The sequence below is a fragment of the Roseomonas indoligenes genome (genome assembly GCF_017813365.1).
GTDB lineage: Bacteria > Pseudomonadota > Alphaproteobacteria > Acetobacterales > Acetobacteraceae > Roseomonas > Roseomonas indoligenes.
The window spans coordinates 55666-111656 of sequence record NZ_JAGIZA010000006.1; the positions used below are offsets into that span (position 1 = coordinate 55666).

At 71.2% G+C, this 55991-nt stretch carries 51 protein-coding genes (2 of these 51 only partly in view); 22 read left to right on the top strand and 29 right to left on the bottom strand.

Annotated elements, in window-relative coordinates; all coding sequences use genetic code 11:
- From J5Y10_RS11870 to J5Y10_RS11925, 12 genes are all read right to left on the bottom strand, one after another.
- Window positions 1-1095 carry the 5' portion of a branched-chain amino acid ABC transporter substrate-binding protein gene (locus tag J5Y10_RS11870; protein ID WP_209373822.1) on the bottom strand. 30 nt of this gene lie to the left of the window's left edge, so the window shows 1095 of its 1125 coding nt (coding positions 1-1095); it begins with the start codon at window positions 1093-1095; its stop codon lies beyond the left edge, outside the window.
- 130 nt (window positions 1096-1225) lie between these two features.
- Window positions 1226-2347: a branched-chain amino acid ABC transporter substrate-binding protein gene (locus J5Y10_RS11875; RefSeq protein ID WP_209373824.1), complete on the bottom strand. Its 1122-nt coding sequence runs from the start codon at window positions 2345-2347 to the stop codon at window positions 1226-1228.
- Between the two features lie 52 nt (window positions 2348-2399).
- Complete coding sequence (locus J5Y10_RS11880) at window positions 2400-3113, bottom strand: ABC transporter ATP-binding protein (RefSeq protein WP_432761254.1); 714 nt, start codon at window positions 3111-3113, stop codon at window positions 2400-2402.
- Complete coding sequence (locus J5Y10_RS11885; RefSeq protein ID WP_209373826.1) at window positions 3110-3937, bottom strand: ABC transporter ATP-binding protein; 828 nt, start codon at window positions 3935-3937, stop codon at window positions 3110-3112. The genes J5Y10_RS11880 and J5Y10_RS11885 overlap by 4 nt, the downstream gene beginning before the upstream one ends.
- Window positions 3934-5334 carry a high-affinity branched-chain amino acid ABC transporter permease LivM gene (gene livM, locus J5Y10_RS11890; RefSeq protein ID WP_280855195.1) on the bottom strand — a complete coding sequence of 467 codons (1401 nt, stop codon included), beginning with the start codon at window positions 5332-5334 and terminating at the stop codon, window positions 3934-3936. The genes J5Y10_RS11885 and livM overlap by 4 nt, the downstream gene beginning before the upstream one ends.
- A complete protein-coding gene (locus J5Y10_RS11895) occupies window positions 5331-6245 on the bottom strand; it encodes an ABC transporter permease subunit (RefSeq protein ID WP_209373827.1) in 915 nt (304 codons plus the stop codon). The genes livM and J5Y10_RS11895 overlap by 4 nt, the downstream gene beginning before the upstream one ends.
- A 128-nt stretch (window positions 6246-6373) precedes the next feature.
- Window positions 6374-6934, bottom strand: a complete 561-nt coding sequence (locus J5Y10_RS11900; RefSeq protein WP_209373828.1) for an NADPH-dependent FMN reductase — start codon at window positions 6932-6934, stop codon at window positions 6374-6376.
- A gap of 76 nt (window positions 6935-7010) precedes the next feature.
- Window positions 7011-7625 (bottom strand): nuclear transport factor 2 family protein, encoded by a 615-nt coding sequence (locus J5Y10_RS11905; protein WP_245214608.1) that lies wholly within the window; start codon window positions 7623-7625, stop codon window positions 7011-7013.
- A 1176-nt stretch (window positions 7626-8801) separates the two neighbouring features.
- Window positions 8802-9704, bottom strand: coding sequence for an NAD(P)-dependent oxidoreductase (locus tag J5Y10_RS11910; protein WP_245214609.1), 903 nt, complete (start codon window positions 9702-9704; stop codon window positions 8802-8804).
- A 4-nt stretch (window positions 9705-9708) separates the two neighbouring features.
- Window positions 9709-10677, bottom strand: a complete 969-nt coding sequence (locus tag J5Y10_RS11915) for a Bug family tripartite tricarboxylate transporter substrate binding protein (RefSeq protein ID WP_209373830.1) — start codon at window positions 10675-10677, stop codon at window positions 9709-9711.
- Window positions 10678-10707: 30 nt separating this feature from the next.
- Window positions 10708-11799 carry an Ldh family oxidoreductase gene (locus J5Y10_RS11920; RefSeq protein WP_209373831.1) on the bottom strand — a complete coding sequence of 364 codons (1092 nt, stop codon included), beginning with the start codon at window positions 11797-11799 and terminating at the stop codon, window positions 10708-10710.
- The gene (locus J5Y10_RS11925) at window positions 11796-12473 is read right to left on the bottom strand and encodes an RraA family protein (RefSeq protein WP_209373832.1); all 678 of its coding nucleotides are present in this window, start codon (window positions 12471-12473) and stop codon (window positions 11796-11798) included. The genes J5Y10_RS11920 and J5Y10_RS11925 overlap by 4 nt, the downstream gene beginning before the upstream one ends.
- 191 nt (window positions 12474-12664) lie before the next feature.
- Between J5Y10_RS11925 and J5Y10_RS11930 the strand changes: the two genes are divergently transcribed.
- Complete coding sequence (locus J5Y10_RS11930; protein WP_209373834.1) at window positions 12665-13639, top strand: tripartite tricarboxylate transporter substrate binding protein; 975 nt, start codon at window positions 12665-12667, stop codon at window positions 13637-13639.
- 39 nt (window positions 13640-13678) lie between these two features.
- On the opposite strand, the gene J5Y10_RS11935 is transcribed toward J5Y10_RS11930, so the two are convergent.
- The 3 genes from J5Y10_RS11935 to J5Y10_RS11945 form a co-directional block, all read right to left on the bottom strand.
- Entirely contained in the window at window positions 13679-14944 is a 1266-nt protein-coding gene (locus J5Y10_RS11935; protein WP_209373836.1) for an aminopeptidase, read from the bottom strand.
- Between the two features lie 58 nt (window positions 14945-15002).
- The gene (locus J5Y10_RS11940) at window positions 15003-16595 is read right to left on the bottom strand and encodes an ABC transporter substrate-binding protein (protein ID WP_209373838.1); all 1593 of its coding nucleotides are present in this window, start codon (window positions 16593-16595) and stop codon (window positions 15003-15005) included.
- A gap of 79 nt (window positions 16596-16674) precedes the next feature.
- Window positions 16675-17100, bottom strand: coding sequence for an OsmC family protein (locus J5Y10_RS11945; protein ID WP_209373840.1), 426 nt, complete (start codon window positions 17098-17100; stop codon window positions 16675-16677).
- A gap of 55 nt (window positions 17101-17155) precedes the next feature.
- Here J5Y10_RS11945 and J5Y10_RS11950 point away from each other — a divergent pair, with 55 nt between their 5' ends.
- Entirely contained in the window at window positions 17156-17614 is a 459-nt protein-coding gene (locus J5Y10_RS11950) for a GNAT family N-acetyltransferase (RefSeq protein ID WP_209373842.1), read from the top strand.
- 64 nt (window positions 17615-17678) lie between these two features.
- Window positions 17679-18398, top strand: coding sequence for an SH3 domain-containing protein (locus J5Y10_RS11955; RefSeq protein WP_209373844.1), 720 nt, complete (start codon window positions 17679-17681; stop codon window positions 18396-18398).
- A 48-nt stretch (window positions 18399-18446) separates the two neighbouring features.
- On the opposite strand, the gene J5Y10_RS11960 is transcribed toward J5Y10_RS11955, so the two are convergent.
- Window positions 18447-19022 carry a LysE family translocator gene (locus tag J5Y10_RS11960; RefSeq protein ID WP_209373846.1) on the bottom strand — a complete coding sequence of 192 codons (576 nt, stop codon included), beginning with the start codon at window positions 19020-19022 and terminating at the stop codon, window positions 18447-18449.
- A 104-nt stretch (window positions 19023-19126) separates the two neighbouring features.
- Here J5Y10_RS11960 and J5Y10_RS11965 point away from each other — a divergent pair, with 104 nt between their 5' ends.
- From J5Y10_RS11965 to J5Y10_RS11985, 5 genes are all read left to right on the top strand, one after another.
- Window positions 19127-19489, top strand: coding sequence for an HNH endonuclease family protein (locus J5Y10_RS11965; RefSeq protein WP_342452902.1), 363 nt, complete (start codon window positions 19127-19129; stop codon window positions 19487-19489).
- 68 nt (window positions 19490-19557) lie between these two features.
- Window positions 19558-20085: a hypothetical protein gene (locus tag J5Y10_RS11970; RefSeq protein ID WP_209373847.1), complete on the top strand. Its 528-nt coding sequence runs from the start codon at window positions 19558-19560 to the stop codon at window positions 20083-20085.
- 111 nt (window positions 20086-20196) lie between these two features.
- Window positions 20197-21876, top strand: a complete 1680-nt coding sequence (gene ettA / locus J5Y10_RS11975; RefSeq protein WP_209373848.1) for an energy-dependent translational throttle protein EttA — start codon at window positions 20197-20199, stop codon at window positions 21874-21876.
- A complete protein-coding gene (locus tag J5Y10_RS11980) occupies window positions 21873-22424 on the top strand; it encodes a GNAT family N-acetyltransferase (RefSeq protein ID WP_342452903.1) in 552 nt (183 codons plus the stop codon). The genes ettA and J5Y10_RS11980 overlap by 4 nt, the downstream gene beginning before the upstream one ends.
- A gap of 180 nt (window positions 22425-22604) precedes the next feature.
- Window positions 22605-23783 carry a M20 aminoacylase family protein gene (locus tag J5Y10_RS11985; protein ID WP_209373849.1) on the top strand — a complete coding sequence of 393 codons (1179 nt, stop codon included), beginning with the start codon at window positions 22605-22607 and terminating at the stop codon, window positions 23781-23783.
- A 249-nt stretch (window positions 23784-24032) separates the two neighbouring features.
- Here the strand turns inward: J5Y10_RS11985 and J5Y10_RS11990 are convergent, their stop codons facing one another.
- From J5Y10_RS11990 to J5Y10_RS12000, 3 genes are all read right to left on the bottom strand, one after another.
- The gene (locus J5Y10_RS11990; protein WP_209373850.1) at window positions 24033-24659 is read right to left on the bottom strand and encodes an MlaC/ttg2D family ABC transporter substrate-binding protein; all 627 of its coding nucleotides are present in this window, start codon (window positions 24657-24659) and stop codon (window positions 24033-24035) included.
- A gap of 149 nt (window positions 24660-24808) precedes the next feature.
- Window positions 24809-25630 (bottom strand): MlaA family lipoprotein, encoded by an 822-nt coding sequence (locus J5Y10_RS11995; RefSeq protein WP_209373851.1) that lies wholly within the window; start codon window positions 25628-25630, stop codon window positions 24809-24811.
- A gap of 175 nt (window positions 25631-25805) precedes the next feature.
- The gene (locus J5Y10_RS12000) at window positions 25806-26741 is read right to left on the bottom strand and encodes a hypothetical protein (RefSeq protein ID WP_209373852.1); all 936 of its coding nucleotides are present in this window, start codon (window positions 26739-26741) and stop codon (window positions 25806-25808) included.
- 71 nt (window positions 26742-26812) lie between these two features.
- Between J5Y10_RS12000 and J5Y10_RS12005 the strand changes: the two genes are divergently transcribed.
- Window positions 26813-29044, top strand: coding sequence for an ATP-dependent helicase (locus J5Y10_RS12005; protein ID WP_209373854.1), 2232 nt, complete (start codon window positions 26813-26815; stop codon window positions 29042-29044).
- Window positions 29044-29949 carry a 50S ribosomal protein L11 methyltransferase gene (locus J5Y10_RS12010; protein WP_209373856.1) on the top strand — a complete coding sequence of 302 codons (906 nt, stop codon included), beginning with the start codon at window positions 29044-29046 and terminating at the stop codon, window positions 29947-29949. The genes J5Y10_RS12005 and J5Y10_RS12010 overlap by 1 nt, the downstream gene beginning before the upstream one ends.
- A gap of 4 nt (window positions 29950-29953) precedes the next feature.
- Here the strand turns inward: J5Y10_RS12010 and J5Y10_RS12015 are convergent, their stop codons facing one another.
- Together J5Y10_RS12015 and J5Y10_RS12020 are read right to left on the bottom strand one after the other, a co-directional pair.
- Entirely contained in the window at window positions 29954-30580 is a 627-nt protein-coding gene (locus J5Y10_RS12015) for a L,D-transpeptidase family protein (RefSeq protein WP_245214610.1), read from the bottom strand.
- A gap of 221 nt (window positions 30581-30801) precedes the next feature.
- Window positions 30802-31158 carry a DUF1127 domain-containing protein gene (locus J5Y10_RS12020; RefSeq protein ID WP_245214611.1) on the bottom strand — a complete coding sequence of 119 codons (357 nt, stop codon included), beginning with the start codon at window positions 31156-31158 and terminating at the stop codon, window positions 30802-30804.
- A gap of 129 nt (window positions 31159-31287) precedes the next feature.
- Here J5Y10_RS12020 and J5Y10_RS12025 point away from each other — a divergent pair, with 129 nt between their 5' ends.
- Both J5Y10_RS12025 and J5Y10_RS12030 read left to right on the top strand, forming a co-directional pair.
- On the top strand, window positions 31288-33111 hold the full coding sequence (locus J5Y10_RS12025; RefSeq protein WP_209373858.1) for an aminopeptidase P family protein: 1824 nt from the start codon (window positions 31288-31290) through the stop codon (window positions 33109-33111).
- A gap of 60 nt (window positions 33112-33171) precedes the next feature.
- On the top strand, window positions 33172-34161 hold the full coding sequence (locus J5Y10_RS12030) for a tripartite tricarboxylate transporter substrate-binding protein (protein WP_245214612.1): 990 nt from the start codon (window positions 33172-33174) through the stop codon (window positions 34159-34161).
- A 4-nt stretch (window positions 34162-34165) separates the two neighbouring features.
- Here J5Y10_RS12030 and J5Y10_RS12035 read toward each other — a convergent pair whose 3' ends face one another.
- Window positions 34166-34912, bottom strand: a complete 747-nt coding sequence (locus tag J5Y10_RS12035) for an SDR family NAD(P)-dependent oxidoreductase (protein ID WP_209373860.1) — start codon at window positions 34910-34912, stop codon at window positions 34166-34168.
- A 151-nt stretch (window positions 34913-35063) separates the two neighbouring features.
- Between J5Y10_RS12035 and J5Y10_RS12040 the strand changes: the two genes are divergently transcribed.
- The 5 genes from J5Y10_RS12040 to J5Y10_RS12060 all read left to right on the top strand — a co-directional run bounded on the left by J5Y10_RS12040 (window position 35064) and on the right by J5Y10_RS12060 (window position 40462).
- Window positions 35064-36911, top strand: coding sequence for an FUSC family protein (locus J5Y10_RS12040; RefSeq protein ID WP_209373862.1), 1848 nt, complete (start codon window positions 35064-35066; stop codon window positions 36909-36911).
- Window positions 36912-37034: 123 nt separating this feature from the next.
- On the top strand, window positions 37035-37343 hold the full coding sequence (locus tag J5Y10_RS12045; RefSeq protein WP_209373864.1) for an EscF/YscF/HrpA family type III secretion system needle major subunit: 309 nt from the start codon (window positions 37035-37037) through the stop codon (window positions 37341-37343).
- Window positions 37344-37524: 181 nt separating this feature from the next.
- Window positions 37525-38496, top strand: coding sequence for a Bug family tripartite tricarboxylate transporter substrate binding protein (locus tag J5Y10_RS12050; protein ID WP_209373866.1), 972 nt, complete (start codon window positions 37525-37527; stop codon window positions 38494-38496).
- A gap of 98 nt (window positions 38497-38594) precedes the next feature.
- On the top strand, window positions 38595-39296 hold the full coding sequence (locus J5Y10_RS12055; protein ID WP_209373868.1) for a DUF1190 domain-containing protein: 702 nt from the start codon (window positions 38595-38597) through the stop codon (window positions 39294-39296).
- Window positions 39293-40462 (top strand): glutathionylspermidine synthase family protein, encoded by a 1170-nt coding sequence (locus tag J5Y10_RS12060; protein ID WP_209373869.1) that lies wholly within the window; start codon window positions 39293-39295, stop codon window positions 40460-40462. The genes J5Y10_RS12055 and J5Y10_RS12060 overlap by 4 nt, the downstream gene beginning before the upstream one ends.
- A 3-nt stretch (window positions 40463-40465) precedes the next feature.
- On the opposite strand, the gene J5Y10_RS12065 is transcribed toward J5Y10_RS12060, so the two are convergent.
- A complete protein-coding gene (locus J5Y10_RS12065; RefSeq protein ID WP_209373870.1) occupies window positions 40466-41098 on the bottom strand; it encodes a LysE family translocator in 633 nt (210 codons plus the stop codon).
- A gap of 208 nt (window positions 41099-41306) precedes the next feature.
- On the opposite strand from J5Y10_RS12065, the gene J5Y10_RS12070 reads away from it, so the two are divergent.
- The 4 genes from J5Y10_RS12070 to J5Y10_RS12085 all read left to right on the top strand — a co-directional run bounded on the left by J5Y10_RS12070 (window position 41307) and on the right by J5Y10_RS12085 (window position 46736).
- Window positions 41307-42632 (top strand): MFS transporter, encoded by a 1326-nt coding sequence (locus J5Y10_RS12070; protein WP_209373871.1) that lies wholly within the window; start codon window positions 41307-41309, stop codon window positions 42630-42632.
- 118 nt (window positions 42633-42750) lie between these two features.
- Window positions 42751-43662 carry a hypothetical protein gene (locus tag J5Y10_RS12075; RefSeq protein WP_209373872.1) on the top strand — a complete coding sequence of 304 codons (912 nt, stop codon included), beginning with the start codon at window positions 42751-42753 and terminating at the stop codon, window positions 43660-43662.
- Window positions 43663-44094: 432 nt separating this feature from the next.
- Window positions 44095-45711, top strand: coding sequence for a hypothetical protein (locus J5Y10_RS12080; protein ID WP_209373873.1), 1617 nt, complete (start codon window positions 44095-44097; stop codon window positions 45709-45711).
- 14 nt (window positions 45712-45725) lie between these two features.
- A complete protein-coding gene (locus J5Y10_RS12085) occupies window positions 45726-46736 on the top strand; it encodes a TAXI family TRAP transporter solute-binding subunit (protein WP_209373874.1) in 1011 nt (336 codons plus the stop codon).
- A gap of 54 nt (window positions 46737-46790) precedes the next feature.
- Here J5Y10_RS12085 and J5Y10_RS12090 read toward each other — a convergent pair whose 3' ends face one another.
- Window positions 46791-47642: a transglutaminase-like domain-containing protein gene (locus tag J5Y10_RS12090; RefSeq protein WP_209373876.1), complete on the bottom strand. Its 852-nt coding sequence runs from the start codon at window positions 47640-47642 to the stop codon at window positions 46791-46793.
- Between the two features lie 141 nt (window positions 47643-47783).
- Window positions 47784-49943 (bottom strand): NAD-dependent DNA ligase LigA, encoded by a 2160-nt coding sequence (gene ligA / locus J5Y10_RS12095; RefSeq protein ID WP_209373878.1) that lies wholly within the window; start codon window positions 49941-49943, stop codon window positions 47784-47786.
- Between the two features lie 88 nt (window positions 49944-50031).
- On the opposite strand from ligA, the gene J5Y10_RS12100 reads away from it, so the two are divergent.
- Complete coding sequence (locus tag J5Y10_RS12100; protein WP_209373880.1) at window positions 50032-50745, top strand: endonuclease V; 714 nt, start codon at window positions 50032-50034, stop codon at window positions 50743-50745.
- A gap of 31 nt (window positions 50746-50776) precedes the next feature.
- Here J5Y10_RS12100 and recN read toward each other — a convergent pair whose 3' ends face one another.
- The 4 genes from recN to ftsZ form a co-directional block, all read right to left on the bottom strand.
- The gene (gene recN, locus J5Y10_RS12105; RefSeq protein ID WP_209373882.1) at window positions 50777-52456 is read right to left on the bottom strand and encodes a DNA repair protein RecN; all 1680 of its coding nucleotides are present in this window, start codon (window positions 52454-52456) and stop codon (window positions 50777-50779) included.
- 3 nt (window positions 52457-52459) lie between these two features.
- Window positions 52460-53308, bottom strand: coding sequence for an outer membrane protein assembly factor BamD (locus J5Y10_RS12110; RefSeq protein ID WP_209373884.1), 849 nt, complete (start codon window positions 53306-53308; stop codon window positions 52460-52462).
- An 82-nt stretch (window positions 53309-53390) separates the two neighbouring features.
- Window positions 53391-54344 (bottom strand): UDP-3-O-acyl-N-acetylglucosamine deacetylase, encoded by a 954-nt coding sequence (lpxC, locus tag J5Y10_RS12115; protein WP_209373886.1) that lies wholly within the window; start codon window positions 54342-54344, stop codon window positions 53391-53393.
- Window positions 54345-54561: 217 nt separating this feature from the next.
- Window positions 54562-55991: the 3' portion of a cell division protein FtsZ gene (ftsZ, locus tag J5Y10_RS12120; protein ID WP_209373888.1), read on the bottom strand. The gene runs 148 nt beyond the window's last position; the window shows 1430 of its 1578 coding nt (coding positions 149-1578); the start codon falls outside the window, past its right edge; its stop codon occupies window positions 54562-54564.

Here is a 55991-nt window from a genome sequence, read left to right on the forward strand (position 1 = left end):
CCAGACATAGAAGACGAAGTCCGGCACGGTCACGTCGCCCTTGCGGTCGAAGCTGATGGGGCCGAGCACCGTCTGCCAGGGGCCGGACGCCTTCATGGCATCGGCAACCTTCCGGGCATCCACCGTATTGGCCTTCGCCGCGGCGGCGGCCCAGATCTGGGTGGCGGCGTAGGAGTAGAGGGCAAAGCCCTCCGGCTCCACGTTGCGGGCCTTGAAGCGGGCCACCACCTCGGCCGCCTGCGGGCGCTTCCTCGGGTCGGACGGGAAGGTCATCATGCTGCCCTCGCCGGCCGCGCCGCTGATCTGCCAGAACTCGCTGGTGGTCAGGGCATCGCCGCCGATCAGGGTGCAGTTCATCCCCTGCTCCTTCGCCTGTCGGATGATCAGCCCGGCCTCGGTGTGGTAGCCGCCGAGGTAGATGACGTCGATATTCGCGGCCTTGAGGCGGGACACGACGGCGTTGTAGTCGCGTTCGCCGGGGGTATAGGCGGCGTAGAGCGTCTCGGTCAGCCCGCCCGCGTTCATCGCCTTCTTCGTCTCGTCCGCCAGGCCCTTGCCATAGGCGGAGTTGTCGTGGAGCACGGCGACGCGCTTACCCTTGAACCGCTCCGCGATGTACTTGCCGGCGACAACGCCCTGCTGGTCATCGCGCCCGCAGGTGCGGAAGGTGTTCCAGGCGCCCTCATCCGTGTAGCGCGGGTTGGTGGAGGCGGGGCTGATCTGCAGCACGCCTTCCTCGGTGTAGACCTTGCTCGCGGGGATGGATGAGCCGGAGCAGTAGTGCCCGATCACCACCTTCGCCTGCCGGCCAGCGAGCTGGTTGGCGACCGAGACCGCCTGGCGCGGGTCGCAGGCGTCGTCGCCCGTCTCCATCACCAGCTGCTGGCCCAGCACGCCGCCGGCGGCGTTGAAGTCCAGCACAGCCTGGTTCACGCCCTCGCGGATCTGGGCGCCGAAGGTGGCGTTGGCGCCCGTCAGAGGCCCCGCCATGGCAATGCGGATCGGCCCGCGCGCCTGGGCGGAGGCCCCCCCGGCGGAAAGGATCGCGGGGGCCGCGACCGTGGCCCCCAGAAGGGTGCGACGCTGGATGGTCATGTCAGGCTCCGTTTGGGCAGCGCCGGAGCCTAGGGCCGGCCCGGCTCCGCAATCAATGTTTGCGCCCGGCCCGCAGCGGCCGGATGCGCGGGGAGGCCCCGGCGGACATCCACCGGGGCCGGTGCGGCCGTCAGGACATCTCGGCGTAGTTGCCGTTCTTCCAGACGTAGAAGACGTAGTCCGGCACGGTCACGTCGCCCTTGCGGTCGAAGCTGACGGGGCCGAGCACGGTCTGCCAGGGGCCGGACGCCCTCATGGCATCGGCAACCTTGCGCGGATCGACGGTCGCCGCCTTCACCGCGGCCGCCGCCCAGATCTGCAGGGCGGCGTAGGTGTAGAGGACGTAGCCTTCCGGATCGACGTTGCGGGCCTTGAAGCGGGCCACCACCTCGGCCGCCTGCGGGCGCTTCCGCGGGTCCGAGGAGAAGGTCATCATCGTGCCTTCGCCGGCCGCGCCGCTGATCTGCCAGAACTCGTTCGTCACCAGCGCGTCGCCGCCGATGAGCGTCACGTTCATCCCCTGCTCCTTGGCCTGGCGGATGATCAGCCCGGCCTCGGTATGGTAGCCGCCGAGATAGATCACCCCGACATCGGCGGCTTTCATGCGGGACACGATGGCGTTGTAGTCGCGCTCGCCGGGCGTGTAGGCCGCGTAGATCGCCTCCGTCACGCCCGCCGCGTTCATCGCCTTCTTCGTCTCGTCCGCGAGACCCTTGCCATAGGCGGAGTTGTCATGGATCAGCGCCACCTTCCGGCCGCGGAAGTGCTCGGCGATGTACTTGCCGGCCACGGTGCCCTGCTGGTCGTCGCGCCCGCAGGTGCGGAAGGTGTTCCAGGCGCCCTCGTCGGTGAAGCGCGGGTTGGTGGAGGCGGGGCTGATCTGCAGCACGCCTTCCTCGGTGTAGACCTTGCTCGCGGGAATGGAGGAGCCGGAGCAGAAATGCCCGGCGACGACCTTGACCTGCCGCCCGGCAAGCTGGTTGGCGACCGAGACCGCCTGGCGCGGGTCGCAGGCGTCGTCGCCCGTCTCCAGCGCGATCTGCTGGCCCAGTACGCCGCCCGCGGCGTTGAGGTCGGTGACGGCCTGGGTGGCGCCCTCCCTCATCTGATTGCCGAAGGAGGCGTTCGAGCCGGTGAGCGGGCCGGCCACGGCCACGCGGACCGTGCCGGCCTGCGCCGATGCGCGGCCCGCCGCGAGGATGGCGGGAGCGGCGATCGTGGCGCCCACGAGGGTGCGGCGCTGGATGGTCATGAAAGCCTCCTTCCGGTTCCGACGAGAGCCTAGGGTGCCGCCTCTCCGCCCTTCAATGGGTTCCGAGATAGGCGTCCCGCACCTCGGGCCGGGCCAGCAGCGCCGCGCCCGTGTCCTCCATGGTGATGCGCCCGTTCACCAGCACGTAGCCCCGGTGGGCCAGGCGCAGGGCCTGGTTGGCGTTCTGCTCCACCAGCAGCACCGTCAGCCCCGTTTCCCGGTTGAGGGTGCGGATGGCGGAGAAGATCTGCCGCACCACCAGCGGCGCGAGGCCAAGGGAGGGTTCGTCCAGCAGCAGCAGGCGGGGCTTCGACATCAGCGCGCGGGCGATGGCCAGCATCTGCTGCTCGCCGCCGGAAAGGGTGCCGCCGCGCTGGGCCTCACGCTCCTTGAGGCGTGGGAACAGGGTGAAGGCCTGCTCCAGCCCCGGCGCGGGATCCAGGCCGAAGGATTGCGCACCCATGAGCAGGTTCTCCCGCACGCTCATGCGCGGGAAGATGCGGCGGCCTTCGGGGGATTGCGCGATGCCGGCGCGGGCGATCTCGTGCATCGGAAGGCCGGTAATGTCGCGCCCCTCAAAGACCACGCGGCCGGTGCGGGCGCGGGGGCTGCCGAAGATCGTCATCAGCAGGGTGGACTTCCCGGCGCCGTTCGCGCCGATCAGCGTCACGATCTCCCCGGGGTCGACGTGAACGGAAACGCCCTTCAGCGCCTCCACCGCACCATAGGCTGTGGTGACGTCCTCCAGCCGCAGCATGCTGCTCATGCCGCGCCCGCCACGGCGGGGGCGGGTTCCTCGTCCTCGTCGCCCGTACCGAGATAGGCGGCGATCACCGCCTCGTCCTCACGGATCTGGCCGGGGGTGCCGTCGGCGATCTTCTTGCCATGGTCCAGCACGACGATGTGGTCGGAGATGTTCATCACCACGCCCATGTCGTGCTCGATCAGCAGGATGGAGCAGCCGCCATCCCGGATCAGCCGGATCAGCGCGGCCAGCTCCTCCGACTCCCGCGGGTTCAGTCCGGCGGCGGGCTCGTCCAGGCAGAGCAGCACGGGGTCGGTGCACATGGCCCGCGCGATCTCCAGCCGCCGCTGCGCACCATAGGGCAGGGCGCCCGCCGGGTCGTCCGCCCGGTCCATGAGGCGCGTCGCCTCCAGCCAGTGCTTCGCGCGCTCGATCGCCGCCCGCTCCGCCGCGCGATAGCCGCCGAGGCCCAGGATGGCCGCAACCCCGAAGCCGGTCGCGGCCTGCAGCCGGTTGTGCTGCGCGACCAGCAGGTTCTCTAGCACCGTCATGCCGCCGAAGAGCCGGATGTTCTGGAAAGTCCGGGCCACGCCGGCGCGGGCGATGCGATGGCCGGGCGTGGCGTGCAGCCCGCGCTCCCCCTCCCGCCCGTGCAGGATGATCTCGCCTGCGCTCGGCGTGTAGAAGCCGGTGATGAGGTTGAAGACGGTGGTCTTGCCCGCGCCGTTGGGCCCGATCACCGCGGTGATGTCGCCCCGCGCCGCCTCGAAGGAGACGTGGTTCACGGCGGTCAGCCCGCCGAACCGCATCACCAGCTCCCGGACCTGAAGGATCGGCGCGCTCATCCCTGGCCCTCCCCCACGAGGTCGCCCGAGATGGCGCGGCGCTTCCCGAGGGCGATGGAGGGCGTGCGGGTGGAGACCAGCCCGCGCGGCCGCCAGACCATGATGGCCACCATGGCGCCGCCGAAGACGAGCATCCGGTACTCCTCCAGGTCCCGGAAGGCCTCGAACCCGCCGATCATCACCAGCGCCGCCAGCGCAACGCCGAGCTGGCTGCCCAACCCGCCGAGCACGACGATGGCGAGGATGATGGCGCTCTCGATGAAGGTGAAGCTTTCCGGGCTGACGAAAGCCTGGCGCGTGGCGAAGAAGGCACCGGCGAAGCCGCCGAACATGGCGCCAATCGCAAACGCGGTCAGCTTCGTGTTCGTCACGTTGATGCCCAGCGCCCGGCAGGCGATCTCATCCTCCCGCAGGGCTTCCCAGGCGCGGCCGAGGGGCTGGCGCCGCAGCCGCAGCGTCACCCAGTTCGTCAGCAGGGCCAGGACGAGGATCAGGTAGTAGAGGAAGACCACGCGGTGCGTCGGCGATGGCTCCAGCCCGAAGAAGTCGGCGAAGGAGCCGGGCCCGCCGCCCGCCGTGAAGTTCAGCCCGAAGAAGGAAGGGCGGGGGATGCCGGAGATGCCGTTCGGCCCGCCCGTGAGCGACACCCAGTTGATCAGCACCACCCGGATGATCTCGCCGAAGGCCAGCGTCACGATCGCCAGGTAGTCGCCCCGCAGCCGCAGCACGGGAAAGCCGAGGATCACGCCCCAGAAGGCCGCCATGATCCCTGCCAGCGGCAGGCAGATCCAGAAGGAGAGGCCGAAATTCGTGGAGAGCAGCGCGTAGGCATAGGCACCGACGGCGTAGAAGGCGACGTAGCCGAGGTCGAGAAGTCCGGCGAGCCCGACCACGATGTTCAGCCCCCATCCCAGCATGACGTAGGTCAGGACGAGGATGCCGAGGTCCAGCACGTAGCGCGACGTGCCCGGAAGGAAGGGCAGGACGATGGCGAAGCCCAGCAGCAGCGGCGCGACGAAGGTGCCGATGCGCCGCAGCGTCTCCGTCCGCCGCGCGGTGGGCGCCCTGCGGGCCGGGCGCTGGTCCTGCCAGAGGTTCAGCACCAGCCGCCCCACGAAGACGAGGCCGACGAGGATGGCCACATCCGCCCAGCGCGTGCGGATGATCAGCCCGCTGCCCGGCGAGACATCGGTGCGCAGCCCGACCAGCGGCACGAAGAGCACCACGGAGACCAGCGCTGCCATGACCGCATCCCGCACGGCATGCGCGATCGGCGGGCGCGGCGCGGCCTGCGCGGGGCCGCGGGGAATGCCGCCGTTCTGGCCGGGGCCGGGCACGCCGTCGTCGCTGCGCGCCGCCCCGCCCTCATGCGGGCCGCCGATGACGGAGTCGCTCATACCTTCTCCACCTCGGCGCGGCCGAGAAGGCCGGTGGGCATGAAGATCAGCGTGATGACGAGGATCGCGAAGGTCGCGACGTCCTTGTACTGGACGGAGAAATAGGCGCTCCAGAAGGTCTCGATCAGCCCGATCAGCAGCCCGCCCAGCACAGCCCCGGGGAGCGACCCGATGCCCCCCAGCACCGCGGCGGTGAAGGCTTTCACCCCCGCCAGGAAGCCGATGTAGAAATCGATGACCCCGTAGCGCAGCAGGTACATGGTGCCGGCGACGGAGGCGAGCGCGGCGCCGATGACGAAGGTGACGCTGATGGTACGGTCCGTGTCGATCCCCAGCAGCCCCGCCATCTTCCGGTCCTGCTCGCAGGCCCGCATGGCGCGCCCCAGGGGTGTTCGCGTGACGAGCCAGGTGAAGACCGCCAGCACCAGCAGCGTCACGACGATGATCATGGCCTGCATGGTGGAGATGGAAACCGCGAAGCCGTTGCCGTGCCACAGCTCGAGGCTTCCGGTGACGAGGGATTCGATGGGCTTCACCCGCGCCCCCTGGGCCACCTGCACATAGTTCTGCAGCACGATGGACATGCCGATCGCCGAGATCAGCGGCGCCAGCCTGAAGGAGCCGCGAAGGGGCCGGTAGGCCACGCGCTCCACGGACCAGCCATAGAGCGCCGTCACCGCCATGGAGACCAGCAGGACCAGCAGGATCGCCCCCGGCCCCGCTGCCCATCCCCCCATCGCGATCAGCACGAAGGAGATGAGGGAGATGAAGGCGCCCACCATGAAGATGTCGCCATGGGCGAAGTTGATCATCCCGATGATCCCGTAGACCATCGTGTAACCCACCGCGATCAAGCCGTAGATCATGCCCAACGCCACGCCGTTGATCAGCTGCTGCAGGGCATAGGCCAAGCGCGGTCTCCCCGTATGTCGATAGCCCGGGTGTTTCCCCCGGGGTCCGCCCTTCGGCGGTGAAGCATCCCGTGTGCCACGCTACGCCGCCGGCCCGCCCCGCGCCAAGGGGGCGCGCCGGCCGGGGGTCAGCCCTTCAGGCGGATGGCCCAGTCCCGCAGCGCCACGATCTGCCCGGCGATGAAGCCGCGCGTCGCCTCGTCCGTCAGCCGCCCCTCGGCGTCGATCTTCTGGCCCGACTGCATGATGAACAGCTCCGGCTTGTTCAGCGGGTGGGCGTTGAGGAAGACGAACATCTTCCGCAGGTCGTACTGCGCGCGGGAGGTGCCGAGCAGCCCGGGGGAGGCGCCGAGGATCGCCACCGGCTTCTCGTCGAAGGGCTGCTCCGGCGGGCGGGAGGCCCAGTCGATCGCGTTCTTCAGCACCCCAGGGATGGAATAGTTGTACTCGGGCGTTGCGATCATCACCGCATCCGCCTCGCGCAGCGCCGTGCGGAAGGCCTCCACGGCGGCCGGGTAGCCCTCGCCGGTGCGGACGTCGTCGTTATAGGGTGGGATTTCGCCCAGCCCTTCGAAGATCGTCACCTCCACGCCCTCGGGCGCCAGCTCCTGGGCGGCGCGCAGGGCGGCTGTGTTGTGCGAGCCCTTCCGAAGGCTGCCGGAGATGGCGAGGATCTTGAAGCTGGCCATGGTGGGGATTCTCCTGCTGAGACGGGCGGGGATGGCATAAGGGCTGGCGCCTGCCCGCGCCATCGCCCTGGTCAGCCTATTCCTCCCAGTCCAGCGTCCCGCCCCGCAGCCAGGCCGCGCCGGCGGCGTAAAGCGCCGTCACCTTCTCCCCTTTCAGGCCGGGCATGTCGGTCTTCACCTCGTAGCCGATCCCCGTCTGGAGGTAGGCGAGGTGTCTGTAGCCCTCGGGGAAGCGGCCCAGCAGCTCGGGATCCAGTTCCAGCCGCTCGGCCGGGTTCACCGGGTCCATGCGATCCTTCTCGTAGATCGGCTGGCGCAGTACGATCTTCCAACCGTCCTCCCGCTCCTCGACAAAGTCGTAGAAGCGGCCGGTGCAGACCACGTCCACCACCACGCCCTGCACGGGAGCGCGCTGGGAAATGGTCATCTTCGTCTGGGCGATGGCGCGGCGGCCCTCGATATCGACGGAGCAGCCGCCGAGGAAATGGAGGATGGAAACTCCCTTCGCCCACCCCTCCTGGCTCGCCTTGATGAAGCCTTCCGCCGGGGCCTGGCACCAGGTGGCCATCATGCGCCCCTCTGGCGCCCAGACTGTGCGGAAGCGTTCCCAATCGCCGGCATCGCGCCAGACAGCCCAGTTCTGCACCAGCTCCATCACCTGCAGGCGGCGCAACAGCGCGTCCTCGGACATCCCACTTCCTCCATTCCCTGTGCCCGCCGCATGGTGCTGGACGGGTTGCGCGCCGGCCAGACCGAATGACGTCGAAGTGCACCGGTGCCTTCCGCCTGAGAGGCTTGGCGACGGAGAGGGGCAAACGGTCCGAGCCTCGGACGCGCTGTCCTGCCGCGGCAGGGCTGAAATCTTGAGGGAGGTGACGGGACCCCCTTATGGCAAGCAAGGCTGAGGGCGCGGCAAGGGACCTGGGCCGATCTTCAGGACGGGATCATTGCTCCGCCGCATGGATCCTCCTCCCGCCAGACACGCACAAAAAGCCTGTCTGTGCTGGACCCATCCATCAGAAGTCAGCCTCTTGATGGGGACGCGGAAGATCAATCTACTGCCAAGAATCCCGCTCCAAGACCTCGAGCTGCTCAACGAGTTGCTGGTACGCGGCCCGCTCCAGGAGCGAAAGTGTCGGCTCACTGGCGCCGCGACGCATCGCCCTGAGCGCAACAGGGCCCGTTACCCTCAGGCGTTTCTGCGACTGCAGAAGGATCCGTACAGCGTTTCGCTTCCTCACGCGGGTTTCAGGGATCTCAGGCACGCAGCACCTTCTGTCGTCAGACGCGTTGGAGGAACGAGGCAAGGGCATGGCGGCAGCGACATCCACATGGAAGGATTCGCGGCAGCTGCCCCGAGCCAGCCACGATCACCCAGAACAGATTGCTTTCGCCCTTCTGACCCCACGGTTTATGCGCCGTCGGGTCTGCCGGACATATTTCGTGCTCCGTAACGCCCACGTTCGTGAAAGTGCTGCAGGTCGCGCCGCAAGAAAGAAATTTAGTTCATTCCTCGGGGGGCTGTCCCGAGACGAGCCGACTTGTTCGTCGCATAACTGCGAAGGGTAGGGGGCGCGCACCTTCCCCGTCAGTGGGAGCGGCGCCTCGGCAAGCACGGCCAGGCAGATTGGGGGGCGGACGAGATCTGCTCGCTCCTGCAAAGACAGTTGCGCCTGCCACATCCAGCGCTTCCAGCCCCTCCGTCGCTAGAGGTAGGGGGTCGGCCGTCGCACCGCCGCGGATGCCCAGTAGGACTTGTTTCGGCGTAAGGTCGATCGGCGCCGCCAAACCTCCTGCTGCCTCGCACCCCGGCGGCAGCGCCCGCATCGCCTCGATCTCGGCGGAGGGTCTGGGAGGTGCCGAAGGCCTACCCCTCCAGTCCCGACAGCTCCGCCACAAGCGCGCCGAGCGAGGCAGAATCCATCCCCCCGCGCCCGCTGTTCACCAGCGCCTCCAGCATTTGCGCCACCACGGCGGTGGCGGGTGCGAAAACGCCGTGGTCCCGCATGGCGGAGAGGGAAAGGCGGGTGTCCTTCCGCATCAGCTCCGCCCGGAAGCCGGGCTGGAAGGTGCCCTCGTTGATGCGCTTCGCGTGGTTCTCCAGCACGAAAGATCGGGCGGAGCCGCCCATCAGCGCCTGGCGCATTGCCGCCGGATCCAGCCCTGCCTTGCGCCCCAGCGCCAGCGCCTCCGAAACCGCCAGCACCCCGGCCGCGACGAGGAGCTGGTTGGCCGACTTGCAGACCTGGCCAGCACCGGGCGGGCCGAGATGGGTCAGCGTCTTCCCCACCGCTTCCAGATAGGGCCGCGCCGCCTCGAAGGCAGCCGCGTCGCCGCCGATCATGAGGGTCAGCGTGCCGTCCCGCGCCCCGCCCGGGCCACCGCTGACCGGGCTGTCCAGCAGATGGGCGCCGCGCTCCTCCAGCAGCCGCCTGGCGAAGCCGGCCGTCGGCGCGGCGGCGATGGTGCTGAAGTCGATCACCACCGTCCCGGGCGCCACCCCTTCCGCCACGCCGCCCGGCCCGAAGAGCACCGCCTCTACATCCGGCGTATCGGGCAGGCAGAGCCCGACGCAGGCGGCGCCGCGCGCAGCCTCGGCGGGGCTCGCCGCCCATTCCGCACCGGCCGCCTCCAGCGCCTCCGCCTTGCCCCGGCTGCGGTTGCTGACCGCCAGCCTGAAACCGGCCTTGGCGATGTTGGCGGCCATGGAGGCCCCCATGACCCCGAGGCCGACGAAGGCGACGCGCGCGGGCGGAGAAATGGTGTCCAAAGCCTCAGGTCCTCTTGATGGCGGCGCGGATAGAGTCGAGCAGCCGGTCCATGGAGAGCTGGAAGTCCGGGCCATTGGCATAGCCGTCGGCCTCGCCCACCCTCTCCATGAAGCGCTGCCAGGTCGGGGTCTGCATGCCCTGGCGGAAGCGGTCGTGCAGGTAGGTCGTCATCTCGTCCGTCATGCCGGCGGGGCCGACCCAGCCCTTCATGTTGTCCGCCACGATGTCGTAGCCGAGCTCGCGCAGCGTGGGGACGTCCGGATAGGCCTTCGCCCGTGCCTCGGAGGCGACGGCGAGCGCCTTCAGCGCGCCGGAGGTCACCTGGTCGCCCAGTTCATCGGTCGCGTTGATATTAAGTTGTGTTAGCCCCTGCAGCAGCGCCTGCAGGGCCGGCCCGCCCCCATTATAGGGAACGTGCAGGAACTCCACGCCCACCGCGCGCTCCATCAGGATGAAGATGGAGTGCGACAGCGTGCCGATGCCCGCGGAGCCATGCGCCACCCCGCCCGGATTGGCCTTGGCCGCCGCCATCGCCGCCGCGAAATCCGCGTAGGTCGGGTTCGGCCCGCCCTTGCAGGACAGCACGTGCCCGTTCCGCGTCAGCCGGATGACGGCGCGGAAGGACTTCTTGGGATCGTAGGGCACGTCGCGGAAGGCGGGCAGGGAGGTGCTCTCGCTGCCGCCATGCATCACCAGGGTGTGCCCGTCCGGCGCCGCGCGCGCCACGAACTCCGCCGCCAGCGCGCCGCCCGCACCGGGGCGGTTCACCACCACCATCGGAACGGGGATGATCGGGGCGCAGGCCTCGGCGATGGTGCGGGCGATGATGTCGCTGCCCCCGCCCGGCGCGTAGCCGACGATGAGCTGGATGGGGCGGCTGGGCTGCCAGGCCCCGATCTGCTGCGCGAGGGCGGGGCAGGCCAGCGCCGCGCCCGCCGCCCCTAGGAAAGTCCGGCGGTTGATCCGCTTCATCTTGTGCTTCCTCCTGATCCGTCCCGCGCCTCAGTCGTCGCTGAGCGCGTACTCCGCCCCGGACCGCGCGCAGATGTCGCGGATGTGCTTCTCCAGCGCCGGCGGCACCGGGATGCCCTTCTGCAGCCGCCGCTCGCGCTCATGCGCCTCCGGGTCGCCGCCGACCAGCACGGGCTTCGCGGGATCGGCCGGCGGCGTCGCGCGCATCACGTCGATCATCGCGTCCAGCTCCTCCTCGAACCCGCCCTCCGGCCGGAAGGCGCGCGGATCGATGGCGAGGAAGAAGTGGCCCACATCGTCGGGGTCCCCCGGCTTCCGCTGCGGGTTCCGGATCGGCCCGAAGGCGGCGCCGGTCAGCGTGCCGGAGAGGATCTGCACCATCATGCCCAGGCCGTAGCCCTTGTGCCCGCCCGTCACCTCCGCCCCGCCCAGCGGCGTCACGCCGCCGCCCGGCTCCTTGAAGATGATCTCCATGGCGCGGGCGGAATCGGTGATCGGCGTGCCCGCCTCGTCCACCACCCAGCCCTCGGGGATCGGCTTCCCGTTCAGGTCGTAGACCTTCACCTTGTTCGCCGCGACGGTGGTGGAGGAGATGTCCAGCACGAAGGGCCGGTTCCGCAGCGCCGGCGCCACGAAGGCGATGGGGTTGGCGCCCAGCAGCGGTAGCGTGCCGCGCGTGGGCACCATCAGCACCGTGCGCGCGGTGGAGGTGATCATGCCGATCACCCCCGCCGCCGTCGCGATGCGCGCGTAATGCCCGGCCGCGCCGAAGTGGTGGGAGTTCCGAACGCCCACCGCGCCGATCCCGGCCGCCTTCGCCTTCTGCACCGCCAGCCGCATGGCGAAGTCGGCGTTGGGATGGCCGAGGTTGGCGCCGCCATCCACCAGCGCCGTCGCCGCCGCGTCCAGCACCACGCGCGGGCGCGCGGTGAGGTCTAGCTGCCCGGCGTTGCGGAACGTCTCGTACATCATCAGCATCGACAGCCCGTGGCTGTCGATACCCATCAGGTCCGTCTCCACCATCGCTTCCGCGGTGGTGGCGGCCATGTCGTCCGCCATGCCCCAGGCATGCAGGACATTGAGGATCTGCCGCCGGACCCGCTCGGCCGGAACGGACCTCACTTGGAGACGACCACGCCCTTGCCGGCCAGCGTTTCCTCGACCCAGCCGCGCACCCAGCCGCCGCCCTGGATGGCCGCGGTGGTCTCCTGCTCCTTCGCCGCGTGCTTCTCCGCCGCGTCGATCACTGCCGCCGCCTCGGCGCGGGGGATCACCACCACCCCGTCCTCGTCCGCCGCGATCAGGTCGCCCGGCATCACCACCTGCCCGCCGCAGGCGACGGCATAGCCGATCTCGCCAGGCCCGTCCTTGTAGGGACCCGAAGGATTGGCGCCGCGCGCCCAGATGCCGATGTCCATCTTGCGGATGCCGTCCAGGTCGCGCACCGCGCCGTCGATCACCAGCGCGCCGACGCCGCGCTTCTCCGCGTGGCCGATCATCAAGTCGCCGGCGAGCGCGATGTTCAGGTCCCCGCCCCCGTCGCAGACGATCACCTCGCCCGGGCGGGCCAGGTCGATCGCGCGGTGCAGGAACAGGTTGTCGCCCGGACGCGCCTTCACCGTCAGCGCCGCCCCCACGAAGGTCCGCCGCCCGCCATAGGCGAGGAAGCCGCCGCGCATGGCCTGAAGCCGGTTCATCACATCCCCGATATTGGCGACCGGCAGCTTCGCCGCGCGCGCGATCAGCGCGGCGTCGGCCTCGGGGCGAGCTTCCGCGATCCGTAGCCCAATGGTCATTGGGTAGGCACTCCTGCAGCGCCGGCCCGGCCGGCGGGGATGGGGAAGAGAACGCGCCCTCGTGATGCGGGAAACGCTGGCACCGGGACCGTTTCTCTCCACGCCGTCTTGGCGGCGGCGCGGAGGATCGGCACGATCGCCCGGCTTGGCAAGCCGCCATCACCAGAAGAACGGCGGCGAGGAGGACGCCCGTGACGAAGATCAAGATGACGCGCCGGCGCCTCGGCGTCCTGGCTGCCTCCGCCGCGGGCATCGCCACCGCGCGCCCGGCCCTTGCCGCCTGGCCGGAGCGCCCCATCACCCTCATCGTCGCCTTCCCCGCCGGCGGCGGCACGGATGTCGCCGCGCGCACCCTGGCCCGCTTCATGGAGAAGCATGTCGGGCAGTCCATCGTGGTGCTGAACCGCGGCGGCGCGGGCGGGGAGATCGGCTGGTCGGAAATGGTCCGCTCCGCGCCGGACGGCTACACGATCGCCTTCATCAACACGCCGAACATCGTCAGCATCCCGATCGAGCGCCAGGCGCGCTACAAGCTGGAGGACTTCGCCCCCGTCGCCAACGTGGTGGACGATCCCGGCGCCTTCCTCGTCGCGCCCGACAGCCCCTTCCGGACCCTGCGCGACCTCGTCAGCTACGCGAAGGGAAAGCCGGAGGAGGTGACCTACGGCACCACCGGCATCGGTTCCGACGACCACCTCGCCGCCCTGGCCTTCGAGCGGCAGGCGGGGATCAGGCTGACCCATGTGCCCTTCGCCGGCGCCGGGCCGGTGCGGAACGCCATCATCGGCAGGCAGATCGCCGTCGCCAGCATGAACATCGGCGAGGGCATCACCGACATGCGCCAGAACCAGCTGCGCTGCCTCGGCCAGATGGCGGAGACGCGTTGGGCGGAATCACAGGACACGCCGACCTTCCGCGAGCAGGGCTTCGACGTGATCCAGAGCTCCATGCGCGGCCTCGCCGCCCCGGCCGGCATTCCCGGTGCCGTGCTCGCCCGGCTCGCAGAGGCGGCCAAGGCCGCCATGGAGGATCCGGAGTTCCGCCACATCGCGTCCCAGCAGGCCCTGCCGCTCCGCTTCCTCGGGCCGGAGGAGTACGGCGCTACCCTGGTCGCCCTGCGCGGGCAACTCACCGAGCTCTGGAAGGCGCATCCCTGGAAGGAGTAGGGCCGCCCGGGGGAGGGGAGACCTCCCCCGGAGCAGCTCTCAGTCCACCCACTCGCCGCCGCGCATCACGGGGGTGCGGTTCCCGGCGGCGTCCAGCCCGTCCACCTCCACCTCCGGCGAGCCGATCATCCAGTCCACGTGGATCAGGCTGCGGTTGGCGCCGCGCCGGACCAGCTCCTCCTCCGTGAAGGTGTCCACGAAGCACTTGGAATAGGCCTGGCCGAGCGCGATGTGGCTCGCCGCGTTCTCGTCGAACAGCGTGTTGAGGAACAGGATCCCGCTGCGCGAGATGGGGTTGGAGGAGGGCACCAGCGCCACCTCGCCCAGCATGCGCGCGCCCGCATCGGTGGAGATCATCTGCTCCAGCACAGCCTGCCCGCGCGTGGCCTTCGCCTCCACGATGGTCCCTGCCTCGAAGCGCACCTGGATGCCCTCGATCAGCGTGCCCTGGTGCGAGAGCGGCTTGGTGGCGGAGACCGTGCCCTGCGTCATGGACCGGTGCGGGGTGGTGAAGACCTCCTCCGTCGGGATGTTCGGGTTGCCGTAGACGCCGTTCTTCGCGCGGCTGGCCCCGCCCATCCAGGCATGCCCCTCCGCCAGCCCCACGATCAGGTCCGTGCCCGGTCCGCGGAAGTGCAGGGCGTGGAAGCGCTGCTCGTTCAGCCGGTCCTGCCGCGCCTTCAGCTTCGCGTTGTGCACGGCCCAGGCGGCGATCGGGTCGGGCGCGTCCACGCGGGTGGTGGCGTAGATCGCGTCCCAGAGCTGCTGCACCGCATCCGCCGGCGAGGCATCGGGGAAGACGGCCCGCGCCCAGGCCGGATGTGCAAAGGGCACCAGGGTCCAGTTGATGTGGCTGTCCACGATCAGGTCCAGCGCCGGGCGATAGGCGATGGACTGCGCCCGGTTGGCCCGCGCCACCTTGGACGGATCCTGGCCGGAGAGCAGGGAGGGATCGGCGCCCACGATGGCCAGCCGCGCCGCCCCGCCGCGGAAGGCGGCCGCCATGCCCTCGAACAGCCAGGGGGTGGAAGCGTCGAAGCTCTCGTCCCGCGCGTGCTGGTAGCGCAGAAGGGTGGACCGCTCGTCCGAGAAGATCGTCGTCACCAAGGTGGCGCCGGCCTTGTAGGCCTGCTCCGTGATGCGGCGGGCCAGGGGCAGGGCCTCGACCGGGGCAGTCATCACCAGTTCCTGCCCGGGCACGAGGCCGAGCCCCACCTTCACGGCCAGTTCCGCCAGACGGTCGAGGCGAGGGTCCTCCGCGGCATCGGCGGCGGAGGCGGCAGCGGGGGAGGGGGCAAGATCCATGGTCGAAGTCTCCTATGCCCCGTAGATCGAAGCCCCGGCGGGAATGAGCAAGGGGGCCTTACGCCTCCCGCCTCACGTTCAGCGGCACGGTCATCCCCCGCCGTTCCACCTTCAGGCCGCGGCGATAGGCGCTGTCCAGGAAGTACTGCCCCAGCGGCACATAGGGCACGTCCTGGAAGAACCGCGCCTGGATCGCCCGGCCCACCCGCTTCTGCGCCTCCAGGTCAGGCGCTTCCAGCCACTCGTCCCGCAGCGCCTCCAGCCCCGGGCTGCTCGGCCAGCCGAACCAGGCATCCTGCCCATTGCCGCGCAACAGGGGATGCCCGCCGGGATTGGTCAGATCCTCGCCCCCGAAGGCGACGTAGACGGCGTTCCAGCCGCCCTGGGCCGGCGGCTCCTTCTTTGCGCGCCGGGCCAGCATGGTGCCCCAGTCGGTGGTCGCCACCTCCACGTCCAGGCCCATGCGCTTCATCGCGTCGGCGCAGATCAGCGTGCCCGCATTGTTGTTCACCTGGTCGGCTGCGTTGAGGACGACGACCTTCGCCCCGAGCTTCCCCGCCGCCTGCAACGCCGCCCGGGCCGCCGCCAAGTCGCGCGGCCCCGCCACTGCGGACAACCCCTCCTCCGAGGCGAGGGACGAACCGGGCGTGAAGGGGCCGATCCCGTCGCGGAAGCGGCTGCGGTCGTCGCCCATGATGGCGGACATCACATCCGTCTGGCTGACCGCCATCAGCAGGGCGCGGCGCACGGCCGGGTCGTCGAAGGGCTGGTGCAGGTGGTTCGGCCGCAGCATGGCTACCGTGCCCTGCGTCTCGATCCGGTCCACCACCACGTCGCGGCGGCGGGAGATGAGCGGGCGGAGGTCGGGCGCCATCCGTTCCCACCAATCCACCTCGCCTGCCTGAAGCGCGGCGCCGATGGTCGAGGGATCGCCGATCATCTGCCATTCCAGGCGCTCGAAATGCGCGATCTTCGGCCCGGAGGTCACCGCCACCGGCCCGCCCGGCGCGGGCGAGTAGCGGTCGTAGCGACGGTACACCGCCAGCGACCCCGCGCGCCGCTCGTCGGCCACGAAGCTGTAGGGGCCGGAACCGACGATCTCCGTCAGCGGTGCCGTGGCGGGCTGGCTCGCGAAGCGCTCCGGCATGACGAAGCAGGGGTAGGAGGAGGACTTGCCGAGCGCGTCCAGCATCACCCCGAAGGGCCGGCGAAGACGAAGGACGAAGCGCCGGTCGTCCAGCGCCTCGATCGCGTCCAGCCGCGCGGCCAGGGTCTGGCCATGCGTGTCCCGCACCATCCAGCGGCGGATGGAGGCCACAGCATCCGCCGCGCGGATCCGCTCCCCGTCATGAAAGGTCGGGCCCTCCCGCAGGGTGAAAGTCCAGCGCCTGCCGTCATCCTCCACCACATGCCCTTCCGCGAGCTGCGGTTGCGGTCGGAAGGCGTCGTCCAGCCCGTAGAGCGTGTCCCAGCAGAGATGCGCGTGGTTCCGCACGGCGTAGGAGGTGGTGGCGAGCGGATCGAGGCTCGTCACATCCGCCTGCGGCACGAAGCGCAGCACATGCGCTCCATCCCCCTGCGCGATGGCCGGTGCACCCGGGATCAGCGTGGCCGCCGTGGCGGTGCCCAGCAGGGCGCGGCGAGCGATCATCGGGCCATATCCTATCCTTGTGCCGCGCAGCCTCGCATGCCGGCGCCCCGGCTTTCCAGCCGGGGCGCCGCCGGCCGGGTCACGACTCCAGCGTCGCGTCCAGCGAGATTTCGGCGCGCAGCACCTTGGAGACGGGGCAGTTCGCCTTCGCCTTCGCCGCCAGCTCCTGGAAGGTGGCGTTGTCCGTGCCGGGCACCTTCGCCTTCAGGGTCAGGTGGATCTTGGTGATCTCCCACCCGTCCCCCACCTTGTCGAAGGTGACATCCGCCTTCGTATCCATCCGCTCCGCCGTCAGCCCCGCGCCGCCCAGCACGGCAGAGAGCGCCATGGTGAAGCACCCCGCATGAGCCGCGCCGATCAGCTCCTCGGGGTTCGTACCCTTCACGCCCTCGAAGCGCATGGCATAGCCGTAGGGGCGCGCATCCAAGGCCCCGCTCTCGGTGGAGATGGAGCCGCGCCCATCCTTGAACCCGCCCTGCCAGCTGGCGGAAGCACTTCTGTTCATCGACCGTTCCTTGTGATCGAGGGCGCGGTAGCGACCCTGCACCGGGTATCTTAGGATGGCGACGGGAAACCGCTACGGCGTGGACATCCGTGCCGCGCTGCCCGCCGATTCTGCGGATCTCGCCGCACTCCTCGGCGGCACGCCCCGCGCCATGGCGCTGCGGCTCGAAGCTCTCGCGCGCGATCCCGGCTCAGCGGTGCTCGTCGCAACCGGCTGGAACGGCGCGGCCATCGGCGTGATCGCCCTGAACTGGCACCCCGCCCTGATCGCGGACCGCCCCCTGGCCCGCATCGGCGCCCTCGCGGTGGCGGAGGATGAGCGGCGCAACGGGATCGGCCGGCTTCTTATCAAGGCCGCCTCCCAGGCCGCCCGCACGGCCGGCTGCGACCTGCTGGAGGTCGCCCCGCCGGACCGGGAGGGGGCCGCGACGGCCTTCCTCGGCGCCCTCGGCTTCACCCCCGCCGGTCCCAACCTGGCCCGCCCGCTCCGCCGCCGTGCCCAGGAAATGCCCTGATTCCGCCCCGCATCGCATCCCAGGATCGGGCGTTCCTGACCTGACAAAACGGGAGACCGACGCGATGCGACACGCCCTTATTCCCGCGGCGGCCTTGCTCCTGGGCCTCGCCAACCCGGCCTCCGCTGCCCCCGGCTTTGCCACCGGCAGCGTGAACCTGCGCGCCGGCCCCGGGACGACCTACCCGAAGGTGGTGGTCGTTCCCTCCGGCGCCGGAGTGGAGATCTTCGGCTGCCTGGAGGGATACAGCTGGTGCGATGTCGGCTTCGGCAGCGTGCGCGGCTGGGTCTCCTCTAACTACCTGCAATACACCTACGAGGCGCGCCGCGTGCCCCTGCCGCGCTACGCCCCGCAGAGCGGCGTGCCGATCGTCACCTTCAGCTTCGGCGACTACTGGCGGGACAACTACCGCGGCCGGTCTTGGTACACGGAGCGCGACCGCTGGGGCGGCCCGCCCCCGCCGCGCGCCGCCTATGGGCGTGCCCCCGGCCCGGGGCCGGACTGGCGCCCGGACTGGCGCGAAGGCCGGCCTGGTGGCCCGGGTCCGCGCGGGGACTGGCGGGATGACCGCCCTGGGCGCCCGGCCGATTGGCGCGATGACCGCGGTGGCCCGCGCGACGACCGTGGTCCCGGTGGCCGGGACTTCGAGAGGCGGGGTCCCGAAGGGCGCGGCCCCGAGGGGCGCGGTTTCGAAGGGCGTGGTCCCGAGGGTCGAGGACCAGAAGGGCGGGGCCCTGGTGGCCGCGGGCCTGATGACCGTGGCCCGCCCGGCCGGCCTGACTAGATTCGTGCTCCCGGCCCGGGGAAGTGACCTTCCCCGGCCCGGATTACGTCAGCGCAGCATTGGCCCAACGACCAGCACCACGGCGAAGGCACCCACCACCGCGGCGCCGAGCCGCGGCACCAGCCCGCGCCGGCCCGCAGCGCCGGCCGCACGGCCCAGCGCCGCGCCGATCCCGATCCAGGCCACGGCGACCGAGACGAGTTGCGCCAGGAAGCCCAGGAAATAGGCCGGCCAGCCCGGCGTGCCGAAAGGGATGACGCCGAGCGCGAAGACCAGCGCCTTCGGGTTCAGCAGGGTGGTCAGGAAGACCTGGCGCGGCGCCACCGGCGCGACGGAAGGGTCCACCGCTCCCCGCTGCCATAGCCGCACCGCAAGCCAGATCAGGTAGGCGCCCACGGCCAGCCGAAGCCCCAGCGCCACCGCCGGCACGCCGGCGATCAGCGGCCCCAGCACCAGCCCCACCGCCAGGATGGTGATCGAGTAGCCAGCCGCTTCCGCCGGCACCAGGGGAAGCGCCCGGCGGAAGCCCACCGTGCCGCCGCCCGTGGCCAGCAGCGTGTTGGTGGGGCCGGGCGTGCCGAGGATCAGCAGCACCGTCATGATGAAGAGAGTCGGATCCTGCATGGGAACTCCGGTGGAGGCCGTGCAGGCTTCGTAGCCTCTCTCCCCGGCCCCGGCCAAGGCGGGCGGCCCTTTCCCCGCGGGCCTTCCCTTCCCATATCCTTCAAGTGTCACGCCGCCACGAGAAGCGCGCCGCCCGCCAGGAGCGCCCGAGCCCGGCGCCCGCGGAGAAGGCCCCGTGCCCCCTCTGCCTGCGTCCCATTCCGCCGGGTGCCCGAGCCAGCCGCCACCACCTCGTGCCCCGGCTGAAGGGCGGAACCCACGCGGGCACGGTGCTGCTGCACCATATCTGCCACCAGGCGATCCACGCCCGCTTCACCGAGGCGGAGCTGGCCCGGGACCTGGCAGACCCCGATGCTCTCCGTGCGGAGCCGCGGTTGGCCGGCTTCCTGTCCTGGGTGGCGGGCAAGCCGCCGGACTTCCACGCGCCCACCCGCGCCGCCCGCGACCGCACGCCGAAATGGCGCTGACCCGGCACCGTGTTGGAAGACCCGCCCCGGACCACCAGCTACCCAGCACCCCTCCTCCGGAAAGATCCATGACGCTCCGTCGCGCCGTCCTGCCCGCCCTTGGCCTGTTGCTCGCCTCGACAATCGCCCTTCCGGCCCTCGCCCAGGCGCCTGCCCAGTCCCCCGCCATCGTCGCGCCGGACGCGGTGCAGGAGACGCCGGCCCAGTCGACCATCGTGCTGCGCCTGCCCCGGCAGGGCGGAGAGGTTGGTGAATACGCGCTGGACGACCTTTCCCTCTCCGTGTCCCGCACGGCGGATATGCGGGGGGACAGCCGGGCGGATATCAGCCTCTCCCTTGTCGGGCTGCGTCCGATGGACGCCGCCCTGCTGGAATGGGCGCGGCAGGACGAGACGGGCGCGGCCGCGTTCCGCGACCTGGCCATCACCGTCAGCACCCCCCAGGCCTCCGGCCCAGCCACAACCACGCGCTACGGCGCGGAAGGGGCCAGGGTCCTCGCCTTCTCCATCAGCCATTCGGGGATGCCGGGCACGAGCCAGCTTGTGGTCCAGCTCTCCGTCCGCCGGATCGTCGTCAACGGCGTTGCCATGAACTGAGCGACAGCTGAGCGACCCTGGGCCGGCCCAAGAGGCCGGCGCGCTCGACGCCCCGAAGCCGAGCCGATAGAACCGCCCCCAACCCCCGACCGTCCCTACGGAAGATCGCCCATGCCCGCCTACCAGTATGTCTACGTTATGAAGGATCTCACCAAGTCCTATCCGGGCGGCCGCGAGGTCTTCAAGGGCATCACCCTTTCCTTCCTGCCCACCGTGAAGATCGGCGTGCTCGGCCCCAACGGCGCCGGCAAGTCCACGCTGATGCGGATCATGGCGGGCCAGGACAAGGAATTCGGCGGCGAGGCCTGGGCGGCGGAAGGCGTGCGCGTCGGCTACCTCTCCCAGGAGCCGCATCTCGATCCAAACAAGACGGTGGGCGAGAACGTGCGGGACGCCTTCGGCACGCTGATGGCCGATCTCGATCGCTTCAACGAGATCAGCATGAAGTTCGCCGAGGAGATGTCCGAGGACGAGATGAACACCCTGCTGGCCGAGCAGGCCGAGCTGCAGGAGCGGATCGACGCCGCCAATGGCTGGGAAGTCGACCGCACGGTGGACATCGCCCTCGATGCCCTGCGCTGCCCGCCCGCCGAGAGCGCGGTGACCCACCTCTCGGGCGGTGAGCGCCGCCGCGTGGCGCTGTGCAAGCTGCTGCTCGAGAAGCCGGACCTGCTGCTGCTGGACGAGCCGACGAACCACCTGGACGCCGAGAGCGTGTCCTGGCTGGAGAAGACGCTGCGCGACTACGAGGGCGCGGTGCTGATCGTCACCCACGACCGCTACTTCCTCGACAACGTCACCAACTGGATCCTCGAGGTCGATCGCGGCCGGGGCATCCCCTACGAGGGCAACTACTCCGCCTACCTCGCCGCCAAGCGCAAGCGCCTGGCCCAGGAGGAGAAGGAGGAGAGCACCCGCCAGCGCCAGCTGGCCGAGGAGCAGGAGTGGATCGGCCGCAGCCCCGCCGCCCGCCAGTCCAAGAGCAAGGCGCGCATCCAGGCCTATGAGGAGCTGCTGCAGAAGAGCCTCGACAAGGCCCCGGACCCCACCGAGATCCAGATCCCGCCCGCGCCGCGCCTGGGCAACATCGTCATCACCGCCGAGAACATCCGCAAGGCCTTCGGCAACCGCCTGCTGATCGACGACCTCTCCTTCAAGCTGCCGCCCGGCGGCATCGTCGGCGTCATTGGCCCGAACGGCGCGGGCAAGACCACGCTGTTCAAGATGATCACGAAGCGCGAGGAGCCGGACAGCGGCACCATGACGGTCGGGGACAGCGTCCAGCTCGGCTACGTGGACCAGAGCCGCGACACGCTGAACGACAAGAAGACCGTCTGGCAGGAGATCTCGGACGGGCAGGAGCTGATCACGATGGGCAAGCGGCAGGTGCCCTCGCGCGCCTACGCCGCCGCCTTCAACTTCAAGGGCGGTGACCAGCAGAAGCCCGTCGGGGTCCTCTCGGGCGGCGAGCGCAACCGCGTCCACCTCGCGAAGATGCTCCGCAACCCGCACAACGTGCTGCTGCTGGACGAGCCGACGAACGACCTGGACGTGGACACGCTCCGCGCGCTGGAGGAGGCTCTGCAGGATTTCGCGGGCTGCGCGGTGATCATCTCGCACGACCGCTGGTTCCTCGACCGCCTGGCGACCCACATCCTCGCTTTCGAGGGTGACAGCCACGTCGAGTGGTTCGAGGGCAACTACCAGGCCTATGAGGCGGACAAGAAGCGACGCATGGGCGCTGCGGCGGACGAGCCGCACCGGATCAAGTACCGCCCGCTGACGCGGTGAGCGTCGCCGGACCTGGCCGGGCGCAGCCCGCGCTGCGCCTGGCCGCGCGTCGCGTCGTGCGGACGGAGCGGCTCACCCTCCTGCCGGTCGGGAAGGAGAACCTCCCCGACCTCGTCCGCCTGAAGGGGGATGAGGAGGCTTTCGGCCTCATGCTCCACGGCGTCCGCACGCCCCAGCGCACGGCGGAGGAGCTGGAGGACGACATCGACTTCTGGGAGGTGCGGGGCTACGGCACCTGGGCCGTCCACCGGAGCGAGGATGGCGAGTTCCTCGGCATCACCGGGCTGATGGAGCGCCCGGACGGACGCGGCGTCGCCCTGCGCTACGCCCTGTGGCCACACTTCCGCGGCCAGGGCTATGCGCGGGAGGCCGCGAAGGCCGCGCTGGATTTCGGCCATGCCGCCGGACTGAAGCGCGTCATCGGCATCGCGCGGGAGACCAATGTTTCCTCCCGCGCGGTGATGGAGGACATCGGCATGGCCCAGGCCGGTGAATACCACCACCAGGGCCACCGGATGATGGTGTTCGAGAGCCTTACCGCCGCCTGACCCAGAAGGTGACGAACATGACCGCAATCATGATCGCCACCCCGACGCGGTTCTCGGCGATCCACTGCAGCGCGCGCTCGATCGGCATGGCCTGCTGTAGCGGCGTCCGGTCTCTCCGTGCAACCGTTGATCACGGCCGCCGACCGCAGCATCCTTCCCGCAGCTGCGAAGGATTACCCCATGCCGACCCTGCCCGAGATCGACGCCCTGCATGAGGAGATGACGGCGTGGCGCCGCGATTTCCACGCCCATCCCGAGATCGGCTACGAGGAGGTCCGCACCTCCGGCATCGTGGCGGAGAAGCTGGAATCCTGGGGCATCGAGGTCCATCGCGGCCTCGGAAAGACCGGCGTCGTCGGCGTGCTGCGCGGCAACCGCCCGGGCAACCGCGCCATCGGCCTGCGCGCCGACATGGACGCCCTGCCCATGCCGGAGCTGAACGACTTTGCCCACCGCAGCACGACCCCCAACGCCATGCATGCCTGCGGGCATGACGGCCACACCACCATGCTGCTGGGCGCGGCGAAGCATCTGGCCGCCACGCGGGACTTCCCGGGGACCGTCCACTTCATCTTCCAGCCCGCCGAGGAAGGGCTGACCGGTGCCCTCTCCATGGTGAAGGACGGGCTCTTCACCCGCTTCCCCAGCGACACGGTCTACGGCCTGCACAACCATCCCAGCATGCCGCTCGGCACCGTCGCCGTCCGCCCGGGCACGGTGCTCGCTGCGGTGGATTACTTCGTCATCCGCCTGATCGGGAAGAGCAGCCACGGCGCGGAGCCGCAGAACGGCCTGGACCCGTTGCCCTGCGCCGTGCAGATCTACAACGCCCTCCAGACCCTCGTTTCCCGCCGCACCTCGCCGCACGACACGGCCGTGGTGAGCGTCGGCCAGTTCCACGCCGGCACTTCGGACATCGTGCTGCCGGAGGTGGTGGAGATGCGCGGCACCATCCGCACCCTCCTCCCCGAAACGCATGACCGCCTCGCCGCGCTGTTCCGCGAGATAGTGGAGAACACCGCGAAGGCCCACGGCGTGCGGCTGGAGCTGGAGCACAACTACTCCTACCCGCCCACCATCAACACGCCCGCCCAGGCTGCCCTGGCGGCGGAAGCGGTAGCCGACGTGGTGGGGGCGGGGAGCATCAAGGCGGACCTGCCTTCCCTCACTGCCGGGGAAGACTTCGCCTACATGCTGCACGAGGCGCCGGGCGCCTTCATCCTGCTCGGCCAGGCCGGGGCCGATGAGCACACCAGCACCCCGGTGCACAACGGCCGCTACGACTTCAACGACGACCTGCTGCCGATCGGGGCCAGCACGCTGGTTCGGCTGGTGCAGCGGGAACTGGCGCAGGGCTGAGCCTTTCCTGCACCGCGCGTGCGCCACGGGTAGAGGAAGAACGTGTCCTTCCTCTCCCCGCACCCCTCACCAACACCTTCTGCTGGGCGCTGGGCCGATCTGACGGACCATGCGCCTCGCCTCCGTGCGCCGAGGCCACTGCAGAAGCAGGCTCGGGACAGACGTATGGAAGCTGGCAGATCGGGCCAGTTCCGCGGCAGCCCGGTTCAGGCCCAGGGGACGGAGCCCCCTAGGACTGCCGATCCGGGATCAGCCCCCTTCGCGGGAGGAGAGCTGCGCCACCTGCTGCCGCATGGCGTCCAGCAGGGCGGAGACGCGGCCGCCGTTACGGCCAATGACCGAGGCGTACTCGCTGCGGGTGGTCAGGCGCAGGGAGGTGCCCTCCGCGATCAGGTCCACGATCCGGGGCTGCCCGCCCACTTCGCTCACGCGCCAGTCCAGGGAGACGGGGGCGGCGTTCGGCCGCTCCACCACCGTGTTCACCAGCGCGTCGTCCTCCGTGCGCTGCTGGCTGCGGCCGAGGGAGAAGCGCACCCCCTGATACTCGCCGAAGCGGGCGGAGAGGTTGCGGATCAGCACCTCCTCGAACAGACGCATGTACTGGGCCTGCTCGTCCGGGGTGGCCTGGCGCAGGTAGCGGCCAAGAATGAAGCGGCCCACCCCCTCCACGTCCACCGCACGGCGCAGGATGGCGGCCACTTGGTCGCGGCGCTGGGCAACGGCGCCACGGCCGTTGATGGCAGCGACCAGTTCCTGGCCCGTGGCCTGGATGAAGGCCGCCGCGCGGGCCGTGTCCACCGGCTGGGCGGAGGCGGGGAAGGCCCGCGCCATCGCCAGCGCGGCGCCGGCGGCCAGGAGGGTGCGTCGTGCGATCATCTCGTCCGAGGTCTCGTTCTGCTATGCGGCACGGGCCGGCCCTTTCGGGCGGCCCGCTCGCAGATGGTTTGCTGGCGTTGCCGCCTCAACGTCCCCTGAACGCCGGGGGGCGTGTTCCGTTCCCTTTCGCCGCCCCCCGGGGGCGCGGCTCAGGGCTGCGGGGAGCGGGGCGTGCTGTCCGGCAGGCCGGTGCCCAGCCCCTGCGGCGCGGCGGGGGTGGCGCCAGGGGTATTGGCGATCTCCCGCGCCCGCTGCTGGCGATAGGCGCTTCGGAGCGTGGCATAGGGGTCCAGGCTGCTGCGCTGCACGTCGTCCAGCGCGTCCAGCAGGCCTTCCCGCGTGCTCACCACCGTCACCCCGGCCCGGGCGTAGTTGGCGATGTCCATCGCGTCCGGGTGGCCGAAGGTGAGCCAGGTGAGGGGATCGGCCGCGATGCCGACGCCGAAGCCCAGCAGGTCGCGCGGATTGCTGGGGCCGAGGATGGGGATGAAGAGGTAGGGCCCTTCCTCCACCCCGGCCACCGCGAAGGTCTGACCGAAATCCTCCGTGTGCGGGGGCAGGCCGAAATCCCGGGCCACGTCGATGAAGCCGCCGACGCCGAGGGTGGAATTCAGCAGGAAGCGTCCCAGCGTCTCCCCGAAGCGCTGCGTCTCGCCCTGCAGGGCGTCGTTCATCGCCACGACGGGGCTGCGCAGGTTGCTCAGGAAGTTGGAGATGCCGGTGCGGACGGGCTGCGGCAGCACGGCGCGGTAGCCCACGGCCACCGGGCGCAGCACGGCCGTGTCGATGGCCTGGTGCACGTCGTACATCGCGCGGTTCCAGGGCTCGATCGGATCGTTGGTGGCGCGGAACTCTTCCTGCGCCTCGCGGTCATCGGCTGGGGGGCGCGTGGCGCAGCCGGACAGGGCGGCGCCGGTCAACACCAGGGCGAGGGCGGCCGGTGCCAGGCGGGGCAGGAGAGAGGGGCGCATGATTCCAGGGCTCGGTTCACGTTCCACGTAGCACCTGCAGCATGGCAAGTGAACTGCCCGGTTCAGTTTGCCGGCGCCTCGGGGGGCGCAACCTCGCGTGATCTGCGGATCCCAGGCCTCTCCGGCCCACGCCGGTCCTGACCGGGGGCGAGGTGACCCTGGGACGCGGCCCGCCTCAGCCCTCCAACCGCAACCGCCGATAGACCGGGCGCAGCAGGAAGGGGCTGAAGAAGAGCGGGAACTGGCACAGGGCGAAGAAGAGCAGGATCAGAGGATCCGTCGCCGCCGGCAGCACCGCGAAGTAGAGCGCCATGTTCCGGTTCCCCGAGAGAAGCCCGGCCGAGAGCGCCACCCTCTGCCCCGCAGGCCGGAAGGCCAGGGCCGTGGCCGCGTTCAGCCCGAAGGACCCCGCGAAGGCCAGGGCCAGCCCGCCCAGCACGAAGCCCGGCGCCGCGAGCAGCCGCGCCAGCACCCCGTCCATGATCCCGAAGCCGTAGAGCACGACCAGCAGCACCACGGTCCCGTCCACGGCCCGGCCCCAGCGGTCCAGCACGGACGGCCGTACCACGCGCCGGATGAGCAGGGAGATCGCGAGCGGCAGCGCCACCAGCAGCGCCAGACGCCCCATCAGCGCGCCGATCGAGATGGAAAGGTCGATTCCCAGCAGCCCCAACGCCAGGGGCGGGGCAGTGAAAGGCACCAGCAGGGTGGCGAGCACGGCGACGACCAGGGAAAGTTCGCCGTCCAGCCCCACCATCCGCGCAAAGGCGGGCGAGGAAATGGCCGAGCAGCCCGTGGCCATGATCACCAGCCCCGCGGCCAGGGATCCGTGAAGCCCCATGGCCCATGCCGCCGCATGGGCCAGCACCGGGCAGGCCAGCAGGATCCAGGCGAGCAGCGCCGCGACCAGCACGGGACGCCGAAGGTAGGAGAGCACCTGCGCTGGGTCGATCCGCAGGAGAACGAGCGTGGTGAGGCAGGCGACTACCGGCCCCACCCAGTCCCGCAGCGCCGCGGCCAGGGGTGGCGTCAGCAACCCCACCACGATCCCCGCCGCTAGAAGCACCCCCCCCTGCCGGGCACACCATTCCAGGCAGAGGCGAAGCGGCAAGCGGCGGTTCCCATCACGGCCCCGGCCTCTTCTGGTGGCGCGGGTTCGCGTCCCGTTCTATAGCCGCCCCCGTGTTCCCGCCAGCCCAACCCCCCGCACCCTTCCCCGAATCAGGGACTGACTACCTCGCCAAGCTCAACCCCGAGCAGCGCGAGGCGGTGGAGACGGTGGACGGCCCGCTGCTGGTCCTGGCCGGCGCCGGCACGGGCAAGACGCGGGTGCTGACCACCCGCTTCGCCCACATCCTGATGACCCGCCGCGCCTTCCCCAACCAGGTGCTGGCCGTCACCTTCACCAACAAGGCGGCGAAAGAGATGCGGGAGCGCGTCTCCGTCATCCTTGGCCGCCCGGCGGAAGGGCTGTGGCTCGGCACCTTCCATGCCCTCTGCGCGCGCATGCTGCGGCGGCACGCGGAATATGTCGGCCTGACCTCCTCCTTCACCATTCTGGACACGGACGACCAGATGCGCCTGCTGAAGCAGGTGATGGACGCCGCCGTGGTGGACATCAAGCGCTGGCCCGCCCAGGGCATGATGGCGGTGATCCAGCGCTGGAAGGACCGCGGCCTGACACCGGCCCGCGTCTCCCCCGCCGAGGACAGCGACTACGCCAACAACAAGGCCCGCTCGATTTACGAAGCCTATCAGTCCCGCCTGAAGGACCTGAACACCGCCGATTTCGGTGACCTGATGCTGCACATGACGGAGATCCTGCGCACCCAGCCGGACGTACTGGCGCAGTACAACCGCATGTTCCGCTACATCCTTGTGGACGAGTACCAGGACACGAACACCGTGCAGTACCTGTGGCTCCGCCTGCTGGCGCAGGGCCACCACAACATCTGCTGCGTGGGCGACGACGACCAGTCCATCTATTCCTGGCGCGGCGCGGAGGTGGAGAACATCCTGCGCTTCGAGAAGGACTTCCCCGGCGCCCGCATCGTGCGGCTGGAGTCCAACTACCGCTCCACCAAGCCCATCCTCGCCACCGCCGCGCATCTGATCGCGAAGAACGAGGGGCGGCTGGGCAAGACCCTCCGCTCCGGCCGCAACGACGCGGAGGGCGAGAAGGTCCGCGTCGTCTCCCTCTGGGACTCGGAGGAGGAGGCCCGCATGGTCGGCGAGCGGATCGAGCAGGCGCAGCGCAAGGGCGTGTCGCTCGCCGAGACCGCCATCCTCGTGCGCGCCGGCTTCCAGACGCGTTCGTTCGAGGAGCGGCTGATCACGCTCGGCATTCCCTACCGCGTCGTCGGCGGCCTGAAATTCTATGAGCGCGCGGAGATCCGCGACGCGATGGCGTACATGCGCGTGATGCACCAGCCGAGCGACGACTTGGCCTTCGAGCGCATCGTGAACACCCCGAAGCGCGGCATCGGCGACGGCGCGTTGCAGCAGATGCACATGGGCGCGCGGGAACAGTCCATCCCGCTGGCCATCGCCGCCGAGCGGCTCTCCCGCACGGAGGCGCTGCGCGCCAAGCCTCGCGCCGCGATGCGCGAGCTGTTCGACGGCTTCGCCCGCTGGCGCGCGCTGATGCAGAAGGACGGGCACGTGGTGGCGGTGGCCACCATGCTCGACGAATCCGGCTACACGGAGATGTGGAAGCAGGACAAGTCGGCCGAGGCGCCGGGCCGGCTGGAGAACCTGAAGGAGCTGGTCCGCGCCATCGGCGAGTTCCCCACGCTCGAAGGCTTCCTCGAGCACGTCGCGCTCGTCATGGAGAACGACGAGAACGCGGACACCGAGCGCGTCTCCCTCATGACGCTGCACGCCGCCAAAGGCCTGGAATTCGACCTCGTCTTCCTGCCGGGCTGGGAGGAGGGGCTCTTTCCCCACCAGCGCGCCCTGGACGAGGGCGGCACCAAGTCGCTGGAGGAGGAGCGGCGCCTGGCCTATGTCGGCATCACCCGCGCGCGGAAGATGGCGGTGATCAGCCATGCCGCGAACCGCCGGGTCTACGGCAACTGGTCCGCCGCCATCCCCTCCCGTTTCCTGGACGAGCTGCCGGCGGACCAGATCGAGCGCGAGGGCGGCGGCGGCGCCCAGCGCGCGCGGTTGGCGGACGCGCCGAGCGTCTTCTCCGGCGGCGGCATCTCCTCCTACCGCCCGCGCGTGATCGAGGCCGGCGCCTGGGAGGTGAAGGAACGTCCTGCGCGCGCGGATGCCATGCGGGTCGGTCAGCGCGTCTTCCATCAGAAGTTCGGCTATGGGCGAGTAACGGCGGTTGAGGACAACCGCCTGGAAGTCGATTTCGAGAAGGCGGGCACGAAGCGCGTCCTCGACAGCTTCGTGGAGAAGGCCTGATGTCGCGGCACCACCCGCAGAACCTTGAGACCGTCTGGATTGAGGACCTCCCGGAGGAGGCTGTTCCCGCCGTGGAAGCCGCCTTCGAGCGCGCCTGCCGCAGCGTCGCCCTGTTCCTTAACGAGGAGACCGACACCTGGCGCGTGGAGGGCGTGCGGGAGGAGGGGACGAAGGAGGATGACCTCACTGCCGCCCTCGCCCTGGCATCGCTGACGACCGGCCTGGACCTGACGCCCCAGCGCGCGCCGGTGGAGTCGGAGGGCTGGCTTGCCCGCACCGCCCAGTCCTTCCCGGAGCAGGCCATCGGCGGCCGCGTGGTGATCCGCCCCACCCACCTGCCGGACCGCAAGCTCTGGAGCCGCACGGTGCTGAAGCTGGATGCCGGCATCGCCTTCGGTTCCGGCGAGCACGCCTCGACCCAGGGCTGCCTCATGGCTCTCGAGGGCGTGGCGCGGCGCATGAAGGGGTTGCCGAAGGACCGGCTGCGGATGCTGGACCTCGGCGCCGGCTCCGGCATCCTCGCCATGGCCGCCGCCTCCGCCCTCCATCGCCGCGTGCTGGCGACGGATATCGAGCCCTGGTCGGTCCGCGTGGCGAACCAGAACGCCGCGATGAACGGTCTGAAGACGCTGGTCCACTCCATCCTCGCCGATGGCTGGAAGAACCCCGCCGTCTCGAAGGGGAGCTACGACCTCGTCTTCGCCAACATCCTGGCCCGGCCGCTCTGCGCCATGGCGGGCGACATGGCGCGCCACCTGCGCCCGGGCGGCACGGCGATCCTCGCGGGGCTTCTCGGCAAGCAGGCGAACTGGGTGCTGGCCGCGCATCGCCGCGGCGGGCTGGTGCTGGAGCGCCGCCTGAACATCGGCCCCTGGACGACGCTGGTGCTGCGCAAGCCGGGCTGACGGATCAGCAGGGCGCGATCTCGACTGTCGTGCCCGGCCCGCAGCGGCCCAGCAACTCCACCAGCGCCGGCCGCTCGATCGAGACGCAGCCGAGGGTCGGCCCCCAGTCCGGGGCGGCCACATGCAGGAAGATGGCGCTGCCCAGCCCCGGCACGGGCGGCGCGTCGTTGTATCCGATCACCGCGATCACGTCGTAGAGTCCGTCCTCCCGCCACAGCTCCTCGTGGCTGCCGTTGAAGGGGAGCGTGACCGGGCGATTGTATTCCGGCCGCGCCGGATCGTCGCACCACCCGTCGCTGGGCCGCAGCGCGCGGCAGGGCAGGGCGGTCTGCACCGGCGGCAGGCGGTCGGGCCGGTAGAGCACCTCGCGCAGCGGGAACAACCCGGCAGGAGAGGCCTTGTCCCCCTCCCGCTTCTCGGCCCGGGCGCCGGCCGCGCCGATGGCGCAGCGAAGGGCGACATCCCCGGCGAGCAGCCGTCCGCGATCCGGCACGACCAATCGCTCCAGCATCGTCCCCGCCCGTGGGCGGACGGGAATGGCAAACCCCGCCGCACCGGCCCCAGAGAGCAGCAGCGGGCGCCGCCCCAGCACCGGGGAGGCCCGTTCCTCGCGCGTCGTGCGGCACTCCATGCGACACCCCCGTCTTCCGGCGACACCATCGGGCGTCGCACCCCACGAGGCTAGATCCGCCTCACGGTGCTTCCGGATCACATCGCTGTCGGGAGAGGCCCAAAACAGCACCGGCCCGCCATGGCGCCTCGAGGGGGGAGGCGGCGCCAGGCGGGCCGGGCATCGGAACGGCGAAGAGGTTTGGGGGAACTCGCCGCCCCGGTACTCGATGGAAGCGGCCGTCAGGCGGCGGCGTGCTTCCGGAAGCGGTCATTCGCGGCGGCCGGCGTCGCCACGGCGATCGGGGCCTCCACGCCGCGCGCGGGCGCCTGCCCGGCGAGCACGAAGGGAATGTCGGAGCGGGTCAGGCCGATATCGGACAACTCGCGGTCCGTGAGAGCGAGCAGCTCGGCCTCGGCCCGACGGCGCTGCATCCAGCCCGCGAAGCCGGCGAGCAGGCGCTGCAGCCCGGATAGCACGGCCGCGTTGCGGGCCTCGTTGGCCTGGCGCAGAAGCTCGACTTCGCTCAGCTGACGCATGTTGGCCGGGTAGGGCATCATCGGCGCGGGATTCTGCACCTGGGAGATGCGGGGGTTCATGATTGTCGTCCGTTGATCGGTGGCACCAACCGGCAGGCCGCCCTTGCGGCCCGTCCTTGGGTTGCCTTCGGTGAAGGCAATATGCGCTCGGGAAGCAGGCAAATGGCGCGTTGTTCATGTGGCTGAGCCATGCGTCAGACGCATAGAAATCTGGGGAAACATGCTGTGGTTAACGATCTGGTGACAAACCTGCCGCAAAAGCGTCTTACGGACCTCCGTTTTGAGATTGCGCGCGCCGGGGTGGACGGATTCATCATTCCCCGGGCCGACGAGTTCCTCGGCGAATACGTCCCTCCTTCCGGGGAGCGCCTCGCCTGGCTCACCGGCTTCACCGGGTCCGCCGGCCTCGCGATCGTCCTGCCGGACCGCGCCGTGGTCTTCACCGATGGCCGCTACACCACCCAGGTCGCCCAGCAGACCGATCCCACGCTCTGGGAGCGCCGGCACCTGATCGAGGAGCCTCCGGCCGCCTGGCTGAAGGCGCATGCCGCCGGCAAGCGGATCGGCTACGACCCCTGGCTGCACCCCCAGGCCGCGCTGGACCGCCTCGCCGCCTCGGGCGCCGAGCTCGTCCCGCTGCCCGCCAATCCGCTGGACGCGATCTGGACCGATCGCCCCAGCGCCCCCACGGCGCCGGCCGAGCCCTGGCCGGAGGAATTCGCCGGCCGCTCCTCCGCCGAGAAGCGCGGTGGGATCGCCGCCGCCCTGAAGGAGGCCGGGCAGGACGCGGTGGTGCTCGCCGATGCCCATTCCGTCGCCTGGCTGCTGAACATGCGCGGCGGCGACCTGGACCACACGCCGCTCGCCCTTGCCTTCGCCATCCTGGACGCGGAGGGAGCTGTCACCCTGTTCATGGACCCCGCCAAGGCCGGCCCGGCGCTGCGCGAGGCCCTGGGCAACGCCGTCTCCATCCAGCCGCGCGACACCCTGCCCGCGGCGCTTGCCGCACTGAAGGGCAAGACCGTCCGGCTGGACCCGGAGGCGACGCCCGCCTGGTTCGGCCAGGTGCTGAAGGAGGCCGGCGCCGACATCTCCTCCGGCGCCGACCCCATCCGCCTTCCCCGCGCCTGCAAGACGGAAGCGGAGCGCACCGGCGCCCGCGCCGCCCACCGCCGCGACGCGCGGGCGATGATCCGCTTCCTCGCCTGGTTCGCGAGGGAGGCCCGGCATGGCGAGCTGACGGAGATCGCCGCCGCCGACCAGCTCCTCGCCTTCCGCCGGATGGAGGACCGATTCCGCGCCGAATCCTTCCCCGCCATCGCCGGCGCGGGGGAGCACGGCGCCGTCATCCACTACCGCGCCACGGAGGCGAGCAACCGCACGATCCACCCCGACGAGCCCTTCCTGCTCGATAGCGGCGCCCAGTACCTGGACGGCACCACGGATATCACGCGCACCCTCTGGACCGGCCCCGGCCTGCCGCCGGCGGAACTCCGCACCCGCTACACGCTGGTGCTGCGCGGCATGATCGCCCTGGCCGCCACCCGCTTCCCGGAGGGCGTGGCCGGACCGCACCTGGACGCCATCGCCCGCCGGCCGCTGTGGGAGGCCGGGCTGGACTACGACCACGGCACCGGCCACGGCGTCGGCGCCTTCCTCTCCGTGCATGAAGGCCCTGCCGCCTTCTCCCGCAGCGCCGCCAACATCCCGCTGCAGGAGGGAATGATTCTCTCCGACGAGCCGGGCTTCTACCTGCCCGGCGCCTACGGCATCCGGCTGGAGAACCTGCTGCTCGTGCGCCCCGTCGCCGCCGCGCAGGGACCGCGCCGCTGGCTGCATTTCGAGACCCTGACCCTGGCCCCCTTCGACCGCGAGCTGATCGATGCCGGCGCGCTGGACCGCACGGAGCGCGCCTGGCTGGACGCCTATCACGCCCGCATCCTCGTGGAGGTCGGCCCCACCCTGGACGGCCCGACGATGGAATGGCTGCGCGCCGCCTGCGCCCCGCTGTGAAAACCCTTCCCCGGAAGGGGTGATGCTGCGAGCCTCCCGGAAAAGACCGGGAGGCGAACGATGTTCAGGACGGCCCTTTTCAGGATGGCCCTGGGCGGCCTGCTCGCCGCACTCCTCGTGCACGGCGCGCGGGCGCAGGAGGCACCTGCCTTCCCCGCGCGTCCCGTCACCATGGTCGTCGGCTTCGCGCCGGGCGGCCCGGCCGACGTCATTGCCCGCCTGATCGCGCCCGCGCTCGGCGCGGATCTCGGCCAGCCCGTGGTCGTGGAGAATGCCGGGGGTGCCGGCGGCTCCATGGGGCAGGGCCGCGTGGCGGCGGCCCGCGCGGATGGCCACACCATCCTTTTCGGCAGCCTCGCCCAGGCGACGATCCCGACCCTCCTGCCGAACCTCGCTTTCGACCCTCTGGCGCTGGAGGCGATCGGGATGGTGAACGAGGTGCCAATGGCCGTCATCGCGCGCCGTGACCTGCCGGCGGCGAACCTCGCGGAACTCGCCGCCCTGATCCGGCGGGAGGGGATGCGCCTGAACCTCGGCAATGCGGGCGTTGGCTCCACCAGCCACCTGTGCAGCCTGTTGCTGCTCTCAACCGTGGGCACGCCGGTGACGCTCGTTCCCTATCGCGGCAACGCGCTCGTCATGAACGACCTCATGGCGGGGAATCTCGACATGGGCTGCGACCAGACGACGAACAACGCGGAGCACATCCGCGCCGGCACCGTGCGCGCCTATGCCATCACCACCCCCGCCCGCGCCGCCGCCCTGCCGGATGTGCCGACCACGGGGGAGGCGGGGCTTCCGGCGATGCGGATGTCCGGCTGGAACATGCTCTTCGCCCCCGCCGGCACGCCGCGCCCGGTGGTGGCGCGGCTGAACCGCGCGCTGCTCTCGGCCCTGCGCGACGCGAACGTGCAGCAGCGCATGATGGAGCTCGGCAGCCTTCCCGCCCGCGACGAGCGCACGGCGCCCGCGGCCGCGCAGGCCTTCTGGCGCGCCGAGATCGCGCGCTGGAAGCCGCTGCTCGCGGCCTCCGCCGCGGGCGTGAACTAGGGCATCAGGTCTCCGCCCCGCCATTCACCGCGAGCATCTGGCCGTTGACGTAGCCGCCGCCCTCGCTGACGAGCATCTTCACCACCGCCGCTACCTCGGCCGGCGTGCCCATGCGGCCCACCGGCACCTTCGAGACGTAGCCGTGGCGGTGGGTCTGCACGCCCGGTTCGTCGTCGTCCGCCGCGATCGGGCCGGGGGAGATGGCGTTCACCGTGATCCCCTTCGGCCCGAACTCCTTCGCCAGCGCCTTTGTCAGCCCCCAAAGCCCGTGCTTGGCGACGGAGACGGGCGCGCGGCCGGCATAGCCGTGGATGGCGTTCATCCCCGTGAAGCCGACGATGCGGCCCCAGCCCCGCTCCACCATTCCCGGCAGCACGGCCTGGGCAAGCCAGACGGAGGCCTCCAGGTCCACCGCCATCACGCGGCACCAGTCCTCCGGCGTGATCTCCAGGAAGGGTCTGGAAGGGCGCAGCGCGGCGTTGTTCACCAGCACGTCCACGGAGCCGAACTCGGCCAAGGCCTCGGCGGCGATGCGCGCGCATTCCTCGCGCCGGCCGACATCGCCCATGGCCACCAGCGCCCGCACGCCGAAGCCCCGCACCTCCTCCGCCACGGCGTCCGCCGCCGCGCGGTCGGAGGAGCCGTTGACGACGACATCGAAGCCGTCGCCCGCCAGCCCGATCGCGACCGCACGGCCGATGTTGCGCCCCGCGCCGGTGATCAGCGCGGTCCTGCGGGCGATGGTGTTCATTCCCCGGCGTTCCCTCATCTTGCTTGCGAGTCCCGACCCTATCACCCGTCGCCCGGCTTGGCACGGCGGCGGCCGGAGGCGTGGATCGGGGCAGGGGAGGGGCGCGCAACCCGCGCTTCGCCCGCGCCGGCCACGGGCTTATGCACCGGGGATGCTCGCGACACTCGGCCTGGACCGCGCCGCCCTCCTCCACGGCCTCCGCCTCGCACTTGCGGCGGCCCTCGCCTTCGCTATTGCCTCGCTCCTGCAGGTCGGCAACGCCTACTGGGCCGCGATGCCGGTCTGGGTGGTCTCGCAATCCGCCCGCGGGCTGCTGCTGGAACGCGCCGTCTTCCGGATCCTCGGCACCCTGGTCGGGGCGGCCGCCGGCTTCGGGCTGCTGCGGCTGACGGGCGACCCCGTCCTCATGCTTCCGCTGCTGGGGATCTGGGTCGGCGTCTGCGCGGCGCTGGTGGGCATGCTGCGCGGCGTGCACGGATACGGCGCGCTGATGGCGGGGATGACGGCCGCCGTCGTCGTCCTGCCCTCCCTCCTGTGGCCGGAGCACGCCAACGCGCTGGCGGTGGCCCGCGTGGAGTGCACGCTGATCGGCGTCCTTACCGTCACCCTCGTCACCGGGTTCTGGACGCCGGATGCCCCGCGCCGCGCCTTCTACGCCCGGCTCAGTGCCCTGGCGCGGGACACGCTCTCCGTCGCCGCCGACCGGTTGCGCGGCCTCTCCTCGCCGGAGGTCGCGGTGCGGGAACGGCCGCTCATCCATGCGCTGGCCGGCGCCCAGGCGGAGGCCGGCCTCGTCTCCGCCGGTTCGATCGAGGGCTATCGCCGCCTGCACCATGTCGATGCCCTCGCCATCGCCGCCCTGGGCACCCTGGCCGCGGCCGGGTCGCTCGGCGCTGAACGACCCGGCCACGCCGAGAACACCGCCATGGCCGAGGCGCTGGAACGTCTCGCCCGCACGCCCATCGGCGCTCCCGGCGCCGAGTCGCTGCCCGGTTCGCTCCACCCGCGCCTCGCCGAGCCGCTTCACCGTCTCCTGCGCGCGGAGGCCGCCTTCGTCGGGGAGCCGGCCGCCGCCGATGCCCGCTCCTTCGGCCCTAAGGCCGCGCTCCTCGCCCCCCATGCCGACCCGGTGCTGGCGGCCGAGACCGGCCTCGTCGCCGGCGGCGCCACGGCGGCCGCCGGCGCGCTCGCGCTCCTCTCAGGCTGGCCGCCGGCGGAGCTGACGGCGCTCGGCGTCTGCATCTTCTCCATGATCCTCGGCACGCTGCCCTCCGCCCGGGCCGCGGCGCCGACGATGCTGGCGGGCGTCACCGCTGGGGTGGCCGTGGCGCTGCTCTACCGCTTCCTCGTCCAGCCGCATGTCGCGACCGTCCCGGTGCTGATCCTCTCCGTCCTGCCCTTCCTCCTCGTCGGCGGCCTGGCGCGCACCAGCCGCCGCACGGCCGCACCGGCGCTGGACGCCAACATGTGTTTCCTCCTCGCCAGCCAGGCCGTGCTGCCGGCCGTGACGGACCCGGCCGTGATCCTGGCGGATTCCGCCGCCCTGCTCCTCGCCATCGCCCTGGTCGCCGCGGCGGGCCTGCTGCTGCCGTCCCGTGCCCCTCGCCGCGCCCGCCGCGCGGCTCGTGCCGTGGGCGAGACCCTGGCCGCCATGGCCGCCCGCCCCGGCGCGTCGCCCGAGGCGCGCAGCCGGTCCGGCCGCGTCATGCTGCGCCTTGGCCTGCTGATCGAGCGCGCCATCGGCCCCGATCCCGTGCCTGGCGCCAGCCCCGTGGCCGCCTACGGGCTTGGCGAGGCCATCTTGCGCCTGCATGCCGCCGAGGCCGAGGGGGACGCCACGGCCCGTGGCGCCCTGGCCGCACTCGCCGGGATGCGAGCGGACCCTGAGGGCACCGCCGCCCGCCTGGAAGCGCTGATCCCCGCCGCCGGCCCCGCCGAGCCCGCCCTGCGCGACGCCGCTGCGGCGCTTCGCGCCAGCCGGCTCCTCGTCGCGGCCTGAGGCGCGAGCCCAGTCTGCGAGTTCACCCCTGAACTTCATCGTTGCTTCTGGAACCCGGGACCCGCTAGGGGAGTCCGGTCGTCCATCGATCGGGACGGCCACCACGGCTATTCGGAGTCGCCGATGTCGGACGAGAAGGAAGGCCCGCAGCGGCTGGAGTTGGACCAGCTGGACCAGGTCACGGGCGGCGGCTCCGGGATCTCGGGGACCGGCTTCAACTACCAGCAGATCGCGGACACGATGGGGCAGTCCATGTCCACCTCCGAGGCCTCGCTGCGCTCCTTCTCCCAGACCATGGACCCCGGTTCCACCGAGGACATGATCAAGCTGCAGAACCTGACGCAGCAGTGGTCCATGGCCACGGAACTGCAATCGACCACGCTGAAGATGGTGGGCGACGCGCTTAAGGGCATCGTGAACAAGGTCGGCTGATCACCGTCGGACGCGGCGCTCCCCGGAGCGTCTCCGGTCCACGCGAAGGCAGGCGATCCGCCTCGGCGCCGCCGGATAGCGGCACGGCTTCGCCCGTTCGGAACACGCGTCCCGCTGATCCGGAAATACTGTAGCATCCCGCCCGTGAGGCGCCGCCAAAGGCGCCCCGGGAGAAACGACCATGCAGAGGCGGACCATCCTCCGCGCCGCGGCCCTGCCCGCGATCCTCGCCGCGCCCGCAGTTCACGCGCAACGCGGCTTCGCCACCCGCCCGATCCGCATCGTCGTCGGCGTCGCACCGGGAATCGGCACCATCGACCTCACCGCCCGCGCCGTGGCGGACCCGATGGCGGAGGCGCTGGGCCAGCCCGTGGTGGTAGAGAACCGCCCCGGTGCCGGCGGGATCATCGCCGCGGAGGCCGCCGCCCGCGCAGCGCCCGATGGCCACACCCTGTTCCTCGGCGGCGCGGACACGGTGGTGCACGCCTTCCTGCTGGCCGACCGCCCGCCATTGGACCCGTTCAAGGATTTCACCCCCGTCTCCCGCGCCACGAAGGACCACTGGTTGGTGGTCGCCGCGCCCTCCCTCGGCGTGAGCACGGTGGCGGAGCTCGCCGAGGCCGGGCGCCGCAGGCAGGGAGAGCTGAACTACGCCTCCTTCGGTCCGGGCACCGTCTTCCACCTCGTCGGGGCCCGCCTCGCCCAGCGCCTGGGCTTCGAGGCAGTCCACGTGCCCTATCGCGGCGACTACACCTCGGACCTGCTGGCGGGCCGCATCTCCTACCTCGTCCAGCCCTCGGCGCTGCTGCTGCCCCATGTGCAGGCGGGCAAGCTGAAGGCGCTCGCCACGCTGTCCCCCCAGCGCCTGCCGCAGTTGCCGGAGGTGCCGACGATCGCGGAGGCGGGCTTCCCCGACCTCGGCTTCAACATGGGCATCATCCTCTGGGCCCCGGGCGGCACCTCGCCGGAGATCGTGGGGCAGGTGAACGCCGCCTATGCCCGTGCCGCCGCCAACCCCGCCGTGAAGGGCCGGCTGGCCGACCTCTCGCTGGAGACGGTGGGCGGCTCCGTGCCGGAGGCGGCGGAGTTCACCCGCTGGTTCGTCGGCTTCGTGGACGATCTTCGGGGAAAGGTGCTGGGCAAGGCCCGTTGAACCGGCGCGCCGGAGGACAGAACGGTGTCTGTCACGAACCGGTTACCCGGCGGCGCCGGTGCATTACTTTCGGGTCAGGAACGGCTATGCCGTGCGGCATGAGACGCTCCAGCCAGATTGTTCTCACCCTTGTCGCCGGGGCCGGGATCACCGCCGGGGCCTTCGCCATTCTCGGCGGCGACGGGGAGGAGGAGGGCGTGCTCACCTCCGAGGCCGCCTGTGTCGAGCGCCTCGGTGACGACGCGGCGTCGGAGTGCTCGAACGTCTTCCGGAGCGCCGAGGCCGAGCACGTCAGGACCGCCCCCCACTACGCCTCGGCGCAGGAGTGCCAGGAGGCGACCGGTGGGGACTGCACCAGCGTCGGCGGCTCCAAGTCGGCCGGGGCCACCGCCGCCTCGGTCTTCATCCCGGCCATGGCCGGGGTGATGATCGGGCGGCTGCTGGCCGACGGCACGCGGGGCGCCATGCCCGTCTATGCCGGCGCGGCACCCCCGCCCGGTGCCTGCCCGCCCGGCGCGACCCAGCAGCCGGGCTGCCCGCCGGCAAACCAGTCCTCGCGCGGGTCGTCCGGCGGCGGTGGCCGCGCCTACTGGTATTCCGGCACCAGCTATGCCGGCACCAGCGATGCTGCCGGCCGGGGCGGCTTCCGCGCGGCCTCCGCCACGGCGGAGGGCGGCACCATGCTGGCCCGCAGCGCCAACACGGCGTCCAGCGCCTCCTCCTACTATGGCGGTCGCACCGCCAGCCGCTCCGGCGGGCTGGGCTTCTCCGCCTCGGCGCATTCGAGCAGCGGCTCGTGATCCGGCGGCCCGGCCGGGAACGGCCGGACTGGCGCGACCGTCTCTCCTCCATCGGCCTGGACTACCATTCCGACGGCAGGGAACCGGTGCCGGGTGGGGAAGGGGGCCTCTGGTGGCATGAGGCCGACCACTACGAGCTGACCGAGGCCGAGGTGGACAGGCTGGACGATGCCACCGCCGCCCTGCACGCCCTCTGCCTCGCGGCCGTGGACCACTTGGTGCGGCGTGAGCCGCATCGCCTGGTGGCGGAGTTCGGCATGGCCGACTGGGCCGCCGACTACGCCGCCCGTTCATGGCTGCGCGGCGATCCCGCGCTGATGGGGCGCATGGACCTGGCCTGGGACCCCGCCGCCGGCCCGCCGAAGATGCTGGAGTACAACGCCGACACGCCGACGCTGGCGATCGAGACGGCCCTGGCCCAGTGGTTCTGGCTGCAGGAGACCCAGCCCGGCGCGGACCAGTTCAACTCCCTCCACGAGGCCCTGCTGGAGGGCTTCCGCGCCCTTGCGCCGCGCATGAACGGCCGGGGCATGCACTTCGCCGCCTTCCCCGATGCGCCGGAGGAGTGGGCGCACTCCACCTATTTCCGCGACCTGGCGGAGCAGGCCGGCATCCCCACCCGCCCTATCCCCATCCCGGAGATCCGCTGGAACGACGCCGCTGGCGAGTTCCGGGACGAGGAGGAGACCCGCATCCTCTTCCTCCACAAGCTCTATCCCTGGGAATGGATCGCCACCGACGAGTTCGGCCCCTTCTTCGGCCGCGACACCACCGGCGTGGTTGAGCCGCCCTGGAAAGCGATCCTCAGCCACAAGGCGATCCTGCCCCTGCTGTGGGAGCTGAACCCCGGCCATCCGAACCTGCTGGAAGCCCATCACGGCCCGGCGCCCGCCACCGGGAAATGGGTGGAAAAGCCCGCCCTCGGCAGGGAGGGCGCGAATATCCGCATCCGGCGTGACGGTACCGTGACGAGCATGACGGGCGGCACCTATGGCGACGGGCCGGTGATCAGCCAGCGCCGCGCACCGCTCTACGCCCAGGAGGGGTGGAACAGCGTCATCGGATCCTGGATCGCCGCCGACCGGGCCTGCGGCGTCATCTTCCGCGAGGCGCGCGGGGCGGTGGTGCGGGAGAACAGCCGGGTCCTGCCGCACCTGTTCCGGTAGGGCTCAGCCCCGCCCGGCCACCAGCCGCGTTCCTAGCCCGAGGAAGATCACTCCCGCCGTCCCGTGCAGCCAACGCACCGCTCTGGCGGAGTGGGAGAGGCGCGCTGCCGCGCCGGAGGCGCCGGCGATCAGCAGCGCGAAGACCGGCACGGAGAGGATCGGCAGGATTGGGCCGAGGACCAGCATCTGCGCCCATTCCGGCGCCCGCCCGGGCGAGGCGTCCACGAACTGCGGCAGGAAGGCGAGGAAGAAGAGCGCCACCTTCGGATTGGTCAGGTTCGTCAGCATGCCCTGCAGCACCACGCGCCGCGCGGCCGAGGCGGGCTGGACGACCGACGCCCCCGCCAGGGCCGCGCGGAGCGACCCCACTCCCAGCCACAGCAGATAGGCCCCGCCGGCCAAGCGCAGGCCCGTGAACAGCGCCGGCTCCGCCGCCAGCAGCGCGGCCACGCCCAGCGCGGCCAGCAGGATGTGCACCATGGCCCCGCACCAGATGCCGATCGTGGCCGCCCAGCCCTGCCGCCTTCCGCCCGCCAGCGTCTGGCCCAGCACGAACATCATGTCCGGCCCCGGCGAGAGCACGACCACGATGCCGGCCAGGGTGCAGGCGAGGAGGAGGGCGGGATCGACGGGCATGGCCGGAAGCTGAGGCCGTCGACGCCCTGCGTCGAACGAGTAATCCTGAATCCCGACATCAGCGCCCGTGATGCCCGGTTCCGCCGAATGGGCATGGCTCGGCTTCCGTATCTGTGATGGTGGATCCCGTGTTGCGACGCAATATTGCGTGACAGACCTGCCGCGCGAAAGCTTCTGCCCGGCGCCCCTGAGTTGACGGAAGACTTTGATGCAAACTCCCACCGCCACCCGACGACTGACCCGGCAGGACGCCCGCACCCTGTTTCTTGCCTCCCTCGGCGGGGCGCTGGAGTTCTACGACTTCATCATCTTCGTCTTCTTCGCCACGGTCATCGCGAAGCTTTTCTTCCCTGCGGGGATGCCGGATTGGCTGCAGCAGATCCAGGCTTTCGGCATCTTCGCCGCGGGCTACCTCGCCCGTCCGCTCGGCGGCATCATCATGGCGCATTTCGGCGACCTGTTCGGCCGCAAGCGCGTCTTCACCTTCTCCGTCTTCCTCATGGCCGTGCCGACGCTGGTGATGGGCCTTCTGCCCACCTATGCCAGCATCGGCATCGCCGCCCCGCTGCTGCTGCTGCTGATGCGCGTCCTCCAGGGTGCGGCCATCGGCGGTGAGGCCCCGGGCGCCTGGGTCTTCGTGTCGGAGCACGTGCCGGCCAACCGCGTGGGCGTCGCCACGGGCATGCTGACCGGCGGCCTGACCGGCGGCATCCTGCTGGGCTCGCTCATGGCGACGGCCATCAACACCGCCTATACCCCGGCCGAGGTCGCGGACTGGGCCTGGCGCATCCCCTTCATCACCGGCGGCATCTTTGGGCTGGTGGCGATGTACCTGCGCCGCTGGCTGCATGAGACCCCGGTCTTCGAGGCCATGCGCGCGCGCATCGGCGAGGAGAGCCGGGAGATGCCGCTGAAGGCGGTGCTGCGCGGCCAGGGCAGCGCCGTGATCGTCTCCATGCTCGTCACCTGGATGCTGACGGCCGCCATCGTGGTGGTGATCCTGATGACGCCCGCGCTGTTCCAGAAGCTGCACGCCCTGACCCCGGCAACGACGCTGGAGGCGAATGTCGCGGCCACCTTTACCCTGACCGTCATGGCCGTCGTAGTGGGCGCGCTTCTGGACCGCTTCGGTGCGCTCCGCGTTGGCATGATCGGCAGCCTGGCGCTCATCGCCGCCACCTATGCCCTGTACTACGGCGTGGAGGCCAACCCGGCGAACCTGCTGCCGCTCTACGCCCTGGCCGGTGCCACGGTCGGCATCATCACCGTGGTGCCCTATGTCATGGTCAACGCCTTCCCGGCGGCCACGCGCTTCACCGGCGTCTCCTTCTCCTACAACGTGGCCTATGCGGTGTTCGGCGGCATCACGCCGCTGCTCGTCTCCGTGATGATGGCGGGCAACCGGCACGCGGCGGCGCACTACGTTGCCGCAGTGGTCGTGATCGGCATGGGCGCGCTGATGTGGAACGCCACCCGCACCGCCCGCGCGGCGGCGCTGGAGACGCCCGTCGAGGCCCAGCCCGCGCTGCGCTGACCTGCCTTTCGCCAGAGACCAAGGGGCCGGGGCCGAAAGGCTCCGGCCCTTCCGTTGTTCGGGCCATGGCTTGCGCGCCTCCCCCGCCCCGTGGAGAAGGGCGGCCGCAAGGAGACCCATGCAGGACCATCAGCCGCATCGGACCGTGGTGCCGCCCGGCTATGCGGCGGGCAGCCGCCTGCCCTGGAGGGCGAAGCTGGCGCTCAAGCTGGCCATCGCGGCGCTGCGGCTGCCCGCCGGTGCTCTGCGCCGCGCCGGGGTGAACCGCCACAGCTTCGTCGCCGATGCCGAAACCCGCCTGGTGCGGGAACCGGCCGACCACGTGGCCCGCTTCGCCGCCCTGCACGGCCGCCCGCCGCGCGGCGTGCTGGAGCTCGGCCCGGGCCGGCTGGTCACGCGCGCTGCCACCTACGCCGCCCTGGGCTGCGGCCCCGTCTGGTTCGCCGATGTGGAGGAGGACGCCCCGCGCGAGGCCGCGCCCTACGCAGCCGCCGCCGCAATGGCCCGCGCGGCCGGCCTGCCCGCGCCGGACCTCTCCGGTGCCGCAGACCGGGGCGCCGCGCTGGCCGCCTGCGACGCGCACTACCTGATCGGCGGCACGGATGCGCTCGCCACCATCCCGGATGGCGCCGTGGAACTGGTGCTGTCGGACGTGGTGCTGGAGCATGTGCGGCGGGACGCGCTGGCCGGCCTGCTGGCCGCTCTCCGTCGTGTCTCCGCGCCCGTCTCACTGGGCGTGCATGCCGTGGACTTCCACGACCATATCGGCGGCGCCCTCAACACGCGCCGCTTCGCGCCCCGGTTCTGGGAAGGGCCGCTGGTGGCCCGCAGCGGCCTCTACGTGAACCGCCTCGGCCTGTCCCAGTTCCGGGCGGCCTTCGCGGAGGCCGGGTTCACCACGCGCGTCATGCAGACGCGCCTCTGGCCCGCCCCGCCGGCCGGCGCCGAGGCCGCCCATCCCGCCGTGCAGCGCCCTGCGGAGGACGACCTGATTGCCTTCGCCAGGATCGAGGCGGAGCCCGGCCGGTGACGAGATCCTCCCGCCACGGGGCCTGTCCGTAAGCGTTCCGTAACCCCACGGAAGGGGAGTGTCGTGGTCCTTCGAATCCGCCTCTCCGTCTCTCGCGCGTCCGCCCGGTTGGGGGTGAGAAGCCGTTCCGGACTGACATTTCAATTTGCCTTTTTTGCAAGTTCCGCCCGCGGAGCTGCAGCAAGGTGCTCCGTCCACGCGTCTGGTTCACCGAATTCCATGGATCTCAACCTGAGGTCATCAACGTCTGGAACCGTGGTCCCATCGCGGGTTGCGCGCGTGTTTGCGGTGTCGCGTCAGCGCGCAGTAGGCTGAGCTGTCAGTGCAATCTGATCCTTTTTTGCATGGGCAATGGTGCCGTCCTGCTTCTGCGATCTGTACGGGGAGTGCCCCGGTGGATGGAGGCCGGCCGGCCGGGATGGAACGCCGGGGATGAGTTCCCACAGCCTTCGCGACGAGGTGCGCCCTGATCCTCTGCTCGAGGCCTGGAGCAGCGATGTTCTTCTCCCCGCCTGCTTGGCCGGCGAGGGTGGGGCACCATCGCGAGGCCTCTACTGCGCGCTGCTGCACCGAGACTACGGCGTGGCGCTGTTGGACCTCGCTTCCGACGAGCGGCCGGACGCCGCCGAACAGTTCCGCCATCTTCACTGGTCTCGTTACCCGCGCCAGCCGGTGCCGCCGGTCGTGTACCGCTCACTCGCACCGATGGATCTCTGGCGGCTGACGATCATCCTGGACTCCGCCTTCGCGCTTGAACCGCCCTTGGCCGAGCACGGCACGGACTGGATGGACCGTGCCCGCAGCATCCTCGCGCGGGAACCGGAACCGGAACTCGAATCGACACCAGCGCCCGTGCCGGTCGGGTTGCCCAGCCTGGAAGCCTGCACCACGGACGAACCATCCGAAGTTGAGGATCGTGGCACGGTCGCACCCGCTGCCCCGCGCCGCCGGCGTTCCTACCTTCTCGTCCTGCCCGTTCTCGCCGGCGTCGCGATCCTGGCGATGCTTCCCTGGCTCCGGTCGCCGGAGCCGGAGGGTGTTGTTGCCGTGGCCGCCCTGGGCACCGGGCAGCCACTTCCAGACCCAATGAAGCCACTGGCCGTGGAAGCGCCACCGCCAGTTCGGGATGAGACGCGGGGCGGCGAAGTCCCGAGGGAAGGCGCCTTGCCTGCACAGGCGGAGCTCCGTCTGACCGATGACGCCACCGGCGAGGTGAAGGGGATGGATGCCGGGCCGGAGCCCGAGGTGGTCCTTCCGGATCCGCCGCTGCTGGCGGCGCTGGCCGTCCCGCCGCCGCGTCCCCTGCCGCCGCTGGAATCCGTGGCGCCGCAGCCCGCCGGCCCGCTGGTGGAGAGGGTAGAGCCCGCTTCCGAAGTGACGATGGTGGTCGCCCCTCCGGAGGTTCCGGCGCCGATGCTGCCGCCGGTCCCGGAACCACCACCCGGCCTGCCAGCCCTGGCCTCGCACGCCGAAGCCGATCTGCCGATTCAGGCAACGCTCCACCTCCCGACGGTCCCGGTGCTGGCCTTGGCGCCCTGGCCGGAGCCGGACAGGCCGCCGGCGCCGCAGGGCCCGGTCCTCGCGCCCTCCCCACCGCAGGCGGCCGGGCTGGCGCTGCCGGACGACATCGTCGTGCCCGCCCTGCCGCCCGCCCCTGCGGCGACGTCGCGTCCCGACGAGACGGTTACGGCTGAGACACCGGGCGAGCGGCCAATCCAGCCCGTGGCGCGTGCGGAACCCGCCCCGCCACCGGGATCAGAGCCGGCCCTGCTCCAGCTGCTGTTGCGGCGGGGCGATGCGCTCCTGGGCCTGGGCGACGTTTCGGCAGCGCGGCTCTTCTACGAGCGGGCGGCGGCCGCGGGGAGCGGCGCCGCGGCGGTGGCCATGGCCCGCACCTACGATCCTGCCGTTCTCGGGGAACTGGGCGTGCGCGGGCTCCGCCCGGAGCGGGACACCGCGATCACCTGGTACCGCCGGGCCGTGGCGCTGGGCAGCGCCGACGCGGCCGGGCCTCTTGAGCGTCTCGAGATGCAGGCCAGGGCACGATAAGGGAGAAGCGGGGGATGGACCTCACGGGCATGGCGCGGCGCGGCTTGCTGCTTGGGGGGGCCGCGCTGGCCACCTTCCGGTCGCTGCCCGCATCGGGGCAGGGCGCGGCTCCGCCGGTGCCGCAGGGCACGGGCCTGGCCGCCATGACGGCGCGTGCGAATGCCGGCACGGTCGGCATCGTCGCGGGCGGCGTGGACGGGACCTATATCCGCATCGCGGCCGACCTTGCCGCCGTGCTGGACGATGGGGAGCGCCTGCGCGTCCTGCCCATCATCGGGCGCGGCTCCGTGCAGAACATCGCGGACATCATGTTCGTGCGCGGGATCGACATCGGCATCGTGCAGTCGGACGCGCTCGCCTATGTGCGCAGCCGTCGCCTGCTGCCGGGCGTGGGCCAGATGGTGCAGTACATCGCCAAGCTCTACGACGAGGAGGTGCATGTCCTTGCCCGCGCCGAGGTGGAGAGCCTGCAGGACCTGGCCGACCGGCCGGTGAACGTGGACGTGCCGGGAAGCGGCACCTCGATGACGGCGTCCCTCATCTTCGATGCGCTCGGCATCGCGCCGAAGCTGGTCAACGATCCCCAGGACGTCGCCCTGGACCGGCTTCGGCGGGGCGAGATCGCGGCGCTGGTCTATGTGGCGGGAAAGCCGGCCCGGCTCTTCTCCGGCATCGCCGCCGGATCCGGGCTGCACTTTCTCCGCCTGCCGATGACGCCCGCGCTGATCGAGACCTACCTGCCCGCGCGGCTGGGACACCAGGAGTATCCCGGCCTTATCCCCGAAGGGGCGGGGATGGAGACGCTCGCGGTCGGTGCCGTGATGGCGGCCTATAACTGGGCGCCGGGAACGGAGCGATTCCGCAAGGTGGCAGGCTTCGTCGAGGCGTTCCGCAGCCGCTTCGAGAGCTTCCTGCGCCCGCCGCGCCACCCGAAATGGCGCGAGGTGAACCTGGAAGCCCAGGTGCCGGGATGGGTGCGCTTCGACCCCACGCGGGAACCGCCCCCGCCGGCATACAGACGCTAGGCACGGCGGCAGCCCGTCCTGGGCCAGGCGGGAGGTCCTGCCCGGCCCCTTTCGTCAGGCGGCGGCCATGGTCACCGCCTGGACCGTCAGCTGCTCCTCCTCATCCCGGTCCAGCGCCTCGATCCGGACCTCGGGCTTGCCGCACTTCACCTGCCCATGGGGGGAGCAGAAGGCCACCTCGGCCGCGTCCCGCCCCACGCCGATGCGGACCAGCCCGTCGGGCGCAGCCTTGCGCGTCGGGTCGAAGAGGAACCAGGCGCCGCCTTCCGGCCCTTCCAGCCAGGCCTCCATCACCGCGTGGAAATCCGGCGGCGAGAGGCGCCAGGCATAGGCGCTGACGAAGCGCGCGGGGATGCCCAGCGCACGGCAGAAGCCGATGGCGAGGTGTGAGAAGTCGCGGCACACGCCCTGGCGCTGCAGCAGCGTGTCGCGGGCCGAGGTGTGCTCGTCGCTGCTGCCGGCGGTGTAGTCCAGGTGGTCATGGATCCAGTTGCAGATCGCCACCACGCGGCCGTAGCCCTGGGGCAGGTGCCCGAACTCCTTCCCGGCGAAGGTCTGCAGCAGGTCGGATTCGACGTAGCGGCTGGGCAGCAGGTGCGGCATCACCTGTAGCGGAAGGCGCGCGGCCGGCATCTCCCGCACTGTGGCCGGGTCCAGCGCCTCCGGCGCCAGCTCCACCACGGCCTCGTAGCGCACGGACAGGTCGCCGCGATTGGCGAGGACGCGGAAGTAGCGGTTCCCGCTCTCGGGCGTCACGAAGCGCTCGGTTTCCAGATCCGGGGAGAGCGTCAGGCTCTCCTCCAGCACCTTCTGGCCGGACCGGCGCTGGGCCTCGATGTTGAACACGAAGGGCGCGCAGCCCTCGTTCACCTCGTAGTCGAGGTCACAGGCAACTTTGTAACGCATGCGCTCGGTTTTCCCCAGGCGGTCGGCACGGCCGATGGTTTCGTGCCCGACCCGCCCGCAAATGAGCGCGCTAAACCCTGTTCTCCGCCGGGGGTTGCCGCATGGCAGGGTCCACGGTTCCGCAACGATCGCGGGGTGCCGTTAGGCCGCCCCGAAGCCCGCGATCTCCCGCCACTCCGCCTCGGTCAGCGTCCTCAGCTCCAGTTCCGCCGCCTTCTTCGCCTTGGACCCGGCATCGGCGCCGATCACCACGAAATCCGTGCGCTTGGAGACGGATTTCACCACCTTCGCCCCCACGGCTTCCGCCCGCGCCTCGGCCTCCTGCCGGGTCATCGTCTCCAGACTGCCGGTGAAGACGATCGACTTGCCGGAGAGCGCACCCTCCGCCACCGCCTCGGCCGGCTCGGGCGAGACCTCGCGCAGCAGGTCGTCCAGCGCCTCCACGTTCCGCGTCTCCGCGAAGAAGCCCACCAGCTCCTGCGCGATCGCAGGACCGATGCCGATGATGCCGCCCAGGTCCTCCCGCGCCTCGCTGCCGATGATCCGCGCGGCCAGCATCGCGTCCCGCCAGGCCGAGGCGGAGTGGTAGTGCCGCGCCAGCAGCCGCGCGTTCTGCTCGCCGATGCGGCGGATGCCGAGCGCGAAGATGAAGCGTTCCAGGCTCACGCTCCGCCGCGCCTCGATGGCGGTGAGGAGGTTCTGCACCTTCTTGGATTCACCCTTGGCAGAGCCGCCCCAGCCCTTCCAGCCGCGCAGGGTGGCGACGTGGTTCTTCACCCGGAAGATGTCGGCCGGCGTCTTCACCAGACCGGCCTCGTGCAGCAGCACGATGTTCTCGATCCCCAGCCCCTCGATATCCATCGCGTTGCGGGAGGCGAAGTGGATCAGGCGCTCCACCTGCTGCGCCGGGCAGATCAGCCCGCCCGTGCAGCGGCGCACCACCTCGCCCTCCGGCCGCAGGGCGGGGCTGCCGCATTCCGGGCAGACGGAGGGCGGCACCCAGGGCTCGCCGCGGCCGGGTCGGTCCGGGTCCACCACGCGGATGATCTGCGGGATCACGTCGCCGGCGCGCTGCAATTCCACTGTGTCGCCCACGCGCGCGTCGCGGCGGGCCACTTCGTCCTCGTTGTGCAGCGTCGCGTGCTGCACCATCACGCCGCCGACGTTCACGGGCTGCATGATGGCGCGCGGGGTGAGGGCGCCGGTACGGCCGACCTGGATCTGGATGTCCAGAAGCTTCGTCACCGCGCGCTCGGCGGGGAACTTCCAGGCGATGGCCCATCGCGGTGCGCGGCCGACGAAGCCCAGCCGCGTCTGCCAGTCCAGGCGATCGAGTTTGTAGACGACGCCGTCGATATCGTAGTCCAGCCCCGCCCGGCGCTCGCCCATGGCGGCCTGGAAATCGGCGGAGGCGTTCTCGTCCCGCAGCCGCTCGGAGAGCGGGTTCACCTGGAAGCCCCAGCGCCGCAGCGTCTCCAGGTAATCCCAGTGCGTCTCCGCCACGGGCGCGGAGGAGGCGCCCTGCGCGTAGGCGAAGAGCCGCAGCGGCCGCTTGGCCGTGATCTTCGGGTCCAGCTGCCGCAGGGATCCCGCCGCCGCGTTGCGCGGATTCACGGGGATGCGGATGGCCTCCCCCGCCTTCTCCCCGGCCTCGCGCCGCCTCTCCCGCTCCTCGAAGGCGCGGGTCTGGTCGGCGTGGAAGGCCAGGAAGTCGGCCTTCGTCATGAAGACCTCGCCGCGGATTTCGATGCTGTCGGGGAAGGGGGCCTTCAGCTCCCGGGGCAGTTCGCCCAGGGTCTTCAGGTTCTCCGTGATGTCCTCGCCAACCGTGCCGTCGCCGCGCGTGGCGCCGCGCACGAACCGGCCCTTCTCATAGGTGAGATTCACCGAGAGCCCGTCGATTTTCGGCTCCGCCACGAAGCGCAGCACCTCCTCCGCCGAGAGTCCGAGGAAGCGGCGGATGCGGGCCGCGAACTCCGCGAAGTCCTCCGGCGCGAAGGCGTTGTCGAGCGAGAGCATGGGCACGCCGTGCCGGGCCTTGGCGAAGCCCGCCGCCGCCTCCTCGCCCACCTTGCGGGAGGGGGAGTCCGGCCGCACCAGATCGGGGAAGCGCGCCTCGATCGCCTGGTTGCGGCGGTACAGCGCGTCGTACTCCGCGTCCGGCATGATCGGCGCGTCGTTCACGTGGTAGGCGCGGCTCGCCTCGTTGATGCGGGCGGCGAGGGCCTCCAGTTCCCGCGCGGCCTCGGCCTCACTCAGCTCCTCGGAAGGCAGGGCAGGGGAGGGGGTCTTCTCGGCCATGGGCGGGAGATAGCAGGCGCCGCCCCGCCGCGGAACGCGCGCCCGTTCAACTTGCGACGGAACCCGCCCCTGTCGCGTTCACCCCGGCATGAGCCCGCCGGAAGACTGGATCCGCCCCGCCAACCTCGACGCCGCCCGGGCCGCCCAGCACGAGATTGCCGTCGGGGTGGAGTTCGAGGACCGCCTGCCCGAAGCTCCGGCCCTGGTCGCCGGGGTGGATTGCGCCGGGGCCGCCCGCGGCGCGCCGGACCGGGTGCGCGCCATGGCCGTGCTGCTCTCCGCCGAGGCGCGTTCCCGTCCCCTCGCCACCGGCCTTGCGGAGGGCGCGCCTGCCTTCCCCTACATCCCCGGCTTCCTCGGCTTCCGGGAGATCCCCTTCGTGCTGGAGGCCGTGAACAAGCTGCCGGCCCGCCCGGACCTGATCGTCGTGGATGGCCACGGCATCAGCCACCCGCGCGGCTGCGGCATCGCCACCCATCTCGGCGTGGTGCTGGACCTGCCGACGATCGGGGTGGCGAAATCCATCCTGGTCGGCCGCGTGGAAGGAATGCTGGGGATGGAGGCCGGTAGCACCGCGCCCCTGGTCTGGAAGGGCCGGCGGATCGCGACGGCCCTCCGCAGCAGGCGCGGCGTGCAGCCCCTGTTCGTGTCCACCGGCCACCGCGTCTCGCAGGAGACGGCGGTGCGGCTGGTGATGGAGTGGCTGGCCGGATATCGTCTGCCAGAGCCGACGCGGCTGGCCGATCGGCTCGCCGGCGAGGCCCGGAAGGCTGCGGGGAACGACGCCCCGGCCCTCTTCTAAGTCACGCCCGAGTTGGCGGCGGTCAGACCGGTCAGACCGCCCCGGTCAGCAGTTCGTCCGCTGCCGCCCGCGCGGCTTCCGTCACCTTCTCCCCGGCCAGCATCCGCGCGATCTCCTCGCGCCGGGCACCGGGCTCCAGCGGCGTCACCCGCGTCTCCGCGCGCTCGCCCCGGACGCCCTTGGCCACCTGGAAGTGCCGGTTGCCGCGCGCCGCGACCTGGGGGGAATGCGTCACCACGAGCACCTGCAGGCGCTCGGCGACCCGTGCCAGCCGTTCCCCCACCGCCGCCGCCGTGGCGCCGCCGATACCGCTGTCCACCTCGTCGAAGACGAGGGTCGGCACGGGCGAGCCCCGCGCCAGCACCACCTTCAGCGCCAGCATTAGGCGCGACAGCTCGCCGCCCGAGGCGATCTTCGCCAGCATCCCCGGCTTCTGCCCGGGATTGGTGGTGACGAGGAAGGTCACGCGATCCTGCCCATCCGGGCCCCAGCCCGTCTCCTCGCGCGCGGCGATCTCGATGTGCAGCCGGGCCCGGTCCAGCTTCAGCGGGGCCAGCTCCTTCGCCACCGCCTTCTCCAGCTTCGACGCGTGGTCCCGCCGCGCCGCGGTCAGGGCCTGGGCGGCGGCTCCGTAGGCCCCGCGGGCCTCCTTCGCGGCGACATCCAGCGCCGCCACGCGGCCGGTGCCCGCATCCAGGTTCGCCAGCCGGTCCTTCAGCGAGGCCAGGTGGCCCGGCAGGTCCACCACCGCCACCAGATGCTTCCGCGAGGCGGCGCGCAGGGCGAAGAGCCGCTCCTCCACCCCCTCGAGCCGGCGCGGATCGGACTGGGCATCACCCGCCAGCCGCTCCAGCACGTTCTCCGCCTCGGCCAGCGCGTCCTGCGCGGCGGCCAGGGCGGTTAGGGCATTGCCCACCTCCTCGGAGGACGGGGTCAGGCGTTCCAGCGCCCGCGCGGCGTTGCGCAGCGCGGCGGCCGGGGCACCGCCACCGCGCCGATCGCGGGGCTGCAACTCGGACAGTGCCGCCGCGATGGCCTCGGCCCGCCGTTCGCCGCCTTGCAGGGCTTGGCGCTCGGCCGCCAGCGCATCCTCCTCGCCATCCTGCGGGGCGAGATCGGTAAGCTCCTCCACGGCGTGGCGCAGCCACTCCTCGTCGCGCTGGGCAGCAGCAATGGCCTCCTGCGCGTCCCGCAGCGCCCGCTCCGCCCCCTTCCAGGCGCGGTAGGCCTCGGCCACGGCATTGCGGCGCGGCTCCAGCCCGCCGAAGGCGTCCAGCAGCCCGGCATGGGTTGAGGGATCGGCCAGACCCACCTGGTCGTGCTGGCCCTGCACCTCCACCAGCAGCGCGCCGAGGCGGCGGAGCATCGCCACCCCCACCGGCTCGTCGTTGACGAAGGCGCGGGAGCGACCATCGGCCGTCACGATGCGGCGGACGACGATCTCGTCCTCCGACTCGATGCCCTGATCCGCCAGCAGCGCGTGGGCGGGATGGCCGGCGGGCGGATGGAACACCGCCACCACCCCGGCCTGGGCCTGCCCGGCGCGCACCATCCCCGCCTCGGCCCTCTGGCCGAGCGCGAGCCCGAGGCTGTCCAGCAGGATGGACTTGCCCGCGCCGGTCTCGCCGGTCAGCACCGAGAGGCCGGAACCGAAGGAAAGGTCCAGGCGCTCGATCAGCACCACGTCGCGGATGGAGAGGGAGGCGAGCACGCCCTAGAAGATGGTGTTGACCGCGCGCCGCAGGAAGCCCGGGCGTTCGCCCGCCGCGGTCGGGGCCCCGTCCACCAGCAGCGCGTAGCTGTCCTGGTACCAGGGGCTGCCGGGGTAGTTGTGGCCGAGCACGGAGGCGGTCTTCTTCGCCTCCTCCGTCAGGCCGAGGGTGAGATAGATCTCCGTCAATCGGTACAAGGCTTCCGGGGTGTGGTTGGTGGTCTGGTAGTTATCCACCACCGTGCGGAAACGCCCGATGGCGGCGGCGTAGAGGTGCCGCTGCTCATAGAAGCGTCCGATATTCATCTCCTTGCCCGCCATGTGGTCGCGCGCCAAGTCGATCTTCAGGCGGGCGTCGCGGGCGTAGGTGGAGTTGGGGAAGCGGTTCACCACGTCCTGCAGCGCCGCCATGGCGGTTTCCGTGCCCTGCTGGTCGCGCTGCGCGTCCGCGATCTGCTCATAGTAGCAGAGGGCGCGCAGGTAGTAGGCGTAGGCAATGTCGCGATGGGCGGGGGAGAGCTGGATGAAGCGGTCCAGCTGGGCCAGCGCCTCGGTGTAGCGGTTGCGGGAGTACTCGGCGTAGCCGCTCATCAGCCGGGCATTCGCGGCCCAGCTGGAATAGGGATGGTCGCGCTCCACCGCCTCGAAGAGCTGAACGGCCTGGGCATAGCGCTCCGCCTTCAGGGCCTCGAGACCCGAGGCGTAGAGCGCCTCCGGCGACATGTCGGCGTAGCTGGACCCTGGCGCGCGCAGCGAGCTCGGCTTGCTGTCCCAGAAGTTCAGGCTCTCGCAGCCGCCCAGGACGACGGGGGCGAGCAGGACGGGCAGGATCGCGAGGCGACGGATCTTCATGGCGGCGGCTCTATAGCATGGGCCCTGGCCTGCGCGACATAGCCGGCGGGCGGCTGTTACCGCCCGCGGCCATCGGGGCAGATCAGGCCGGGGCGGCCGCCATAGGCAGGCGGGCGGTGGCGCCCGAGAGGGCCGGCATCGGCACCGTCTCGCCGGCCCAGCGCCAGGCGCGGGGATCGGAGAAAAGGGCGCGGAGCACGCGGTTGTTGAGCGCGTGGCCGGAGCGGTGGCCGCGGAAGCGGCCACGCAGCGGGGCGCCGGCCAGGGCCAAGTCGCCCACAGCGTCCAGCATCTTGTGGCGCACGAACTCGTCGGCGTGGCGGAGTCCGCCGGGGTTCACCACCAGCGGCCCATCCACAACCACCGCATTCGCCAGGGACCCCCCGCGGGCCAGCCCGACGGAACGGAGCCGGGCGATGTCCTCGGCCATGGTGAAGGTGCGGGCATCGGCCAGCACGGCGCGGAACCCGTCCTCCGTGACCGGCATCGTCAGGGACTGGCGGCCGATGGCGGTGGCGCCGAAGTCGATGCTCAGCTCCGCCTCGAAGCCCGGGCAATCGCCGGGGGAGAGCTCGGCCCAGGCGGCGTCCGGGCCGTCGCCGTCCTGCACGCGCACGGTCTTCAGCACCTCGATGGCGCGGACCGGGGCGTCCAGATCCACCAAGCCGGCGCAGTCCAGAAGGAAGACGAAGGGGGCGGAGGAACCGTCCAGGATGGGGATTTCAGGCCCGTCCACCTCGACGGTGGCGTCCGTCACGCCCAGCGCCGCGAGCGCGGCCATCACATGCTCAATCGTGCCGATCCGCGCCTCACCCTCGCCGATGGCGGTGCAGAGGCGGGTGTCGGTCACCTGATCGTGGCGGGCAGGGATCTCGACCCCAAGATCCGTGCGGCGGAAGACAATGCCGTGGCCGGCTTCCGCCGGCCGCAGGGTGAGGGTGGCGCGCGCGCCCGAGTGCAGGGCCACGCCCACGCAGCCGATCGCGGACTTCAAGGTCCGCGCCCGCGACGTGCCGATCGGGAAGAAACCGTCCATTTGGGACCCCGGATACCGTTCCGTGCCAGCATCAACGCGCCGGCAGGGTGGAAAATCGCACCGCAGCACGGCCGTTGCCAGTCAAGCGTTGTTTCTCCGTATTACGGCGTAAGCCATTGTTTTCAGAAGATTTTTTAAACGGAAAAGGCCCCGCCGACATCTCGGCGGGGCCCCTCTCGAAACCGTTCCAGCCCCGGCCAGCGCCGGGGAGCGCTCCTCAGTTGCCCTGGCGGCGCAGGAAGGTGGGGATGTCCAGACCCATCCCGTCCTCCTGCGCCTGCGGGCGCTGGGCGGGGGCGGCCGGGGCCGCCTGCGGGGCCTCCCCCTGCTCCGGCAGGGTACGGCGCATGCCACCGATCCCCGTCGCGCGGCGGAAGATCCCGCCCAGACCACCCGCTGGCGCTGCCGACGGAGCCTGCGGGGCCTGCGCCACGCGGGAAGCCGGGGTCGCGTTCAGCGGCGGGGCAGCCACCGGGGCCATCGGCGCGGGCGCCGGGGCCTCGGCCACCGGCTCCATCGGGGTGCTGCCCGTCTCCACCGTCGCGCGCCGCATCGCCATCGGCATGCGCGGGCCGGCATTCGGCGCCGGGGCTACCACCGGTGCGCCGATCGGGGCGGACTGGACAGGGGCCACGGTGGCCATGCGCGACGCGCCGATCACCGGGGCCGGCCGGCCGGCGCCGGGCTGCACCACGGCCGGGCGCATGGCCGGGGCCTGCGGGGCGCCGGGCACGAAGCCCGCGGGCTGCGCGGCCACGGCCGCGCCCCCGCCGATGGCCACCACACGCGGCGCCTCGGCCTGGACTTCCTGCTTCGCCTCGGACACCGCGTCGATGCCCGTGGCGACCACGGACAGGCGCAGGCGGCCGTTCAGCGTTTCGTCCACGCTGGTGCCGAAGATGATGTTCGCGTCCTCGTCCACCTCGCGGCGGATGCGGTTCGCGGCCTCGTCGACCTCGAACAGCGTCATGTCGTAGCCGCCGGTGATGTTGATCAGAACGCCGCGCGCGCCGCGCATGGAGGTGTCCTCCAGCAGCGGGTTGCTGATGGCGGCCTCGGCGGCCTTCACGGCGCGGTCGTCGCCCTCAGCCTCGCCCGTGCCCATCATCGCCTTGCCCATCTCCGCCATCACGGTGCGGATATCGGCGAAGTCGAGGTTCACGAGCCCCGGGTTCGTCATCAGGTCGGAAACGCCGCGCACGCCCATGTAGAGGACGTCGTCGGCCATCTTGAAGGCCTCGGCGAAGGTCGTCCGCTCGTTCGCCTTCCGGAAGAGGTTCTGGTTGGGGACGATGATCAGCGTATCGACGTACTGCTGCAGCTCCTCCAGCCCCTGCTCGGCGGAACGGCGGCGCTTCGGGCCCTCGAAGTCGAAGGGCTTCGTCACCACGCCGACGGTCAGCACGCCGCGCTCGCGCGCCATGCGGGCGATCACCGGCGCCGCCCCCGTGCCGGTGCCGCCGCCCATGCCGGCGGTGATGAAGATCATGTGCACGCCCTCGAGGTGGCGGGCGAGGTCCTCGGTGGCCTCCTCCGCCGCCGCGCGGCCGATCTCGGGCTTCGCGCCGGCGCCCAGGCCCTGCGTCAGATGCGGGCCGAGCTGCACGCGGCGCTCCGCGCGGCTGTTGACCAGCTGCTGGGCATCGG

What these genes read in the sequence shown, in the direction of transcription:
- J5Y10_RS11875 (WP_209373824.1), bottom strand. Translation starts at nt 2,347, where the DNA reads ATGACCATCCAGCGCCGCACCCTCGTGGGCGCCACGATCGCCGCTCCC.
- J5Y10_RS11880 (WP_432761254.1), bottom strand. Translation starts at nt 3,113, where the DNA reads ATGAGCAGCATGCTGCGGCTGGAGGACGTCACCACAGCCTATGGTGCG.
- J5Y10_RS11885 (WP_209373826.1), bottom strand. Translation starts at nt 3,937, where the DNA reads ATGAGCGCGCCGATCCTTCAGGTCCGGGAGCTGGTGATGCGGTTCGGC.
- livM (WP_280855195.1), bottom strand. Translation starts at nt 5,334, where the DNA reads ATGAGCGACTCCGTCATCGGCGGCCCGCATGAGGGCGGGGCGGCGCGC.
- J5Y10_RS11900 (WP_209373828.1), bottom strand. Translation starts at nt 6,934, where the DNA reads ATGGCCAGCTTCAAGATCCTCGCCATCTCCGGCAGCCTTCGGAAGGGC.
- J5Y10_RS11905 (WP_245214608.1), bottom strand. Translation starts at nt 7,625, where the DNA reads ATGTCCGAGGACGCGCTGTTGCGCCGCCTGCAGGTGATGGAGCTGGTG.
- J5Y10_RS11915 (WP_209373830.1), bottom strand. Translation starts at nt 10,677, where the DNA reads ATGAAGCGGATCAACCGCCGGACTTTCCTAGGGGCGGCGGGCGCGGCG.
- J5Y10_RS11925 (WP_209373832.1), bottom strand. Translation starts at nt 12,473, where the DNA reads ATGACCATTGGGCTACGGATCGCGGAAGCTCGCCCCGAGGCCGACGCC.
- J5Y10_RS11935 (WP_209373836.1), bottom strand. Translation starts at nt 14,944, where the DNA reads ATGGATCTTGCCCCCTCCCCCGCTGCCGCCTCCGCCGCCGATGCCGCG.
- J5Y10_RS11940 (WP_209373838.1), bottom strand. Translation starts at nt 16,595, where the DNA reads ATGATCGCTCGCCGCGCCCTGCTGGGCACCGCCACGGCGGCCACGCTG.
- J5Y10_RS11945 (WP_209373840.1), bottom strand. Translation starts at nt 17,100, where the DNA reads ATGAACAGAAGTGCTTCCGCCAGCTGGCAGGGCGGGTTCAAGGATGGG.
- J5Y10_RS11950 (WP_209373842.1), top strand. Translation starts at nt 17,156, where the DNA reads ATGGCGACGGGAAACCGCTACGGCGTGGACATCCGTGCCGCGCTGCCC.
- J5Y10_RS11955 (WP_209373844.1), top strand. Translation starts at nt 17,679, where the DNA reads ATGCGACACGCCCTTATTCCCGCGGCGGCCTTGCTCCTGGGCCTCGCC.
- J5Y10_RS11960 (WP_209373846.1), bottom strand. Translation starts at nt 19,022, where the DNA reads ATGCAGGATCCGACTCTCTTCATCATGACGGTGCTGCTGATCCTCGGC.
- J5Y10_RS11970 (WP_209373847.1), top strand. Translation starts at nt 19,558, where the DNA reads ATGACGCTCCGTCGCGCCGTCCTGCCCGCCCTTGGCCTGTTGCTCGCC.
- ettA (WP_209373848.1), top strand. Translation starts at nt 20,197, where the DNA reads ATGCCCGCCTACCAGTATGTCTACGTTATGAAGGATCTCACCAAGTCC.
- J5Y10_RS11985 (WP_209373849.1), top strand. Translation starts at nt 22,605, where the DNA reads ATGCCGACCCTGCCCGAGATCGACGCCCTGCATGAGGAGATGACGGCG.
- J5Y10_RS11990 (WP_209373850.1), bottom strand. Translation starts at nt 24,659, where the DNA reads ATGATCGCACGACGCACCCTCCTGGCCGCCGGCGCCGCGCTGGCGATG.
- J5Y10_RS11995 (WP_209373851.1), bottom strand. Translation starts at nt 25,630, where the DNA reads ATGCGCCCCTCTCTCCTGCCCCGCCTGGCACCGGCCGCCCTCGCCCTG.
- J5Y10_RS12010 (WP_209373856.1), top strand. Translation starts at nt 29,044, where the DNA reads ATGTCGCGGCACCACCCGCAGAACCTTGAGACCGTCTGGATTGAGGAC.
- J5Y10_RS12015 (WP_245214610.1), bottom strand. Translation starts at nt 30,580, where the DNA reads ATGGAGTGCCGCACGACGCGCGAGGAACGGGCCTCCCCGGTGCTGGGG.
- J5Y10_RS12020 (WP_245214611.1), bottom strand. Translation starts at nt 31,158, where the DNA reads ATGAACCCCCGCATCTCCCAGGTGCAGAATCCCGCGCCGATGATGCCC.
- J5Y10_RS12025 (WP_209373858.1), top strand. Translation starts at nt 31,288, where the DNA reads ATGCGTCAGACGCATAGAAATCTGGGGAAACATGCTGTGGTTAACGAT.
- J5Y10_RS12030 (WP_245214612.1), top strand. Translation starts at nt 33,172, where the DNA reads ATGTTCAGGACGGCCCTTTTCAGGATGGCCCTGGGCGGCCTGCTCGCC.
- J5Y10_RS12035 (WP_209373860.1), bottom strand. Translation starts at nt 34,912, where the DNA reads ATGAACACCATCGCCCGCAGGACCGCGCTGATCACCGGCGCGGGGCGC.
- J5Y10_RS12040 (WP_209373862.1), top strand. Translation starts at nt 35,064, where the DNA reads ATGCTCGCGACACTCGGCCTGGACCGCGCCGCCCTCCTCCACGGCCTC.
- J5Y10_RS12045 (WP_209373864.1), top strand. Translation starts at nt 37,035, where the DNA reads ATGTCGGACGAGAAGGAAGGCCCGCAGCGGCTGGAGTTGGACCAGCTG.
- J5Y10_RS12050 (WP_209373866.1), top strand. Translation starts at nt 37,525, where the DNA reads ATGCAGAGGCGGACCATCCTCCGCGCCGCGGCCCTGCCCGCGATCCTC.
- J5Y10_RS12055 (WP_209373868.1), top strand. Translation starts at nt 38,595, where the DNA reads ATGAGACGCTCCAGCCAGATTGTTCTCACCCTTGTCGCCGGGGCCGGG.
- J5Y10_RS12065 (WP_209373870.1), bottom strand. Translation starts at nt 41,098, where the DNA reads ATGCCCGTCGATCCCGCCCTCCTCCTCGCCTGCACCCTGGCCGGCATC.
- J5Y10_RS12070 (WP_209373871.1), top strand. Translation starts at nt 41,307, where the DNA reads ATGCAAACTCCCACCGCCACCCGACGACTGACCCGGCAGGACGCCCGC.
- J5Y10_RS12075 (WP_209373872.1), top strand. Translation starts at nt 42,751, where the DNA reads ATGCAGGACCATCAGCCGCATCGGACCGTGGTGCCGCCCGGCTATGCG.
- J5Y10_RS12080 (WP_209373873.1), top strand. Translation starts at nt 44,095, where the DNA reads ATGAGTTCCCACAGCCTTCGCGACGAGGTGCGCCCTGATCCTCTGCTC.
- J5Y10_RS12085 (WP_209373874.1), top strand. Translation starts at nt 45,726, where the DNA reads ATGGACCTCACGGGCATGGCGCGGCGCGGCTTGCTGCTTGGGGGGGCC.
- J5Y10_RS12090 (WP_209373876.1), bottom strand. Translation starts at nt 47,642, where the DNA reads ATGCGTTACAAAGTTGCCTGTGACCTCGACTACGAGGTGAACGAGGGC.
- ligA (WP_209373878.1), bottom strand. Translation starts at nt 49,943, where the DNA reads ATGGCCGAGAAGACCCCCTCCCCTGCCCTGCCTTCCGAGGAGCTGAGT.
- J5Y10_RS12100 (WP_209373880.1), top strand. Translation starts at nt 50,032, where the DNA reads ATGAGCCCGCCGGAAGACTGGATCCGCCCCGCCAACCTCGACGCCGCC.
- J5Y10_RS12110 (WP_209373884.1), bottom strand. Translation starts at nt 53,308, where the DNA reads ATGAAGATCCGTCGCCTCGCGATCCTGCCCGTCCTGCTCGCCCCCGTC.
- lpxC (WP_209373886.1), bottom strand. Translation starts at nt 54,344, where the DNA reads ATGGACGGTTTCTTCCCGATCGGCACGTCGCGGGCGCGGACCTTGAAG.